Annotated in this window: 39 protein-coding genes and 1 pseudogene; 23 read left to right on the forward strand and 17 right to left on the reverse strand. The window is 72.8% G+C overall.

Translation table 11 applies throughout. The features are described 5' to 3' along the window. Positions 1 to 8 precede the first annotated feature (8 nt). Positions 9 to 1,097: a DUF3866 family protein gene (locus E1262_RS25870; RefSeq protein WP_132107074.1), complete on the reverse strand. Its 1,089-nt coding sequence runs from the start codon at positions 1,095 to 1,097 to the stop codon at positions 9 to 11. Between the two features lie 54 nt (positions 1,098 to 1,151). On the opposite strand from E1262_RS25870, the gene E1262_RS25875 reads away from it, so the two are divergent. The 8 genes from E1262_RS25875 (at position 1,152) to E1262_RS25905 (ending at position 9,331) form a co-directional block, all read left to right on the forward strand. Beyond that, on the forward strand, positions 1,152 to 2,126 hold the full coding sequence (locus E1262_RS25875) for a helix-turn-helix transcriptional regulator (RefSeq protein WP_203454448.1): 975 nt from the start codon (positions 1,152 to 1,154) through the stop codon (positions 2,124 to 2,126). Continuing rightward, on the forward strand, positions 2,123 to 3,172 hold the full coding sequence (locus E1262_RS25880) for a helix-turn-helix transcriptional regulator (RefSeq protein WP_203454455.1): 1,050 nt from the start codon (positions 2,123 to 2,125) through the stop codon (positions 3,170 to 3,172). The genes E1262_RS25875 and E1262_RS25880 overlap by 4 nt, the downstream gene beginning before the upstream one ends. Before the next feature lie 11 nt (positions 3,173 to 3,183). Further along, positions 3,184 to 3,357 carry a hypothetical protein gene (locus E1262_RS30580; RefSeq protein ID WP_162606085.1) on the forward strand — a complete coding sequence of 58 codons (174 nt, stop codon included), beginning with the start codon at positions 3,184 to 3,186 and terminating at the stop codon, positions 3,355 to 3,357. 84 nt (positions 3,358 to 3,441) lie between these two features. After that, a complete protein-coding gene (gene tatA / locus E1262_RS25885; protein WP_132107076.1) occupies positions 3,442 to 3,756 on the forward strand; it encodes a Sec-independent protein translocase subunit TatA in 315 nt (104 codons plus the stop codon). 21 nt (positions 3,757 to 3,777) lie between these two features. After that, the gene (tatC, locus tag E1262_RS25890; RefSeq protein WP_132107078.1) at positions 3,778 to 4,653 is read left to right on the forward strand and encodes a twin-arginine translocase subunit TatC; all 876 of its coding nucleotides are present in this window, start codon (positions 3,778 to 3,780) and stop codon (positions 4,651 to 4,653) included. Next, positions 4,634 to 5,533 carry a diacylglycerol kinase gene (locus E1262_RS25895; RefSeq protein WP_132107080.1) on the forward strand — a complete coding sequence of 300 codons (900 nt, stop codon included), beginning with the start codon at positions 4,634 to 4,636 and terminating at the stop codon, positions 5,531 to 5,533. The genes tatC and E1262_RS25895 overlap by 20 nt, the downstream gene beginning before the upstream one ends. 4 nt (positions 5,534 to 5,537) lie before the next feature. Next, the gene (locus E1262_RS25900) at positions 5,538 to 8,297 is read left to right on the forward strand and encodes a DEAD/DEAH box helicase (protein ID WP_132107082.1); all 2,760 of its coding nucleotides are present in this window, start codon (positions 5,538 to 5,540) and stop codon (positions 8,295 to 8,297) included. Between the two features lie 20 nt (positions 8,298 to 8,317). Then, on the forward strand, positions 8,318 to 9,331 hold the full coding sequence (locus E1262_RS25905) for an NAD-dependent epimerase/dehydratase family protein (protein ID WP_132107132.1): 1,014 nt from the start codon (positions 8,318 to 8,320) through the stop codon (positions 9,329 to 9,331). A gap of 130 nt (positions 9,332 to 9,461) precedes the next feature. Here the strand turns inward: E1262_RS25905 and E1262_RS30585 are convergent, their stop codons facing one another. Together E1262_RS30585 and E1262_RS25910 are read right to left on the reverse strand one after the other, a co-directional pair. Beyond that, a complete protein-coding gene (locus E1262_RS30585; protein WP_162606086.1) occupies positions 9,462 to 9,602 on the reverse strand; it encodes a hypothetical protein in 141 nt (46 codons plus the stop codon). Then, positions 9,602 to 10,531: a 5'-3' exonuclease gene (locus tag E1262_RS25910; protein ID WP_238993058.1), complete on the reverse strand. Its 930-nt coding sequence runs from the start codon at positions 10,529 to 10,531 to the stop codon at positions 9,602 to 9,604. The genes E1262_RS30585 and E1262_RS25910 overlap by 1 nt, the downstream gene beginning before the upstream one ends. Before the next feature lie 489 nt (positions 10,532 to 11,020). On the opposite strand from E1262_RS25910, the pseudogene E1262_RS31940 reads away from it, so the two are divergent. Continuing rightward, positions 11,021 to 12,772: pseudogene (locus tag E1262_RS31940) on the forward strand (MMPL family transporter); the annotation flags it as partial. Here E1262_RS31940 and E1262_RS25920 read toward each other — a convergent pair. After that, positions 12,753 to 13,457: a class E sortase gene (locus E1262_RS25920; protein ID WP_132107084.1), complete on the reverse strand. Its 705-nt coding sequence runs from the start codon at positions 13,455 to 13,457 to the stop codon at positions 12,753 to 12,755. The pseudogene E1262_RS31940 and the gene E1262_RS25920 overlap by 20 nt on opposite strands. 39 nt (positions 13,458 to 13,496) lie before the next feature. Here E1262_RS25920 and E1262_RS31855 point away from each other — a divergent pair, with 39 nt between their 5' ends. The 4 genes from E1262_RS31855 (at position 13,497) to E1262_RS25935 (ending at position 16,779) form a co-directional block, all read left to right on the forward strand. Then, entirely contained in the window at positions 13,497 to 13,619 is a 123-nt protein-coding gene (locus E1262_RS31855; protein ID WP_275261818.1) for a hypothetical protein, read from the forward strand. 24 nt (positions 13,620 to 13,643) lie between these two features. Next, entirely contained in the window at positions 13,644 to 14,750 is a 1,107-nt protein-coding gene (locus tag E1262_RS25925; protein ID WP_132107086.1) for a M24 family metallopeptidase, read from the forward strand. An 80-nt stretch (positions 14,751 to 14,830) separates the two neighbouring features. Then, positions 14,831 to 15,133 carry a hypothetical protein gene (locus E1262_RS25930; RefSeq protein WP_132107088.1) on the forward strand — a complete coding sequence of 101 codons (303 nt, stop codon included), beginning with the start codon at positions 14,831 to 14,833 and terminating at the stop codon, positions 15,131 to 15,133. Beyond that, the gene (locus tag E1262_RS25935) at positions 15,130 to 16,779 is read left to right on the forward strand and encodes an amidase (RefSeq protein ID WP_203454458.1); all 1,650 of its coding nucleotides are present in this window, start codon (positions 15,130 to 15,132) and stop codon (positions 16,777 to 16,779) included. Before E1262_RS25930 ends, E1262_RS25935 begins: the two co-directional genes overlap by 4 nt. Before the next feature lie 186 nt (positions 16,780 to 16,965). Here E1262_RS25935 and E1262_RS25940 read toward each other — a convergent pair whose 3' ends face one another. Together E1262_RS25940 and E1262_RS25945 are read right to left on the reverse strand one after the other, a co-directional pair. Further along, the gene (locus E1262_RS25940) at positions 16,966 to 18,318 is read right to left on the reverse strand and encodes an FAD-binding oxidoreductase (RefSeq protein WP_162606087.1); all 1,353 of its coding nucleotides are present in this window, start codon (positions 18,316 to 18,318) and stop codon (positions 16,966 to 16,968) included. Between the two features lie 94 nt (positions 18,319 to 18,412). After that, complete coding sequence (locus E1262_RS25945; RefSeq protein ID WP_132107092.1) at positions 18,413 to 19,450, reverse strand: aminotransferase class V-fold PLP-dependent enzyme; 1,038 nt, start codon at positions 19,448 to 19,450, stop codon at positions 18,413 to 18,415. A gap of 62 nt (positions 19,451 to 19,512) precedes the next feature. On the opposite strand from E1262_RS25945, the gene E1262_RS25950 reads away from it, so the two are divergent. Beyond that, positions 19,513 to 19,953: an Lrp/AsnC family transcriptional regulator gene (locus E1262_RS25950; RefSeq protein ID WP_132107094.1), complete on the forward strand. Its 441-nt coding sequence runs from the start codon at positions 19,513 to 19,515 to the stop codon at positions 19,951 to 19,953. Between the two features lie 237 nt (positions 19,954 to 20,190). Here E1262_RS25950 and E1262_RS25960 read toward each other — a convergent pair whose 3' ends face one another. From E1262_RS25960 to E1262_RS25985, 6 genes are all read right to left on the reverse strand, one after another. Next, positions 20,191 to 21,279 (reverse strand): glycosyltransferase family 2 protein, encoded by a 1,089-nt coding sequence (locus tag E1262_RS25960; protein WP_203454459.1) that lies wholly within the window; start codon positions 21,277 to 21,279, stop codon positions 20,191 to 20,193. A gap of 453 nt (positions 21,280 to 21,732) precedes the next feature. Further along, on the reverse strand, positions 21,733 to 22,908 hold the full coding sequence (locus E1262_RS25965; protein ID WP_132107096.1) for an acyl-CoA dehydrogenase family protein: 1,176 nt from the start codon (positions 22,906 to 22,908) through the stop codon (positions 21,733 to 21,735). A gap of 1 nt (position 22,909) precedes the next feature. Then, positions 22,910 to 25,120: a thiamine pyrophosphate-dependent enzyme gene (locus E1262_RS25970; RefSeq protein ID WP_132107098.1), complete on the reverse strand. Its 2,211-nt coding sequence runs from the start codon at positions 25,118 to 25,120 to the stop codon at positions 22,910 to 22,912. Beyond that, the gene (locus E1262_RS25975; protein WP_132107100.1) at positions 25,117 to 26,670 is read right to left on the reverse strand and encodes an aldehyde dehydrogenase family protein; all 1,554 of its coding nucleotides are present in this window, start codon (positions 26,668 to 26,670) and stop codon (positions 25,117 to 25,119) included. The genes E1262_RS25970 and E1262_RS25975 overlap by 4 nt, the downstream gene beginning before the upstream one ends. Positions 26,671 to 26,693: 23 nt before the next feature. Next, positions 26,694 to 28,040 (reverse strand): L-lysine 6-transaminase, encoded by a 1,347-nt coding sequence (gene lat, locus E1262_RS25980; RefSeq protein ID WP_132107102.1) that lies wholly within the window; start codon positions 28,038 to 28,040, stop codon positions 26,694 to 26,696. A 265-nt stretch (positions 28,041 to 28,305) separates the two neighbouring features. Next, positions 28,306 to 28,815 carry a GNAT family N-acetyltransferase gene (locus E1262_RS25985; protein ID WP_132107104.1) on the reverse strand — a complete coding sequence of 170 codons (510 nt, stop codon included), beginning with the start codon at positions 28,813 to 28,815 and terminating at the stop codon, positions 28,306 to 28,308. Between the two features lie 53 nt (positions 28,816 to 28,868). Here E1262_RS25985 and E1262_RS25990 point away from each other — a divergent pair, with 53 nt between their 5' ends. Next, a complete protein-coding gene (locus E1262_RS25990; protein WP_132107106.1) occupies positions 28,869 to 29,429 on the forward strand; it encodes a helix-turn-helix domain-containing protein in 561 nt (186 codons plus the stop codon). A 14-nt stretch (positions 29,430 to 29,443) separates the two neighbouring features. Here E1262_RS25990 and E1262_RS25995 read toward each other — a convergent pair whose 3' ends face one another. Then, complete coding sequence (locus E1262_RS25995) at positions 29,444 to 30,547, reverse strand: winged helix DNA-binding domain-containing protein (RefSeq protein ID WP_132107108.1); 1,104 nt, start codon at positions 30,545 to 30,547, stop codon at positions 29,444 to 29,446. 223 nt (positions 30,548 to 30,770) lie between these two features. On the opposite strand from E1262_RS25995, the gene E1262_RS26000 reads away from it, so the two are divergent. The 5 genes from E1262_RS26000 (at position 30,771) to E1262_RS26020 (ending at position 36,508) form a co-directional block, all read left to right on the forward strand. After that, positions 30,771 to 32,360 carry an amidohydrolase gene (locus E1262_RS26000; protein ID WP_203454460.1) on the forward strand — a complete coding sequence of 530 codons (1,590 nt, stop codon included), beginning with the start codon at positions 30,771 to 30,773 and terminating at the stop codon, positions 32,358 to 32,360. 46 nt (positions 32,361 to 32,406) lie between these two features. Then, complete coding sequence (locus E1262_RS26005) at positions 32,407 to 33,111, forward strand: SRPBCC family protein (RefSeq protein ID WP_132107110.1); 705 nt, start codon at positions 32,407 to 32,409, stop codon at positions 33,109 to 33,111. Positions 33,112 to 33,747: 636 nt separating this feature from the next. After that, a complete protein-coding gene (gene lnt / locus E1262_RS26010; RefSeq protein ID WP_132107112.1) occupies positions 33,748 to 35,247 on the forward strand; it encodes an apolipoprotein N-acyltransferase in 1,500 nt (499 codons plus the stop codon). Continuing rightward, the gene (locus tag E1262_RS26015; protein WP_203454461.1) at positions 35,244 to 35,987 is read left to right on the forward strand and encodes a polyprenol monophosphomannose synthase; all 744 of its coding nucleotides are present in this window, start codon (positions 35,244 to 35,246) and stop codon (positions 35,985 to 35,987) included. Before lnt ends, E1262_RS26015 begins: the two co-directional genes overlap by 4 nt. Next, a complete protein-coding gene (locus E1262_RS26020; protein ID WP_132107114.1) occupies positions 35,984 to 36,508 on the forward strand; it encodes an FxsA family protein in 525 nt (174 codons plus the stop codon). Before E1262_RS26015 ends, E1262_RS26020 begins: the two co-directional genes overlap by 4 nt. A 217-nt stretch (positions 36,509 to 36,725) precedes the next feature. On the opposite strand, the gene E1262_RS26025 is transcribed toward E1262_RS26020, so the two are convergent. After that, complete coding sequence (locus tag E1262_RS26025) at positions 36,726 to 37,115, reverse strand: RNA polymerase-binding protein RbpA (RefSeq protein ID WP_132107116.1); 390 nt, start codon at positions 37,113 to 37,115, stop codon at positions 36,726 to 36,728. A 162-nt stretch (positions 37,116 to 37,277) separates the two neighbouring features. Next, the gene (locus E1262_RS26030; protein ID WP_203454462.1) at positions 37,278 to 38,675 is read right to left on the reverse strand and encodes an MFS transporter; all 1,398 of its coding nucleotides are present in this window, start codon (positions 38,673 to 38,675) and stop codon (positions 37,278 to 37,280) included. 83 nt (positions 38,676 to 38,758) lie between these two features. Between E1262_RS26030 and def the strand changes: the two genes are divergently transcribed. After that, positions 38,759 to 39,253, forward strand: coding sequence for a peptide deformylase (gene def / locus E1262_RS26035; RefSeq protein WP_132107118.1), 495 nt, complete (start codon positions 38,759 to 38,761; stop codon positions 39,251 to 39,253). A gap of 85 nt (positions 39,254 to 39,338) precedes the next feature. On the opposite strand, the gene E1262_RS26040 is transcribed toward def, so the two are convergent. Next, on the reverse strand, positions 39,339 to 40,127 hold the full coding sequence (locus E1262_RS26040) for a glycerophosphodiester phosphodiesterase family protein (RefSeq protein WP_132107120.1): 789 nt from the start codon (positions 40,125 to 40,127) through the stop codon (positions 39,339 to 39,341). Between the two features lie 88 nt (positions 40,128 to 40,215). Here E1262_RS26040 and E1262_RS26045 point away from each other — a divergent pair, with 88 nt between their 5' ends. Next, entirely contained in the window at positions 40,216 to 40,917 is a 702-nt protein-coding gene (locus E1262_RS26045; protein ID WP_132107122.1) for a GNAT family N-acetyltransferase, read from the forward strand. A gap of 136 nt (positions 40,918 to 41,053) precedes the next feature. Beyond that, on the forward strand, positions 41,054 to 42,331 hold the full coding sequence (locus E1262_RS26050) for a serine hydroxymethyltransferase (RefSeq protein ID WP_132107124.1): 1,278 nt from the start codon (positions 41,054 to 41,056) through the stop codon (positions 42,329 to 42,331). A gap of 188 nt (positions 42,332 to 42,519) precedes the next feature. On the opposite strand, the gene E1262_RS26055 is transcribed toward E1262_RS26050, so the two are convergent. Then, a partial coding sequence (locus E1262_RS26055) for a winged helix-turn-helix domain-containing protein (protein WP_132107126.1) occupies positions 42,520 to 42,934 on the reverse strand: 415 nt, incomplete at its 5' end.

Genomic DNA, 42,934 nt, shown 5'->3' on the forward strand with positions numbered 1-42,934 from the left:
GGGCGGGGTCAGCCGTCGTGCTTCAACAGGGCGCCGGCGTGCCGTCCGGCGGCGGCCGCCGCCAGGAAGTAGGCGGTGTCGTCCTCCAGGCCGCGGCCCATCGTGGTCAGCGCGACGGGCGCGGTGGCCAGCGCCTCCTCGAGCCCGTCGACGGGCACGGTGACGACGTGGTGGCGGCTCTCCAGCCGGGCCGCCTGGGAGCGGACCTTCTCGCCGAACTCGCCGGGCAGGTCCGGGACGACGATGTCGGCCGGCGCCAGCGCAACCCGGCCGTACGCCGTCAGGCTGTGGTGCGACACGCCGTGGTGCCGGGCCCGCGGGTCGGCGGAACTGACCCGCAGCGACCCCACCGGCCGCCCACCCAGGACCACCGCCGCGTTGACCGCCTCGCCGCAGGCGACGCCGGAGAACCCCCAGCGGGTCCCCGTGCCGAGGTTGCCCGGCCCTTGCGTGACGACCGCGACGTCGGCCTCCAGCACGTGCTTGGCGGCCAGCAGCCCGGTGTGCAGCGTCACGGCCTCCAGGTCGCCGCCGAACGCCTGCCCGACGGTGACCGTCCCGGCCAGCCATCCGGCCTCGCGCAGCGCCGCCGCGGTCTTGCTGAACCACAGCGGCAGCGCGCCGCCGTCCGTCATCACGTAGGCCACGCGCACCGAAGCGGGGAACGACGCGGACGTCGTCAGCCCGGCCAGGATCGCGGGCAGAGCCGAGTGCAGGTCCGCCGTCACGACCGGCAGTCCCTCCAGGTCGTCGGCCTCGCGCAGCAGTTCGTACCACTCCGAGTCCTGCTCGTCGACGCCGAGGACCGTTGCCTGCAGCGGCGTGTAGCGAGCCTTGACCAGGTGGCCGGGGCCGGGCGCGGGGTCCGGCGGCAGCTGGTTCGGCACCGCGACGACCAGCGCGTACCCGCCGGTGCCCAGGCCCATGGCCAGCGCCGTAGTGTTGAGCACGACGATCTCGCCCGGCCGCGGCCGCCCGACCAGGTGGTCGTAGGCCACGGCGCGCACCAGCTCCCCGTCGACCTCGACACGCAGCTGCGTGGCACCGGGCCAGGAGGCGTCTACTGTTTTGACAACACCGTTTCGCCAGCGGATCACGCCTTGAGACTAGCTATTGGCTAGTCTCGCGCTGGCAAGGGATTGGGGGTAGGCGTGTCGCAGGCGGCCAAGAGCGAGCGGCTGATGAACCTCGTCATCTGTCTGCTCGTCGCGCGCGGGTACGTGCCGAAGAGCCGGATCCGCGAGGTGGTCGGCGGGTACGGCGACCAGAGCGACGATGCCTTCGAGCGGATGTTCGAGCGCGACAAGGAAGAGCTGCGCGAGGTCGGCATCCCGATCGAGACCGGCTCGTTCGACCCGCTCGGCGACGAAGAGCCCGGCTACCGCATCCTGCGGCACGAGTTCGAGCTGCCGGAGATCCGCCTGGAGCCCGACGAGGCCGCCGTCGTCGGGCTGGCCGCGCGGGTCTGGCAGCACACGTACCTCTCCGAGGCGTCCAGCAACGCCGTTCTCAAGCTGCAGGCGGTCGGCGTCGAGGCCGACACCGGGTCGCTGGGCGCCGTCGAGCCGCGGGTCGGGGGAGAGGAGCCGGCGTTCTGGCCGCTCTGGGAGGCCGTCCGCGACCGCCGCCCGGTCGCCTTCCACCACCGCAAGAGCTCGACGTCGGAGCCGCTGCTGCGGCACCTCCAGCCGTGGAGCGTACTGTCCTGGCACGGCCGCTGGTACGTCGTCGGCTTCGACACCGTCCGCGAGGCGGCCCGGATGTTCCGCATGTCGCGCATCGTCGGCGACGTCCGGCCCGACGGCCACCCCGGCGGCTACGAGGTCCCGGCGCCTGAGACGGTCCGCGAGGCGGCCGCCAGCCTCGCACCGCCGGAGCGCTCGCCCGTCCTGCACGCGCTCGTCCGGGTCCGGCACGGCAGCGGGCACGGCATGCGCCGGCGCGCTACGTTCGTAGCTACGGACGCGACTACGGGATGGGACGAGGTGACAGTGCCCTACACCAGCAACCAGGCGCTGGCCGAAGAGCTGGTCAGCCACGGTGCCGACGTCGTCGCGCTGGAGCCGGTCGAGCTGCGCGACGCCGTCGTCGAGCGGCTGCGAGCCATGTTGGCGGTGCCCGCGTGACGTCGGAGAAGAAGCGGCCGGCGAAGAGGACCACCCGGAAACGGACGGCCGCGAAGACCACTGCGCCCGCCCGCCGCGCCGACAGCGCGCAGGCGCAGGTCACCCGGCTGCTGTCGATGCTGCCGTACCTGCGCTCGCACCCCAGCGCGAAGGTCTCCGAGGTCGCCGCGCTGTTCGGGGTCAGCGAGCGGCAGGTCATCCGCGACCTGCAGGTGCTGTGGTTCTCCGGCCTGCCCGGCCTGCAGATGGGCGACTACATCGAGGTCGACATGGAGGCGGTCGAGGGCGAGGGCATCATCAGCGTCTCGAACGCCGACTACCTCGCCCGGCCGCTGCGGCTGCGCACCGACGAGGCTGTCGCGCTCATCGTGGCGCTGCGGACGCTGGCGTCCGTGCCCGGCTCGTTCGAGCGGGGCGCCGTCGAGCGGGCCATCACGAAGCTCGAGAACGCCGCCGGCGAGGCCGCCCAGCAGGCGGCGGCCGTGCAGGTGCAGGTCGACGGCGACGCGGTCGCCGACGTCGCCGCGACGGTGCGCAGCGCACTGGACGCGAAGAACCGCCTGCACCTGTCCTACTGGGTGCCCGCGCGCGACGAGGCCACCGAGCGCGACGTCGACCCCATGCGCCTGGTCGTGGTCGACGGCCGGCTCTACCTGGAGGGCTGGTGCCACCGCGCCGAGTCGGTGCGGCTGTTCCGGCTCGACCGCGTGCTCGACGTCAAGGAGCTCGACGTCCCGGCGGAAGTGCCTAGCGAGGCGCGGCCGCGGAACCTCGACGGCGGCCTGTTCCAGCCGTCCCCAGATGACGAGTTGGTGACATTCGAGCTGACTCCGGCCGGCCGCTGGGTGGCCGACTACTACCCGTACGAGACCGCCGAGGAGCTGCCCGGAAGCGCGCTGCGACTGCAGCTGCGCGCCCGCGACCGCGCCTGGGTGCGACGGCTGGCGCTCCGGCTGGGCAGCACTGGCCGGGTGGTCGCGCCGGCCGACCTGTCCGCCGAGGTCACGGCGGCCGCCCGCGAGGCGCTGGCCGCGTACGAGGGGTAGTGTTCAGGGTCATGTCCGCACTCGCCGCCTGGCTGTTCGTCGCCCTCGCCGTGGCGTTCGTGCTCGCGATCGTCCTGGTCGTGCGGGCCGGGTGGGTGCTGCTGCGCAAGCTCGGCGTGCTCGGCCGGGAGATGAACGCTCTGCAAGACGACATTGACGAGACCGTAGGATCGAGGTTGAAGTAGTCCCCGGCACGACGGCGGGATGCCCGGCTTGTCGTGCATCACGGGTACCATTCGACGGGACGCCCCCGTAGGAAGAGGTCGACCATGGGCAACATCGGCACCTGGCAACTCATCATCGTCTTGGCCATCGTGCTCCTCCTTTTCGGGGCCAAGCGGCTGCCGGAGGCCGCGCGGGGGCTGGGTCGTTCGCTGAAGATCTTCAAGTCCGAGACCGAGGGCCTCATCAACAAGGACGACAAGGCCGGCGACGTCACCGGCGAGGGCGCTCCGCAGGCCCAGCAGCCCGCGCAGCGCGCCGTCGAGCCGACCGCCACGCCGCAGCAGCAGGCAACCCCGCAGCAGCCCGCGGCCCAGCAGCCGGGCGCGCCGGCCGACGACCAGACGCGCCGCGACGCCTGACGAAGCACGCAGTAGACCGACGTGGCGACAGTGATCGGCCGTCGGGGGAAGGGCTCCAAGCCGGAGCGTGACCCCGAGGGCCGCATGACCCTCACCGAACATTTGCGCGAGCTGCGCAACCGCGTCCTGAAGGCCGCGCTCGCGGTGGTGGCGTTCGGCGTCCTCGGGTTCGTCTTCCGCGACCAGATCTTCAACTTCCTGGTCGACCCGTTCATCGAGGCCACCGAGCAGACCGGCCGCGACGCCGACCTGAACTTCCGCGAGATGATGGACCCGCTCGTGGTCCCACTGCGCATCGCCATGCTCACGGGCCTCGTTCTCGGCGCCCCGGTCTGGATCTATCAGCTCTGGGCGTTCGTCACGCCGGCGCTGTACCGCAACGAGAAGAAGTGGGCGCTGGCCGTCGTGGGCGCCGCCGTGCCGATGTTCGGCCTGGGCGTGCTGCTGGCCATCTGGCTGATGCCGCGGGCGATGGTCTTCATGCAGAACTTCGCCCCCGACAACGCCAGCATGCTGGTCGACTTCAGCAGCTATCTCAGCTTCGCAATCCGGCTGGTGCTGGTCTTCGGTATCGGGTTCCTGCTGCCCATCTTCGTGATCCTGCTCAACGCCGTCGGCGTGCTGCGGCACGAGACGCTCGGCGCCGCACGGCGCTGGGTCATCGTCGGGATCTTCGCCTTCGGCGCCATCGCCACGCCGACCGGCGACCCGCTCTCGCTCATGGTGCTGGCCACCCCGATGTGGCTGCTGTTCGAGGTCGCCGTGCTCGTCTGCCGCTTCATGGACAAGCGCCGTGACCGGGTGGCGGGGGCTGGGCTGGCCGACGACGAGGCCACGCCGGACGACATGCTGGACCAGCTGGGCCGCGTCGACGACGATGACGACCGCCGGCGATGAGGTCGCGCTCCTGATCAACCCGTCGGCCGGCCGTGGGCGTGGCGCCCGGGCCGGCCGACGTGCCGCTCACCGGCTGGCCGCGGCCGGGCTGACGGTGCGCACCGTGGCCGGCCGCGACGTCCGCGAGGCCGCCGATCTGGCCCGCGAGAGCGTCGAGGACGGCGTCCGCGCGCTCGTCGTGGTCGGCGGCGACGGCATGGTCCACCTGGGTCTGCAGGCCGTGGCCGGCACCGGGATCCCGTTCGGCGTCGTCCCGGCCGGCACCGGCAACGACTTCGCCCGGGCGCTCGGCCTCCCGCTCCGCGACCCGGACGCCGCCGCCGACGTCGTCGCCGCAGGCCGGCTCCGCGAGGTCGACCTCGGCCGCACCGAGGGCCAGTGGTTCGCGGGCGTCGTCGCGGCCGGGTTCGACGCCAAGGTGAACGACCGCGTCAACCGCATGCGCTGGCCGAAGGGGCCGCGCCGCTACGACGTCGCCACCTTCGCCGAGCTGGGCGTCTTCAAACCCATCGCGTACCACCTCGAGCTCGACGGCGAGGTGCTCGACCTCGAGGCCATGCTGGTCGCCGTCGGCAACATCCCGTCCTACGGCGGCGGGCTGCGCATCACGCCCGGTGCCGAGCTGGACGACGGCATGTTCGACGTCGTCGTGGTGGCGCCGGTGAGCCGGGCGACGCTGGTCCGGGCGTTCCGCCGGGTCAAGCGGGGCACCCACACGGCGTACCCGTTCGTGACGGTGCATCGGGCCCGGCGGGTCAAACTGGACGCACCCGGCATCACCGCTTACGTCGACGGCGAACGGCTCGGCCCGCTGCCCCGCACGTTCGACGTCGTCCCGCGAGCCCAGCAGGTGTACGCACCGCCCGGCGGGTTACCGTAGCCTCATGAGTTCGCCGGCGGAACGCTACGCGGCAGCACATGAGCGGCAACGCGATCCGTCCCCCCGGCTGCGGGAGTTCCAGGCCGGGTACGGGTTCCGGCTCGACGAGTTCCAGCTGCGCGCCTGCCGCAGTGTCGAGGCCGGCCGCGGTGTGCTGGTAGCGGCGCCGACCGGGGCCGGCAAGACGCTGGTCGGCGAGTTCGCCGTGCACCTGGCCCTGGAAGAGGGCCGCAAGTGTTTCTACACCACGCCGATCAAGGCGCTGTCGAACCAGAAGTACCACGACCTCGTCGAGCGCCACGGCGAGGACAAGGTCGGCCTGCTGACCGGCGACAACACCGTCAACGGCGAGGCGCCCGTGGTCGTCATGACCACCGAGGTGCTGCGGAACATGCTCTACGCCGGCTCGACGACGCTGAACGGCCTGAGCTACGTCGTCATGGACGAGGTGCACTACCTCGCCGACCGGTTCCGCGGCGCCGTCTGGGAGGAAGTGATCATCAACCTCCAGGAGTCGGTGAGCGTCATCTCGCTGTCGGCCACCGTCTCCAACGCCGAGGAGTTCGGCGACTGGCTCACCACCGTCCGCGGCGACACCGACGTCGTCGTCGAGGAGAAGCGGCCGGTCCCGCTGTGGCAGCACGTCATGATCGGGTCGCGGCTGTACGACCTGTTCGGCCAGGGCGAGGCCGACGGCGACGGCCGCCGCGTGGTCAGCCCGGAGCTGGTCCGGGCCGGCCGCGACGACGTCCGCAACTCCCGGCCCGGCGGACGTACGGGCCGCGGCGGGCGACCGCCACGCCGTCCGCGCGGTACGTACACGCCGGGCCGGGTCGAGGTGCTGGAGAAGCTCGACGCCGCCGGGCTGCTGCCGGGCATCGTGTTCGTGTTCAGCCGGGCCGGCTGCGAGGCCGCCGTGCAGCAGTGCCTGAGCGCCGGCGTGCGGCTGACGTCGCCGGACGAGCGGCAGGAGATCCGGGCGCTGGTCGAGGAGCGCACCGCCGGCATCCCCGAGGGCGACCTGCACGTTCTCGGCTACCACGAGTGGGCCGAGGGCCTGGAGCGCGGCATCGCGGCCCACCACGCGGGCATGCTGCCGACGTTCAAGGAGGTCGTCGAGGAGCTGTTCGTCCGCGGGCTGATCCGGGCCGTCTTCGCCACCGAGACGCTGGCGCTGGGCATCAACATGCCGGCGCGCACCGTCGTGCTGGAGCGGCTGGTCAAGTGGAACGGCGAGACCCACGCCGACGTCACGCCGGGGGAGTACACCCAGCTCACCGGCCGGGCCGGGCGGCGCGGCATCGACATCGAGGGGCACGCCGTCGTGCTGTGGCAGCCCGGGTTCGACCCCACGGCGGTCGCCGGACTGGCCTCGACCCGCACGTTCCCGCTGCGCTCGTCCTTCCGGCCGTCGTACAACATGGCCGTCAACCTGGTCGGACGGGTCGGGCGCGGCTCCGCGCGGGAGATCTTGGAGTCGTCGTTCGCCCAGTTCCAGGCCGACCGCGCGGTCGTCGGCCTCGCCCGCCAGCTGCGCCGGGCCGAGGAGGCGCTCGATGGCTACCGCGAGGCGATGACCTGCGACCAGGGCGACTTCGAGGAGTACGCCCGGCTGCGCCAGGCGATCAAGGACCGTGAGACCCAGCTGGCCCGCGAGGGCACGGCGCAGCGCCGGGCGGCGTCCCAGGCGTCGCTGGAGAGGCTGCGGCCGGGCGACGTGATCCGGGTGCCGACCGGCAAGTTCGCCGGGCTGGCGGTCGTGCTCGATCCCGGCATGCCCGGCGGCGGGCCGCACGGCGGCGACGGCCCCCGCCCGACGGTGCTCACCGAGGGCCGGCAGGTGCGCCGGCTGTCGCTGATCGACTTCCCGAGCGCGGTCGAGCCGCTGGCGAAGGTGCGCATCCCGCGCTCGTTCAACCCGCGGGTCCCGGCGTCGCGGCGCGACCTCGCGGCGTCGCTGCGGGCGAAGGCGCCCGACGACGGCGGCCGCCAGTACCACGGCCGCCGGCGCGGCCGGTCCGCGGCGGCCGACGACGAGGAACTGGCCCGGCTGCGCCGGCAGCTGCGCGACCACCCGTGCCACCGCTGCCCGGACCGCGAGGAGCACGCCCGCTGGGCCGAGCGCTGGCTGCGGCTGCGGCGCGAGGCCGACCAGCTGCAGCGCCGCGTCGAGTCGCGCACCAACACCGTCGCCCGGCAGTTCGACCGCGTCTGCCGGGTGCTCGAGGATCTCGACTACCTGTCCGGCGACGACGTCACGCCGTCCGGCCGGCGGCTGGCCCGGCTCTACGGCGAGCTGGACCTGCTGGCCGCCGAGTGCATCCGCCGCGACGTGTGGGCCGGGTTGGACCCGGCCGAGCTGGCCGCCGCCGTCGCCGCGCTCACGTACGAGTCGCGGCAGCCCGACGACGCCGTCCCGCCGCGGCTGCCGCCGGGCCGGGTCCGCGACGTGCTGGCTGAGATGGTGCGGCTGTGGGGCGACCTCGACCACGTCGAGTCCACCCACCGGCTGGACTTCCTGCGCGAGCCCGACCTCGGGTTCACCCACGCCGCCTGGCGCTGGGCCAGCGGCCACCAGCTCGACTCCGTGCTGCGCGACGCCGACCTCGCCGCCGGCGACTTCGTCCGGGCCGTCCGGCAGCTGCTGGACCTGCTCGACCAGATCGCCGACGCCGCGTCCGGCACGCCGCTGCGCGAGACCGCGCGGCTGGCGGCGGGGGCGCTGCGGCGCGGCGTGGTGGCGTACGCGACGCTGTCGGCGTGACGTCTTCCGGGGGTGCTGCGGTGCGGCTGCTGGTACTCGGCGGGTCGGGGTTCCTGGGGCGCGCTGTCGTCGATGAGGCGGGGGCGCGCGGCTGGGCTGTGACGACGTTCAACCGCGGGCTGCGCGGTCCGGCGCCCGAGGGGGCCGAGACGCTGCACGGCGACCGGCTGGACCCGTCGTCGCTGGCCGTGCTGGGCAGCGGCCGCAAGTGGGACGCCGTCGTCGACACCTGGTCGGGCATCCCGCGGGCGGTCCGCGACAGCGCTCGCGTCCTGCGCGGGCGGGTGGGGACGTACGCGTACGTGTCCAGCCGGTCGGTGTACGCGCCGCCGGTGCCGCCGGACGCCGACGAGTCCGCGCCGGTGCTGGCCTCGTCGCCCGACGCCGAGGACGGCGACTACGGCGAGCAGAAGGCCGGCGGCGAGCTGGCCGCGGTGCGCGCGTTCGGTGACGATGCGCTGATCGCCAGGGCCGGGCTGATCCTCGGCCCGCACGAGGACGTCGGCCGGCTGCCGTGGTGGCTGACCCGGGCCGCGCGCGGCGGGCCGATGCTGGCGCCTGGGCCGGCCGACCTGCCGATCCAGTACATCGACGCGCGCGACCTCGCCGCCTGGCTGGTGTCGTGTGTCGCGGCCGGGACGGGCGGCGTGTTCAACGCGGTCAGCCGGCCGGGCCACGCGTCGATGGGGGCGCTGCTGGATGCGGTCGTGGCGGTGACCGGCGGGGCGGCGTCGCTGCGCTGGGTGGACCCGGCGCCGATCCTGGCCGCGGGCGTCGTGCCGTGGACCGACCTGCCGGTCTGGATCCCGCCGGAGCACGAGTTCGAGACGTTCGGCCTGCACTCTGCCGACGCGTCGAAGGCCGAGGCGGCGGGACTGCGGCCGCGGCCCGTCGAGGAGACGGTCGGCGACACGTGGGCCTGGCTGCGCTCGATCGGCGGCTCCGTGCCCCAGCGGCCCGATCGCCCCGCCGTCGGCCTCGACCCGGCCATCGAGGCGGCGATTCTCGCGTCCGCGGGCTCACCGTCCCCCTGACGGTCCCACCGCGCCCGCACCAGCGCCCGACCCGGGTTGATCTTGGAGTTGTTCGGCGATTGCTGGGCGATTCGTCCGTTTGATACCCGAAGAACTCCAAGATCAACGTTCGCGGCGACCCTGGCATCGCTCAGCTCTGGCTGAAGTAGACCCGGGTGACGGTGTCGTCCGGGCCGAAATCGACCACCAGCAGCTCGAAGTCGATCATGGTCGGCCGCGCCTCGGCGGCAGCCGAACACCAGGCGTCCGCGTGGAGACCGCCCGGCGTCATCAGGCCGGTGCCGGGCTGAACGCGTTGAGCACCCGGTTCAGCGACGAGTCCAGGCCCCAGCGGTTAGCCAGCTCGACCAGCGCCTCTGGGTCGGCCGGCGCCGAGGGCAGGGTGTCGTCGTAGTCGGGCAGCGGCACGTCGTGGCGCACCTCGACGACGTCTGGCGCGACGAGGAGGTATTCGCGCGCGTCGGCGAGCTTGCGGCGCAGCGTGGGCGACAGGTCCGCCGCCGGGTCGTCGACCGCCGCCAGCAGCCCGTCGATGCTGCCGAACCGGGTGATCAGCGTGCCGGCGGTCTTGTCGCCGACACCGGCGACGCCGGGCAGGCCGTCACTGGGGTCGCCGCGCAGCGTCGCGAAGTCGGCGTACGAGCGGCCCGGGATGCCGTACTTCGCGGCGACCACGGTCTCGTCGACCACCTCGTGCCGGCCGACGCCGCGGGCGGTGTAGAGGATGCGGACGCCCCGGGCGTCGTCGACCAGCTGGAACAGGTCGCGGTCGCCGGTGACGACGTCGACGGGGCCCGGGTCGCCGGTCGCGAGCGTGCCGATGACGTCGTCGGCCTCGAAGCCCGGCACGCCGATGTGCGCGATGCCCAGTGCCGTCAGGACCTCGAGGATGACCGGGATCTGCGCCTCGAGCGCCGCCGGGACCTCTTCGATGTTGCGGGCGGCGTTGGCCAGCCGGTGCGCCTTGTACGACGGCAGCAGCGCCACCCGGAACGCCGGCCGCCAGTCGGCGTCTAGGCAAGCGACCAGCCGGGCCGGCCGCCGGTCGGTGGTCAGCCGGGCGATGAAGTCCAGCAGCCCCCGCACAGCGTTCACCGGCGTGCCGTCGGGGGCCTTGATGGACTCCGGCACCCCGAAGAAGGCGCGGAAGTACAGCGAGGCGGTGTCGAGGAGCATCAGGCGGTTCTCGGTGCCGGGCATGCCGATCAGCCTACTGAGCCGTCGTCGCCCTCAGGTCGTTGACAGGCCCGGATGCCGGTCCTACGTTCGCAGGAAGACGCCGGGGGGCGACGATGGCGGAATCAACGGGGTTGGAGCGGCTCGGGCGGGGGTGCGCCCGGCACCCGTGGCCGGTCGTCGTGGTGTGGCTGGTGGTCCTGGCCGGCACCGTGGTCGCCGACCGAGTCTGGGGCGGCACGTACAGCGACGACTTCACCCTGCCGGGCACCGAGTCCGGGCAAGGCAGCGACCTGCTGGTCGAGCACGAGGTCGCTGCCAGCGCGTACTCGGCGCGGCTGGTGTTCCAGGACGACGCCGGCCTGGCGGCGCAGTCCGGCGCCGTGGACGAATCAGTGGCGAACGTCGAGTCGGTCGAGCACGTGCTGACGGTGTCCGACCTGGTCCCGGCGCCCGGACGGCTCCGTCGGCTACGTCACCGTCCAGTTCGACGGCAACCCCGGCGCGTTCGGATCGACGTTCGTCGATTCCATGGATACCGCCACCGACCCGGCGCGCGAGGCCGGCGTCGATGTCGAATACACCGGCGCGCTGGGCCAGGCGGCGGAGCCGGCGCCGGACGACCGGCGCTCCGAGGGCATCGGGATCGCGGTGGCGCTCGTCGTGCTGCTGGTGGCGTTCGGCAGCGTCGTGGCCGCGGTCCTGCCGATCGCGTCGTCGGTGGTCGGCGTGGTGGCGGCGCTGAGCCTGCTCGGGCTGCTCGCCGCCGGGGTCGACTTCGCGACGGCGTCGCCGACGCTCGCCGTCATGCTCGGGCTGGGCGTCGGCATCGACTACGCGCTGTTCCTGACGACGCGGCACCGGCAGGGGCTGCTGGACGGCGCCGACCCGGTTGCGGCCGCCGGGCGGACCGTCGCGAGCAGCGGCCGTTCGGTGCTGATCGCCGCCTGTACGGTCGTCATCGCGCTGGCCGGGCTGTGGGCCACGCGCATCGGCTTCATCGGCAAGCTCGGGCTGGCCGCCGCGGTGGCCGTCGTCGTCGCCGGGATCGCCGCGGTCACGCTGGTGCCGGCCCTGCTCGGCGCGGCGGGACGGCGGATCGACCGGCTGCGGGTCCGGACACCGGTGGCGGAGGAGTCCGGCGACGGTGCCGCGTCGGGCTGGCGGCGGTACGCGCTGGCGCTGGACCGGCACCCGTGGCGCTACCTCGTCGCCGGCGTGCTGGTCGCCGGTATCCTCGCGGTGCCGACGCTCTCGCTGCGGCTCGGGCACGTCGACGATGGCGCGTCGGCGCCGGGCAGCACCACCCGGGCGGCCTACGACGCTATCTCGACCGGCTTCGGCCAGGGCGTGAACGGCCAGTTCACGCTCGCCGTCGACGTCGGTGACGGCGACGACGGCGCGACCATCGCGTCGGAGCTGCAGTCCGCCATCGCCGGCACGTCCGGCGTCGCCGCCGTCACCGACTTCGCCCCCAGCCAGGACGGTGCCCTGCTGGTCGCGACGGTGACGCCGTCAACGCGGCCACAGGACGCCGCGACCGACGACTTGCTGCACACGCTGCGGGACGACACCATCGCCCCGCTGCTGGCGGGGTCGAACACGTCGGCCTATGTCACCGGCCTGACGGCGGCCCAGCTGGACTTCCGCGACCTGGTGGCCGACCGGCTGCCGGAGATCATCGCGATCGTCGTCGGCGCGGCGTTCGTCGTGCTGCTGCTGTCGTTCCGCAGCCCGGTGCTCGCGCTCAAGGCGGCGCTGCTCAACCTGCTCTCGATCGCCGCCGCCTACGGCGTCGTCGTCGCCGTGTTCCAATGGGGCTGGGGGTCGTCGCTGCTTGGCGTGGACCAGCCGGTGCCGATCGAGTCCTACGTCCCGATGATCATGTTCGCGATCGTCTTCGGGCTGTCGATGGACTACGAGGTGTTCCTGCTGTCACGAGTCCGGGAGGCGTGGCTGGCGACGGGGGAGAACCACGGCAGCGTCGCGACCGGGCTGGCGGTGACGGCGCGGGTCATCTCGTCGGCGGCGCTGATCATGATGACCGTCTTCTTCGCGTTCGTGGTCGCCGACGACGTCGTCATCAAGATGCTGGCGGTCGGACTGGGGTTCAGCGTGTTGATCGACGCCACCGTGATCAGGCTGCTGGTGGTGCCGGCGGCGATGTTCCTGCTCGGGGACCGGTGCTGGTGGCTGCCTCGCTGGCTGGACCGGGCGCTGCCGCACCTGGAGCCGGAGGCGGACCTCACCCGCTCGGGCCGCTGACCAGCGTGCCGGTGGCGTACATGCGGTGCGACGAGCCGAACCGCGGCCAGCACGTGGTGAGCGTGATGCGCTGCTCGGTCGGCTCGGTGTCGCGTGGCTCGCCGGGCACGGGGTCGACCACCCAGACGTCGCTGATGTCGATGCGGTTGCCGTCGCTGTCGCCGTCGGGGGCGTCGTCGAGCTGGTAGACGTAGGTGCCGTCGGCCATCTCGATCTCGATGGTGTCCCCGACGCGGAGCTGGGGGAAGTCGGCGAACGGCTCGGCGTGCCCGGAGCGGTGCGCGGCGATGCCGACGTTGCCCAGCTCGCCGGGGTTGGCCGTGTTCGGGTAGTGGCCGGGGCCGCGGGCGAGGTCGTCGGGCTGCACGCCCTGGACGATGGTGAACTCCCAGTCGTCGCCGAAGCGGGGGATGCGCAGGATGCCGTACGCGTCGCCCTCTGCCAGCGCGTCGGGGTCAGGCGCCGGCGCATCCGGCGCGAGCTGCTCCCACTGGGTCCCGAGCTCGTCCTCGAGCGCGTCCTGCGCCCGCGCCGTCTGGATGCCGGTGCCCCAGAGGATGTAGACGACGAAGAGCAGGACCAGCGCGCCCGCGGTGAGCAGCAGCTCGCCGATGCCTCCGATGACGACGGCCCAGGCACTGCGGCGGGGCCGGGTGCTGACGCGCTGCTGCGCGTGTCGTGGCATACCCACGACCCTAATAGGGCGGCGGCTGGAGTCGAAGGCGTGTTGATCGCCGAAGATCTTCTCCTGCTCGCGTACGACGACGAAACGGGCACACCGGTCCAGGCGGCGGTGACGGGTGCCATCGTGGTCGCCAGCTCCGCCGCGGCGGCCGGCGGCAGCTGAGCGGCGGCTGGCTAGAGTGCGACAGTGACCGCCGACCTCGACGACCGCCTGGTCCGGGCCCGCGCCGCGGCTGCCACCGCGGGCCTCGACGCCCTGCTCATCACGCCCGGCGCCGGGCTGCGCTACCTCACTGGCTACGACGCGAAGCCGCTGGAGCGGCTGACCTGTCTGGTGCTGCCGGTCGACGGCCCGGCGACGCTGCTGGTGCCCGCGCTGGAGCAGCCCGCGGCACTCGCGTCCGGTGCGGGCGAGCTCGCCCTCGAGGTGTGGTCGTGGCAGGAGACCGACGACGCCGTCGCGCTCGCCGCGGCGTTGCTGCCCGGCGCGCGCAGGGTGGGGCTGGACGACCAGATGTGGGCCGAGAAGACGCTGCGGTTCCGGGCCGCGATGCCTGGTGTCGAGCAGGTCGCCGCCGGTGCCGTCCTGTCCGAGCTGCGGATGCGCAAGTCCCCGACCGAGGTCGAGCTGCTGCGCGAGGCCGCGGCCGCCATCGACCGCGTGCACGCCCGGATGGGCGAGTGGCTGCGGGCCGGCCGCACGGAGGCCGAGGTGGGCCGCGACATCGCCGCGGCGATCCTCGCCGAGGGGCACGTGAGCGTCGACTTCGTCATCGTCGCGTCCGGGCCGAACGGCGCCAGCCCGCATCACGAGACCAGCGACCGCGTCATCGCGGCCGGCGACCCCGTCGTCGTCGACATCGGCGGCACGACGGCGGCCGGGTACTGCTCCGACTCCACCCGCACGTACGCCGTCGGCGAGCCGCCGGAGGAGTACCGGACGGCGTACGAGGCGCTGTGGCGGGCCCAGGAGGCCGCGGTCGCGCACGTCCGGCCGGGCGTGACGGCGGAGTCGGTCGACGCGGCTGCTCGGGACCTGCTCACCGATGCCGGGCTGGGGGAGTACTTCATCCACCGCACCGGCCACGGCATCGGGCTCGAGACGCACGAGGATCCGTACATCGTCGCCGGCAACGCCACGCCGCTGGAGCCGGGCATGGCGTTCTCCGTCGAGCCGGGGTTCTACCTGGCCGGCCGCTACGGGGCGCGCATCGAGGACATCGTCGTGGCGACCGCGGACGGGGTGGAGGCGCTGAACCGTCGGCCGCGCGACCTGGTGATCCTGGATACGTGACATCGCGGACATAGCGCCGAAACCGTTCCGCGCGAGCGTGTCAGTGCACATCCACCGTCCTGACACCCTCGAGGAGCGACATGGCGCCCACCCCACCGACCGACGCCGAGCTCGACGTCATGATCCGGGCCCGGCTCGCCGCCGTCGGCATCGACCTGGACCAGCTGCCGCCGGGCACGGCCGCTGACCCGGAGACCGGCGCACCCGGCCGGGCCGCCGTCCTGGCTTCGCTGCGCTCGTTCGCGCGGTCGTCGCTGGCCGAGATCAGCGCTTGGGTGCCGCCGGCGCCGACCGGCACGCCCGCCACGCAGGCCGTCGAGCTGTCGCAGCAGGCCGCGCCGATGCTGTACCCGTCCATCAGCACGGCCTGGAGGGACTCGTGACGGGGGTGCCGGAGCTGGAGACCGGCGACCCGCAGGATGTGCACGTCGACCGGCGCTCGTTCCTCGCCCGGATGGCCGTGCTGTCCGCGGGCGCAGCGGTGGCCGGCACCGTCGGGCTGCCGCAGGTGGCCTTCGCCGGGCCGGCCGCGCCGCGGTCCCGGACCGGCCCGCACACGGACGCATCCACGTCGCCGCGGCCGGAGGCGGTGGCCGACCCGACCGAGCTGACCATCGCCGAGGCGGCGTACCTGCTGCGCGCTGGGACGCTGCGGGCGGAGACGCTGCTCGAGGCGTACCTGGAGCGCATCGCGGCGTACGACGACGTCTACCAGGCGTTCAACCTGGTGCTCACCGAGCAGGCCGCGGCGGCGGCCCGGGCGCTGCGGCGCGGCCACTACCGCGGCCCGCTGCACGGGATCCCACTGGCGATCAAGGACAACTACTACACGGCGGGCGTGCGGACGACGGCGAACTCGTACGTCTTCGCCGACTTCGTCCCGCCGTTCGACGCCACCAGCGTCGCCAAGCTGACGGCGGCGGGCGGCATCGTGCTCGGCAAGACCCAGATGGGTCCGCTGGCGACGACCCGCGCGACCACGCCCGACGGCATGGTCACGACGGTGAACGCCTGGACGCCGGAGAACCCGTCGACGAACCCGGGCGGCTCCTCGACCGGGACCGCGACCGCGGTGGCCGGCCGCCTGGCGACGTCGGGCATCGGGACGCAGACCGGCGGCTCGATCACGGCGCCGTCGAACGCGCAGAACCTCACCGGGCTGAAGCCGACGATGGGCCGGGTGTCGCTGTACGGGATCGTCCCGCTGACGTACTCGCGCGACCACCCGGGCCCGCTGGCCCGCGACGCCAGGGACGCGGCGATCATGCTGTCGGCGATGGCCGGCGAGGACGCCAACGATCCGCGCACCCAAGGGCTGCCGCCGGTGCCTGACCTCGTCGCCGCGGCGACGCCGGTGTACCGGGGCAAGCGGCTGAAGCTGCGCTGGCCCACCCGGATCGGCGTCATCCCGGGGTTCGTCTCGGGGACCAGCCCGACGGCGGCCGCTCGGCGCGCGTTCCTCGACACGCTGGCCGGTGTCGAGGGCGTCAGGGTGGTCGACGTGACGCTGCCGGACGAGTGGGACCTGCTCACCGGTCGCTTCAACGACGTCCGCCTGCCCGAGCGGGCCGAGCCGTTCGTGCCGTACCTGCGCCAGGACCTGCGGCTGTTCGGTGTGTCGCTCACCAGCTGGCTGCAAGGCGCGCTCATGGGCGCCGACGAGTACCTGACCGGCCAGCGGGCCAAACTGGTGCTGCTGGAGCGGGTGCTGGACGACCTGTTCGCCCAGTGCGACGTCGTGGTGCAGACCTCACCGGTGCCGTTCGACATCATCGGGCTGCCGGAGCTGGCGCTGCCGATCGGCTTCTCCGGCGGGTTGCCGATCGGGACCATCCTGGGCGGCCGCCCTTACGCCGAGGACCGGCTGCTCGCGGTGGCGGCGGCCTACCAGGCCCTGACCGACTGGCACTGGCGCCGTCCGGCCGACCCGGTCGCGGCGGGCGCGGCGGCCGGGGCACGGTCGCTGGCGAGCGCGGCGGCGGCCCGGCCCCGGCTGACGGCGGCGGAGGCGGCCGAGCAGTCGCAGTAGGAGGCGGAGTGAAGGGAACGGAGGCCGGCATCACCAGGATTTCTGGACCATCGACACGATTGCAGACGTAGTGCGACACGGGATCTCGTGCTGAACGTGATCGTTTGGCCCGAGCCAACCGATCCCACCCGCGCCGACCCCCCACGGAGGTCGGCGCGGCGGCGTGTCCCCTTCGACTGCTCCGCCTCAGCTCGCCGGCGGGATGTTGTGGGTGTACTGGAACACGTTGTCCGGGTCCCAGGTGCGCTTGACCTCCTGCAGCCGCTGGTAGGCGCCCTCGGAGAAGACCGACTTCACGACGTCGGGCGTCGAGCCGGGGGAGAGGAAGTTGAATGCGCCGACCGGTCGCGTGTGCCCGGCGAGGCCGGCGAACCCCTCGTCGAGCCGCTGCCGCACGGCGGTCAGCTGCTCCGGCGTGGCGGCCAGCGCGTTCGCCGCCGCGATGTACGGGGTGTCGCGGTGGGAGAGCGGGCCGTCCTGGTCCTTCGCCGCCGCACCGCCGAGGTGGCGGATGTCGACGCCGGGAACCGGCGACCCCGGCGCGGCCAGCTCGAGCAGCGCATCGATGGCGGCGTCGGTCAGCCCGCCCAGGCCGGTGCTGCGGCCGGCCGCCGGCATCGGGTCGGTGGGCTCGTTGCCGGACAGCGCCGCCTCGAGGTACGTCGACGTGCGGAAGCCGTCCATCAGCGGCTCACCCAGCGCCGCGCGCAGCGGCTCGAGCGCGGACCCGTCGTCGCCGGCGATGGTGGCCCGGAGCATGGCGACGTGCTGGCCGCGCAACGGCTCGGGCACGGCCGGGATGGGCGGGAACGACATGACCATGACGGCGGACGTGACGTCGTCGGAGACCTGGCCGGTCCAGTCGGCCCATGCGCGCAGCACCTCCGCCGCCCGGGCGCCCGGGTACATCATCGTGCCGTTGTGCACCGACGGCACGTCGTACAGCCGCACCTCGAGCGAGGTGACGACGCCGAAGTTGCCGCCGCCGCCCTTGAGCGCCCACAGCAGGTCGGGGTTCTCGTCGCGGCTGGCGTGCACCAGCGAGCCGTCGGCGGTGACGACGTCGGCGGCGAGCACGCTGTCGGCGGCGAAGCCGAACCGGCGCAGCAACAGGCCGATGCCGCCGCCGAGGGTGTAGCCTACGGCGCCGACCGTCGGCGCGGTGCCGGACAGCCCGGCCAGCTGGTGCGGCGCGGCGGCTTCGAGGACGCTGCGCCAGCGGACACCGGCGTCGATGCGGGCCACCTTGCGCTCGGCGTCGACGTCGACCCCGGTGAGCCGGGTGACGTTGAGCACCACGCCGTCGTCGTTGGGCCGCACGGCGCCGTGGCCGGACGACTGCACGGAGAACGGCACGCCGTTCTCGCGCGCCAGCCGGACCGCCGCCTGGACGTCGGCGGCGGACTCGGCCACGACGACGACCGCGGGGTGCTGGTCGATGAGCAGGTTCCACGGCCGCCGTAGGTCGTCGTAGCCGTCGTCGCCGGGTGCGTAGGCCCGGCCGGTGAGCGTCGAGCGGAAGCCGTCGAGGTGGATCATGAGACTCTCCATCCGGGTGCGTGATCATGGTGCCCGAACCAGTCTGCCGGTCGGGTCCGACAACGGGACGGACCGAAGCTCGAAAGTGTGACAGTCAGCTGGTCAGGGCCGCGACGGCCAGGTCGGCGTCCGCCTCGGAGGAGTACAGGTGGAACGACACCCGCAGCTGGCCGCCGCGCACCGCGGCCCGGACGCCGGCCGCGGCCAGCCGCTCCTGCGCGCCCGGCACGTCCACCGAGACGATGGCGGAGTCGCCCGGCGGCAGCCCGAGTCCGGCCCGGAACCGGTTCGCCAGCCCGACGTTCCAGTCGTGCACCGCCTCGACCGTCACCGCCTCCAGCAGCTCGAGCGCCGGCGCCGCGCCCACCCACGAGAACCACGCCGGCGACAGGTCCAGCCGGCGGGCGTCCGAGGCCAGCCGCAACGGCGGCCCGTAGTACGAGGCGTGCGGGTCGTCGCCCGCCCACCAGCCCGCTTGCGAGGGCACCACGCGCGCCCGCAGGTCCGCCGTCGTCACGAGGAACGCCGTCCCGCGCGGCGACAGCTGCCACTTGTATCCGCCGGCCACCATCGCGTCGAACCGGCGCGCGTCGACCGGCAGCCAGCCCGCCGCCTGGGTCGCGTCGGCGACGGTGATCGCTCCGGCCGCCCGCGCCGCGGCCGTGACGCCGTCGACGTCGGCGATCACGCCGCTGGCCGACTGGACGACGCTGAACGCGACGACGTCGACGTCGGGCGTGATCCGCGCGGCGAGCTCCGCCGCCGGCACCGTCCGCACCTCGACGCCGCGGTGCGCCTGCGCCAGCCACGGGAACAGCAGCGACGTGAAGTCCTCCTCCGGCGCCAGCACCACGGTCCCGTCCGGCACCGACGCCGCGAGCAGCCCGACCAGCTGCGACACCTGGGCGCCGGTCGTCACGTCCTGCTCGTCGGCGTGCACGAGCCGGGCGAACGCCGACCGCGCCCGCGCCGTCGACGCACCCCAGCCCTCCCACGACACCCGCCCGTGCCGCCATTCGTCCAGCGCCTCCTGCAGCGCCGTCCACGCCGTCGACGGGGGCAGTCCGTAGCTCGCGGTGTTCAGCCAGCCAGGTTGAGGGTCGAACAGCGAGCGCGCTGCGGCAAGTTCCATGCCGTCATCGTGCCAGCGTGGCGTGGACGGGGTGTGGGCCGGGCCGCCAGTAGAGTGCACCCGTGGAGGACATCGACAGGAAGATCGTGGCGTTGCTTATGCGGGACGGCCGGATGAGCTACACCGATCTCGGCAAGTCCACCGGCCTGTCCACGTCGGCCGTGCACCAGCGGGTCCGCCGGCTCGAGGAGCGCGGCGTCATTCGCGGCTACGCCGCCGTCGTCGACCACGAGGCGGTCGGGCTGCCGCTGACGGCGTTCATCTCCATCAAGCCGATCGATCCCAGCCAGCCCGACGACTCCCCGGACCGGCTGGCCGGCATCCCGGAGATCGAGGCCTGCTACTCCGTCGCCGGCGACGAGAACTACATCCTCAAGGTGCGGGTGGGCCGCCCGGCCGACCTCGAGAACCTGCTGGCCCGCATCCGGTCGTCGGCGAACGTGTCCACCCGCACCACCATCGTGCTGTCGACGGCGTACGAGAACCGGCCGATGACGGCGTGAGGCGCGGCCCGGTGCCGGCTCGGCAGCAGGTTGCGGGAGGGTCCGCCGATCTGGTGACCGACGGGCCCTCACCTCACCTGGCCGCCGCCCGGCGCGGGATGATCCGCATGATCGCTGTGCCAATGGCCAGTAGGGCGAAGCCTGCCAGGATCGCCCAGACCGGGCTCGTCCCCGTCTGAGCCAGGCACCCGGCACCGCCGGCGCCCCCGGCGCCCACCACGCACTTGTCGTACATCGTCACCATTTCCTCTCGCGGTTCAGGATCACATCGGCGTAGGCCTTGGCGTGTACGAGCTGGAGGAAGATGTCATACACCAGCTCGAACATCGTGGCGGCCGCCACCATGTGCCGCCAGCCTCGGTCGCTGACGGTGACGACGCGCTCCAGGATGAAGACGCCCGTGACCGCCATCCAGACCGGCTGGAGGCTCACACCCCCGTCGACTGCGATGGCGACGGCGATGGAAGTCAGGTAGATGAACGTGACCGCGACACCGGCCATCGTCAGGAGTTGCCGGCCCCAGTAGCGCCACGTCACCGGGGTCACGCCGTACTGGAAGCAGTTCTCCACCGCGCCGCGCTTCCAGCGCAGCCGCTGTTTCCACAGGTCACGCCACGTCGGCATGACCTCGGTCACGAGAGTGCATTCCTTCGGGCTGAGCACCTCATAGCCCAGGTGGAGAAGTGCGAACGTGAGCTCGTTGTCTTCGGTCAGGACGGTGGTGTCATAGATGCCACCCCGCCCGTCACCGGCCGGCACCGTGCGATCGAGCCTCGCCCGGGAGAGGTGCTTGAGCGTGCCGGCCCGCATCATCGCGGCGGTACCGGTCACGACCAGGCACTTCCCGCCCAGGCGGCGCACGTCCCTTGCGTACCTGGCGTACTCGTTGCGCTGGAGGTACCCGACCAGCCCGGCACCAGGCTCGCCCTGGAAGACACCACCGACGGCACCGAGCTTGGGACGTGCGTCCATGTACTCGAGCGCCGCCTCGATGAAGTGCTCACCGAGCTGGCTGTCAGCATCCTGGACGAGCACGAGGTCCTGATCGCGCAGCCTCGGCAGGATGTCCGCGAGAATCTGGTTGAGTGCGCCGGCCTTCTTGTCGGTGTTCCCCTCTGTCACGGCGACCTCGGCACGCCACGCGGCCGCGACCTTCGCGGTGTCGTCGGTGCAGTTGTCGGCGATGACGATGACGCTGTCCGGTCGACGGGTCTGGCGGCTGAGCGCGGCCAATGCCGCACCGATGCCTGCTTCCTCGTTGTGTGCCGGAATGAGCACGGTGATCCGTACGTCCGGCACACCGGCATAGCGCAGGGCATTGCCCACGGCGATGAATTCCCCCCGAGAATGCGGGCCGGATGCCGTGCTGGAATGCACGGCATCTCGGCCCGTTGCCCCCCTTCGCCGCCGGCATTTCCCGGCGGCCGAACTTGCTCTTTGAGGTTAACCCCGCCGGGCGCCGCGCGCATCTCGAAAGTATGTCCGCCAATGGCGCCACGCCTGGTCAAACCCACTTGATCGTCACCATGCGTGACGGCGGGACCGGTCGGAGCCCCGAAATCTCGTCACCATGGGTGACGACAATGGAGAAAATGTGTCCGGCATCTCATTGGTCACGAACTCGGCCGCCCAGCGCAATTCGGACAATACGCCCACTCTCGCAGCGGAAATTATCGCGTTGAGCAGGCGTCCTCCCGCTTCCAGGCATGCATTCCTGGGAAGCGGCATGGGCCCACTCAACGTGATCATTTCCGGCCCGCGCCGACGGAGCGGAACGCGTCAGTTGAAGGCGTTCTGTCCCGTGAGGGCCTGGCCGATGACGAGCTGGTGCACCTCGCTGGTGCCCTCGTAGGTCAGCACCGACTCCAGGTTGTTGGCGTGCCGCAGCACCGGGTACTCCAGCGTGATTCCGTTGGCGCCGAGGATGGTGCGGCACTCGCGGGCGATCGCCAGGGCCTCGCGGACGTTGTTCAGCTTGCCCAGGCTGACCTGCTCCGGCCGCAGCTCACCCGCGTCCTTGAGCCGGCCCAGGTGCAGGGCGAGCAGGTAGCCCTTCTGCAGCTCCAGCGCCATGTCGGCGAGCTTGGCCTGGGTGAGCTGGAACGACGCCAGCGGCCGGTCGAACACGTCGCGCGTCTGCGCGTAGGAGATCGCCGTGGCCAGGCAGTCGCGGGCCGCGCCGAGCGCGCCGAACACGATGCCGAACCGGGCCTCGTTGAGGCAGGACAGCGGCCCGCGCAGGCTCGACACCTCCGGCAGGACGGCGTCGGCCGGCAGCCGGACGCCCTCCAGCACGAGCTCGCTGGTCACCGACGCCCGCAGCGACAGTTTCTTCCCGATCTTGGGTGCGGAGAACCCGGGTGTCCCCGCCGGGACGAGGAAGCCGCGCACCGTCCCGTCGTCGACGCATCGGGCCCAGACGACGGCGACGTCGCCGACCGCGCCGTTGGTGATCCACATCTTGGTGCCGTCGAGCACCCAGTCGTCGCCGTCGCGGCGGGCGCGGGTGCGCATGCCGGCCGGGTTGGAGCCGAAGTCGGGCTCGGTCAGCCCGAAGCAGCCGATCAGCTCGCCCGCCGCCATGCCGGGTAGCCAGCGCTGCTTCTGCTCCTCCGACCCGAACTTCCAGATCGCGAACATCGCCAGCGACCCCTGCACCGACACCAGCGAGCGGACGCCGGAGTCGCCGGCCTCCAGCTCCATGCAGGCCAGGCCGTAGGAGACGGCGTTCGTCCCGGCGCAGCCGTACCCGGTGAGGTGCATGCCGAGCAGGCCCAGCTTGCCGGCCTCCAGCGCCAGCTCCCGCACGGCATTTTCAGACAGCCCGTCCTCGTACCAGTCGGCGATCGACGGGCGGACGCGGTCGTCGACGAAGTGGGCGACGGCGTCGCGCAGGTCGCGCTCCTCCTCGCTGAGCAGGTGCTCGACGGTCAGCAACTCCAGGGGCGAGGTCATGTCACTCCTTCTCGGCCAGCTCGACGGCGGCCTTCTCGATCTGCTGCTCGCCGAGCAGCACGTGGCTCGCGGCGGTGCCCAGGGGCACGAAGCTGTCGTGGCTGGCGACACGGGCGATGCGGCCGTCGTACCCGGACTCCACCAACGCGGTGACGACGCCCTCGCCGACGCCGCCGGAGTGCCGGGTCTCATCGGCCACCAGCACCCGGCCGGTGAGGTTCGCCTCGCGGACGATGTCCTCGACCGGCAGCGGCGCCAGCCAGCGCAGGTCCAGCACCTGGGCGCTGATGCGCCGCTCGGCCAGCCGTTCGGCCACCCGCAGGCTCATCGGCACGCCGTTGCCGAACGTGACGATGGTGAGGTCGGCCACGGCGCCGTGCACCCGGGCCCGGCCGATCGGCGCGTGCTCGCCCGTGTCGGGAGCAAGCCAGCCGCCGTCGCCGTCCCGGTGCAGGTCACGGGTGTGGTAGAGCGCGATCGGCTCGAGGAACGCCGACACCGTCCCGTCGACGGCGGCCGCGGCCAGGCAGGTGCGGAGCATGGCGGCGGCGTCGTCGCCGCGCGACGGGCAGGCGACCACCAGGCCGGGGATGTCGCGCAGCACGGCGACGCCGTTGTCGTTGTGGAAATGCCCGCCGAAGCCGCGCTGGTAGGCCAGTCCGGCGATGCGGACGACCAGCGGGTTGCGGTACTGCCCGGTGGAGAAGAACGAGAGCGACGCGGCCTCGCCACGCAGCTGGTCCTCGGCGTTGTGCAGGTAGGCGAGGTACTGGATCTCCGGGACGGGGAGCAGCCCGGCCAGGCCGGCGCCCAGCCCGAGGCCGAGGATGGACTGCTCGTCCAGCAGCGTGTCGAACACGCGGGCCCGGCCGTGCCTGCGGGCCAGGCCGCGGGTGACGCCGTAGACGCCGCCCTTGCGCCCGACGTCCTCGCCGAACACGACGACGCGGCGGTCGCGCTCGAGCGCGGCGGAGAGCGTCGCGTTGATCGACTCGGCCAGCGTGGCCGGCTGCTCGCCGCGGGACTCGTCGTACAGACCGGCTGCGGCCCGGGCGACGGCGTCCGGCGTGCGCGGGGCGAGCGGGGCGACGATCTCCGTCGCGGAGCCGAGCGTGCGGGCGTCGCGCAGCGACTCGGCGACGGCGTCGACCTCGGCCCGCAGCTCGCGGTATCGGCCGATCAGCTCGGTGGGGGTGGCGGCGTCGGTCGTGACCAGCGCGCGGGCGGTACCGAGGATCGGGTCGCGGGCGTGGTCGGCGGCGATCTCGGCCGGCGTGCGATAGCCGATCTCGGCGTCGCTGCCGGCGTGCCCGAGGTAGCGGACGGTGCGCAGGTGCAGGAACGCCGGCTTGCGCTGCTGGCGGACGTAGCCGGCGGCGCGCCGGGCCGCGGTGAGCGCCGTCGCGGTGTCCGACCCGTCGGCATGGATGTACGTGAGGCCGGGCCGCGACCCGTACACCGTCTCGATCCAGCCGGCCGGCGTCGGGACGGAGATGCCGAGGCCGTTGTCCTCGCAGACGAACAGCACCGGCACCGGCAGCCCTTGGAACGCCGTGTTCAGCGCGGTGTTGATCGCGCCGACGGCGGTCGAGTGGTTGGCCGAGGCGTCACCGAACGAGCAGACGACGACGGCGTCGGCCGGCCAGGTTTCCTTTCCTTCGTGGGACTCGCCGCCGCCTGGGACTTCGCGGTCGGCTTGGGGGCTGGCGTCGACGCCGAGCCGGTGGGCCCGGTGCAGCGCGACGGCCAGCCCGACCGCCCGCGGCAGGTGCGAGGCGATCGTCGACGTCTGCGGGACGATCGACAGCGCCGCGTTGCCGAACACCTTGTGCCGGCCGCCGGCGATCGGCTCGTCCGCGGCGCCCATGAGGCTCTGCAGCACGTCGCGGATGGGCGTCGAGCCGGGCACCTGCGCGGCGCGCGCCGCGTAGAACGCGCCGGAGCGGTAGTGCAGCAGCGCCGGGTCGCTCGGGCGCAGCGCCGTCGCGACCACGGCGTTCGACTCGTGCCCGGCCGACCCGATGGTGTAGAAGCCGCGCCCGGCCGCCTGCAGCTCCCGCGCGACGACGTCCAGGTGCCGGCTGGTCACCTGGGCGTCGAAGATGCCGCGCAGCACCTCGGGCGAGCCGGCCGCTGACCCCGTCGACGCCTGGCCCGGCAGCGACGAGATGGCGTCCAGCAGGGCCTGTTCGAGGGCGGCCGGAGTGCTCACGGCTGGTCGTCGAGCCGGAAGCCGAGGTCGGCGTCCAGGTCGGCGACGTCCATCTGCGCCTTCTGCAGCCGGCCGGAGTAGTCCCAGTTGACGGACTGCCAGCGGGTGAACTGGTCGAGCACCCACATGCCGGACTGCCGGGAGCCGTTGCCGGACTTGCCGTTGCCGCCGAACGGCAGGTGCGCCTCGGCGCCCGACGTGGAGTTGTTGATGCTCACCATGCCGGCGGAGATGCCGCGCCGGTACGCGAACGCGTCGGCCGGGTTCGTCGTGTAGATGCTGCTGGACAGGCCGTAGCCGGGCGCGTTGGCGAGGTCGATGGCCTCCTCGAGCGTCGAGTAGGAGGTGACGCCGACGATCGGGCCGAACGTCTCTTGGTCGAACAGCTCGTCGCCCGGACGGACGCCGTCGACCACGACCGGGTGGTAGAAGAGGCCCTTCGCGGGGTCGCCGACGAAGCCGTCGCGCGGGTTGCCGCTGGTGATGCGGCCGGTCCGGCCGAGCACGGTGTGCTGCGGCTGGACCCAGCCGAGGAACTTCTCGTACCGCTCGGCGAACTTGGCGTCGAGCAGCGGGCCCATGAGGACGTCCTGGGTCGGGTCGCCGACGGCGGCGGCGTCGACCGCCGCGGTGAACCGGCGGAGGAACTCGTCGTGCAGCGACTCGTGCACGATGACGGTGCCCAGCGACGTGCAGCGCTGGCCGGCGGTGCCGAAGCCGGAGAACAGCGCGCCCTCGACGGCGAGGTCGAGATCGGCGCTCGGCGTGACGACCAGCGGGTTCTTGCCGCCCAGCTCGAGGCACGCGGTCTGCAGGTGCCGGCCGGTGAGCGCGCCGATCTCGCGGCCGACCTCCGACGAGCCGGTGAAGCCGACCTTGTCGATGTAGCCCAGCTCCAGCGACTCCTGCAGGCCGGCGTAGGTCTCGGCGCCGTCGGCGTGCACCAGGTTGAACACGCCGTCGGGCAGCCCGCCGCCCTTGACGAACAGGTCATAGAGAGCACTGGAGGCGTTGGCCGCATATTCGGCCGGCTTCCACACGATGGTGTTGCCGGTGAGCAGCGCCGGGACGATGTACCAGGACGGCACCGCGACCGGGAAGTTGCCGGCGGTGATGACGGCGACCGTGCCGACCGGGTTGCGGAACGTGAACAGCTGCTTGTCGGGCATCTCGCTGGGGACGGTCTGCCCGTACAGCCGGCGGCCCTCGCCCAGGAAGAAGTCGCAGGTGTCGACGATCTCGCGGACCTCGCCGAGCGCCTCGGCGTACGGCTTGCCGATCTCTCTAGTGACCAGCGACGCAAGTCGTTCAGAGTTTTCCTCGACCACCCGCCCGATGTGCGCGATGGCCCGGCCGCGGACCGGCGCCGGGACGTCGGCCCAGGCGCGCTGGGCGTTGCGGGCGACGACGGCGGCGGCGGTGAAGATGCGCCCGGGAGCGAGGCTCACCTCGCCGACGACCTCGTCGAGGTCGGCCGGGTTGAGGCTGGCGACGGTGCGGTCGCCGGGGACGGCCTGGCCGTCGACGACCGAGGTGACGGTGCGGGTCACGGTGGTTGTGCTCCTCGGGATGCTCAGTTGACGCGGGCGAACTGACGGGCGACGGCGCGGCCGAACGCCGCGACGGCGAGGTCGATCTCATCATCGGTCACCGACAGCGCTGGGCGGAAGCGGATCGCCCGCTCGCCGCTGGGCAGCGCGATGACCTGCTCGTTCTCTCGGAGGTCGGTGAGGACGGCGGTGCGGACCGCGCCGTCGGGCAGGTCGGCGGCGACCATGAGGCCGCGGCCGCGCACGTTGCTGACGGCGCCGCCGGTCTCGGCCGCGACGACGTGCAGGCCGGCGAGGAACCGCTCGCCCTTGGCGGCGGCCGCCTCGATGAGGCCGTCCTGCTCGATGAGCTCCAGCAGCCGGCGCGACCGGACCATGTCGGCCAGCCCGCCGCCCCAGGTGGAGTTGATACGGCCGGAGACGGTGAACACGTTGTCGGCGACCTCGTCCACGCGGCCGCCGGCCATGATGCCGCCGATCTGCACCTTCTTCGAGAACGCGACGACGTCGGGCTGCAGGCCGAGCTGCTGGTAGGCCCACGCCGTGCCCGTCGTGCCGGTGCCGGTCTGCACCTCGTCGACGATGAGCAGCGCGTCGTGCTCGTGCACGAGACGCTGCATGGCCTGCAGGAACTCCGGACGCATGTGGTTGTCGCCGCCCTCGCCCTGGATCGGCTCGCAGATGAACGCGGCGATGTCGTGCGGGTGGTCGGCGAAGGCCTGGCGCGCTTGCGCGAGGGCGTGCTCTTCGGCGCGCTGAACGTCGTCGAGGTGGTCCTCGAGCGGGAACGTGACGGCCGGGACGTCGATGCGCGGCCAGTCGAACTGCGGGAACCGGGCGGTCTTGTTCGGCTCGGTGTTCGTCAGTGACATGGTGTAGCCGCTCCGGCCGTGGAACGCCTTGGTGAGGTGCATGATGCGGGTGCCGAGGCGGGGGTCGCGGCCGTGCGCCTCGTTGTGCCGGCTCTTCCAGTCGAACGCGACCTTGAGCGCGTTCTCGACGGCCAGCGCGCCACCCTCGACGAAGAACAGGTGCGGCAGCCGGGGGTCGCCCAGGACGCGGACGAACGTCTCGGTGAACTCGGCGAGGTGGACGGAGTAGATGTCCGGGTTGGCCGGCTTGTTGGCCGCGACCCGGCCGAGCAGATCCATGAACGCGGGGTCGTCGACGAGTCCCGGCGGGTTGCAGCCCAGCGGCGCGGAGGCGAAGAAGGTGTACATGTCCAGGTACCGCCTGCCGTCGCGCGCGTCGACCAGCCAGCTGCCCTGGCTGGCGTCGGTGTCGAGGACCAGCTTGAAGCCGTCGGTGAGCAGGTGCTTGCCGAGAACCGCGTGCACCTCGCCCGCGGTGATGGTGAGCTGTTCGGCCACGATCGGTGAACCTCCTCGAACCCGGGTACGCTGACAGAAGACGTCCCTCGTGAGGCTCGCCTTGGCGTAATTCTTGCGCTCATTCGCCACCAGAGCAAGAAGACATCCCGCCGGCCGCGCGGCGTCCACGTGGTGAGATTCCACCGTGATCCTGGGCGCGTCACCACGTTCTCTGGAGCATCATCACGCCTGCAATCGTGGTGAGGCTGCAGAAATCCTGGTGATGTAGGCGATCCTTGATGATCATGGCTGGGCGAGTGGCATCTCACACGGCGCGCTGGAGCAGGACGGTGTCGAGCCAGCGGCCGTGCTTGTGGCCGACGGCGGTGAGCCGGCCCGCCTCGGCGAAGCCCAGCGCACGGTGTAAGACGAGCGACGGGTTCGGGCCGGCGCCGTCGTCGACGACGACGGCGATGAGGCGGCGCACGCCGGCGTCCGCGCAGGCGTCGATCAGCACCGTCATCAGCGTCCGGCCCAGGCCGCGGCCGGTGTGCGCGGGGGAGAGGTAGACGGTGTTCTCGGCGGTGTGCCGGTAGGCGGGCTTGGGTCGCCATGGTGCGGCGTACGCGTAGCCGGCGATCGTGGCGCCCGACTCCGCTACGAGGAAGGGCAGGCTGCGGTCGCGGAGATCGGCGAGCTTGCCCGCCCAATCGGCGACCGACGGCGGGGCCTCCTCGAAGGTGACGACGCTGGTCTCGACGTAGTGCGCGAAGATCGCGGCGATGGCGGGCAGGTCCGCCGTGTCCGCGGGCCGGACCGTGGTCGTCGTCAGCATGTACTCTCCAGGACATTCGCTATAGAGAACGATACCTCATTATAGTGAACGGCATGGACCTCGTCGCGCTCGGCCACCGCATCACCGACGCCCGCATGCAGCGGTCGTTGCCGATGACGGCGCTGGCGGAAAGGGCCGGCGTGAGCGCCAGCATGCTGTGGTCGGTCGAGCGCGGCCGCAAGGCGCCCACCGTCGTCGTGCTGGACCGGATCGCCCGGGCGCTCGGCACGCCCATGTCGGCGCTCCTGGACCCCGGCGACGTCCCGCGGGTGATCGTGCGCCGCGCCGCCGACCAGGACGTCGCCGTCGCCCCGGACGGCTGGCGGCGCACGATCCTGACGCCGGTGGTGCCTGGGGTGAACTTCGAGTGGGTCCGGACCGAGCTGCCGCCCGCGACCGCGGCCGTCGAGTATCCGCCGTACGCCGCCGGGTCGCACGAGTACATCGTGGTCGAGACCGGCCGCCTCCGCCTCAGCCTCGGCGACGACGCGCACGACCTCGCCGCCGGTGACTCGATCTACTTCGCCGCCGACGTGCCGCACGCCTACGCCAACCCGTGGGACGAGCTGTGCACGTACCACGTCGCCGCGATGATCATGCGGCCGCGCCGCTGACGGCCGGCGCCGCCTCACTCCGGCGGCAGCACCCGCACGTCGGCGCCGTCGGGCGAGTCCGGTGAGAGGGCGAACGCCAGCAGGTCGCGTCCCTCCGCCTCGACGGCCGACGTCTCGGCCGCCGACAGCAGCCGGAACGGCGTCACCGTCAGCACGCCGGCCTCGAGACGCCACCACCCGGCCACCTCGCCGTCGACCAGGAGGGCGTGTGGGACCACGCCGTTGCGGCGGTTCATCCGCTTGCGGTTGATGTCGTCGATGACGCGGGTGCGATCGGCATGCGAACGGAGCACGTTGTCGAAGTCAGGCAGGAAGCGGACCGGCGCCGGCACGTCCGCGCCGGGCCGGGGCGCGTCGGGCAGGTCGAACAGCTCGCGGCCGGCCTCGTCGCGGAACACCCGCAGCTCCGGCCGCAGCGAGTCGACCACGCCGCGCAGCCGGGTCAGCCCGCACCACGTCTGCAGGTCGGCGACCGAGGCCGGTCCGAACGCGCCGAGGTAGCGCCGGACGTACTCGGCCGGCGCCGGTGCGGGGTCGAGTGGCCGGCCGACCCAGCGCTCGACCGTCGTCAGCCGGGTCTGCCCGCTCTGGCCCCACAGGGCCCTCGGCGGCACCTGGACCAGCGCCAGCAGGTTCCGGGCCACGTGCGCCAGGTGTGCGGGCCCCACGGACGGCCACGACGGCGCCAGCAGCGCGCCCAGCTCGGCCATCGTCCGCGGTTCGTCCTCGAGCAGCGGCCGGGAGGCGGCGGCGACGGCGTCCAGGTCGACGCCGACGAGCGCCTTCGCGTGCTCGGTGTTGCTGCGCAGGTCGGTGACGTAGAGCGGCTGGATCCACGGCCGCATGGCCAGCGCGTCGGGCACCGACAGCAGATGAATGGTGCCGCGCTGCACCGCGATGCGCACCACCGTCCGGTCCAATAGCAGCCGAGCGAGGTCGTCGGGCCGGAACCCGCGCAGCCGGGACCACAGCTGGTAGTACGGCGAGAACGGCTGCTGGGCCTGCAGACCGCCCAGGTGCTCGACGGTCTCGAGCACCTGGCGGTCGGCACGGTCCAGCAGCAGCTGGCGGGCCAGCGTGGCGCGGTTCAGCTCGCGCCGGGTCAGCACGTCGGGCATGGCCTCACCGTAGCCCGCGGAAAAGCTCGCGCAGGTCCGGACCAGCAGGTCCGGCACCTGGCGCACCGAGTAGCGCCCGCCCCGGCCGACGTGATGCGCGGGCGGATCCCGGTTGCCGCCAGGTCGGTGACGCCCGACGGCCTGAGCTGGCCGAGTACGTCGCCGAGCTGGGCTGCCGGTACACCCGGGCCGGCGCCGGATCGGCGTCGGGGAGAATCGGCGGGTGACGACGACGCTCTACCGCAACGGCCGCATCCACAGTCCCGCCGACCCGTTCGCGACCGCGATGCTGGTGGTGGACGACACCGTCGCCTGGGTGGGCGCCGAGGGCGCCGCGCAGACCCACCTCGACGCGGCCGACGAAGTGGTCGACCTGGAGGACGCGCTGGTCGCGCCCACGTTCGTCGACGCGCACGTGCACCTGACGGAGACCGGGCTGGCCCGCGACGGCCTCGACCTGGCGGGCGTGGCGAGCCGGACCGCGCTGCTCGACCTCGTCGCCGAACGGGCCCGGTCGCGGCCCGGCGAGGCGATCCTGGGGTTCGGCTGGGAGGAGGACGGCTGGCCCGACGGCGGCGCGCCGACGCCGGACGAGCTGGACCGCGCGGCCGGTGGCGTCGCCGTCTACCTCGCCCGCCGCGACGTCCACACCGCCGCCGTGTCCGGCGCGCTGCTCGCCGCCGACCGCTCCATCGCCCGCGCCGACGGCTACGACGAGGGCCTGGTCCGCCGCGACGCCCACCACCGCGCCCGCCAGGTCGCCCGGTCCGCCGTCCCCGCCAGCCGGCTGGCTCGGCTGCGCGAGGAGGCGCTGCGGCACGCCGCGTCGGTCGGTATCGGCGCCGTGCACGAGATCGGCGCGCCGCACATCAGCGACCCCGCGGACTTCACGGCCGTCCTTGCGCTCGGTGCGTCGCCGGACCTGCCGGACGTCATCGGGTACTGGGGCGCGACAGCGGTCGGCGAGGCGCAGGCACTCGGCGCGGCCGGGGCGGCCGGCGACCTCAACGTCGACGGCTCGATCGGTTCGCGCAGCGCCCGGCTGTCCGCCCCGTACGCCGACGACCCCGGTGAGCGTGGCCGGCTCTACCTGGACCTCGACGCCGCCACCGAGCACGTCGTCGCCTGCACCCGGGCCGGGATCCAGGCCGGCTTCCACTGCATCGGCGACGAGGCGGTCCGGATCGCCGTCGAGGCCATCGCGGCCGCCGCCGAGGTGTGCGGCCTGGCCGCGGTCGTCGGGTCGCGGCACCGGCTGGAGCACGTGGAGATGATCGACGACCTGCTGATCGCAGAGCTGGCCCGGCTGGGCGTCGCGGCGAGCATGCAGCCGGCCTTCGACGCGCTGTGGGGCGGACCGGACGGGCTGTACGTCGAGCGGCTGGGGCCGGCGCGCGGGGTGGCGCTGAACCCGTTCGCCGCGATGGCCCGGGCCGGCGTCCTGCTGGCCTTCGGGTCCGACTCGCCCGTGACGCCGCTGGCCGGCTGGGAGACGGTGCGCGCGGCGTCGCAGCACCGGACGCCGGCGCAGCGGATCAGCGCCCGGGCGGCCTTCTCGGCCGCGACGAGGGGCGGCTGGCGGGCCGCGCGGGTCGAGGACGCCGGCGTGCTGGCGCCCGGGATGCGCGCGTCGTTCGCGGTGTGGGAGGTGCCGTACGAGCTGGTCGTCCAGGCGCCGGACGAGCGGGTCGCGGCGTGGTCGACGGACCCGCGGGCGGGCGTGCCGGGCCTGCCCGACCTGTCGCCGGACGTGCCGCTGCCGAGGTGCCTGCGGACGGTGGTGCGCGGCCGGACCGTCTACACGGTGCGCTGACGCCCTGGAGTCCTACCCTGTCCAGTACCGGAACAGGGAGGGATCAATGCAGATCGACAACCAGTTCACGGTCGGCGTCCCGGTCGAGCGCGCCTGGGAGGTCCTCACCGACCTCGAGGACATCGCGCCCTGCATGCCGGGCGCCCAGCTCACCGGCGTCGAGGGTGACGTCTACTCGGGCCGGATCAAGGTCAAGGTCGGGCCGGTCGTGTCCGAGTACGCCGGCACCGCCGCGTTCGTCGAGAAGGACGACGCCGGCCACCGCGCCGTCATCAGCGCGTCCGGCCGCGACTCTCGCGGCGCCGGCAACGCGTCGGCCCGGATCGTCGCACAGCTGCGGCCCGAGGGCGACCGCACCGTCGTCACCGTCGACACCGAGCTGCGCATCACCGGCCGCATCGCGCAGCTCGGCCGCGGCATGATCAAGGAGGTGTCGACGAAGCTGCTCGGCCAGTTCGTCGACTGCCTCGAGAGCAAGCTCGGCGCGCCCGCGGAGGCTCCTCCCGCGCCGGCGACGGAGGTGCCCGAGGTCGCCGCGACGACGCCGGACGTCCCGATCCGTCCCCGGGACGAATCCGCCGGGCAGCTGCCGCCCGTCGCGGGGGAGCCCGCCGGAACGCCGTATGCCGCCGAACCCGAGCCGCTGGACATCATGGGGGTCTCCGGCGGGTCGATCGTCAGGCGGGCGATCCCGCTCGTTCTCGTCCTCGTGGTGCTGGTCGGCCTGGTGATCTACCTCGCGACCCGTTGACGATCGGTATCGGCAGTGTGGTATTTGCCCGACTCCGCATGACGACACGCCGTGCGGAAGCAACGTTTCTCGATCGACTTCTGTGTATCCAGTCGTTCGTGACCAGCGGCGCACGGGCGTTTGCGCAGGTCGACCGGCAGCTTGACACCCTGCCGATGCATCCAGCAAAGTCACGAGAGTCCACCAGCGGACGAAACCGTTCGGGCCGGCGGTCCGGACGGGCGTTGCGAGGAGGGTCGAGGGGCGGTTCCTGTGTCACACAGGGGCCGGGCATCCTTCGTGAGCCAGGCCCTCGCTCGCATGACCCGTCTGTACGTCGCCCGCAACGGCACGGGGTGAGACGAGGTCGGGCCCGGCCCGCCCAGTAGACAACGGTCCGCGAGCCGCATCCAGCGGCGTCCGCGGCCCGGTCCGAAGGGCGGGGCCGGGCTGCGTCCTCGTCACAGATCGCTGGGCCAGCACGGCCCCCGGGCACTCTCGGCCGGGGGTGCACGTTGTACCGTCGCGCGATCGGCAGCACACTTGTCGGGGCCGGGTCGCGACCCGGGGAAGGCCCCACGCCAGCCGCTGGACGTCGGACGGAGCAGGAACAACGTGACTCATCTGTGGCGATACGCAGGAGCCGCGCTCCTCGGCGTGTCCCTGATCGCCGCATTCCCGCCATACGACCTCTGGTTCGTCGCCGTCCTCGTGCCCGGCGCGTTCGCGCTGCTGGTGCGCGACCAGCCGCTGAAGCGGTCGGCGCTGCTGGGGTACCTGTTCGGCGCCGGCTTCTTCCTGCCGCTGCTCGACTGGACCGGCATGGAGGTCGGGCCGATCCCGTGGGTCATCCTGGCCCTGTTCGAGGCGCTGTTCTTCATCCCGCTGGCGCTCGGCCTGACGCTCGTCCAGCGGCTGCCCGGCTGGCCCGTCTGGACTGCCGCGGTCTGGGTGGCCGACGAGGCCATCCGCGGCCGCCTCCCGTACGGCGGCTTCACCTGGGGGAAGCTGGCGTTCTCGCAGGCCGACAGCCCGATGCTGGGCCTCGTGTCATGGTCCGGCACACCGGGGCTGTCGTTCGCCGTCGCGCTGGTCGGCGGGCTGCTCGCGTGGGTCGTCGTCGAGCGACGGCTCTGGGTGCGCGCCGCGGCCGCCGCGGCTGCCGTCGCGATCGTCGTCGCGCCGCTGCTCATCGAGCCGATGCGGGGTGACGGCGACACCGTCACCGTCGCGGTCGTGCAGGGCAACGTGCCGGCCGAGGGGCTGGCGTACAACGACGAGAAGCGCGCCATCACCCGCAACCACGTCGAGGCGACGGAACGGCTGGCCGCCGACGTCGAGGCCGGCCGGGTCGAGCGGCCCGACGTCGTGCTGTGGCCGGAGAACTCCTCCGACATCAGCCCGTTCCACGACGCCGACACGTACCGCGCCATCGACGACGCGGTGCAGGGCATCGGGGTGCCGACGTTGATCAGCGCGATCGTCCCGACCGACGACGGCCGCAACGTCCGCAACACGTCGATCATGTGGGACCCGGCCACCGGGCCCGGCGACACCTACGTCAAGCGGCACCCGATGCCGTTCGGCGAGTACATCCCGTTCCGGTCCATCGCCGAGCGCATCACCGACGCCGTCAGCCAGCAGCCGCGCGACCACCTGCCCGGCGACCGCGTCGGCATCTTCCAGGTGGGCGACACCACCATCGGCGACGTCATCTGCTTCGAGGTCGCCTTCGACGGCATCGTCCGCGACGCCGTCATCGACGGCGGCCAGTTCCTCGCGGTGCAGACCAACAACGCGACGTTCGGGCGCACGGAGATGACGGAGCAGCAGCTGGCGCAGTCGCGGGTGCGGGCGTTCGAGCACGGCCGGACGGTGCTGGTGTCGGCACTGGCGGGCGTGAGCGCCGTCGTCGCGCCGGACGGGTCGGTCCAGGACCGCGCCGAGCTGTTCACGCAGGACGTCCTCGTCGCCGACGTCCCGCTGGCCGACGGCCTCACGCTGGCCACCCGCATCGGCGCCTGGCCCGAGTGGGTGCTCACCGCGCTGGGCCTCGGCGCCGTCACGATCGTCGTCGTCAACGCCCGCCGCACGCGGCGCGCCGGCGCTCCCGTCGCCGACGAGCCGCGGCCGCCCGTGGAGGCAGGAGTGCCGTGACATCCGTCCTGGTGGTCATTCCGACCTACAACGAGGCCCTCACCATCGGCAAGGCGATCGACCGCACCCGCACGTCGGTGCCCGACGCCCACATCCTGGTGGTCGACGACGCCTCGCCGGACGGCACCGGCGCCATCGCCGACGAGCTGGCCGAACTCGACGATCACGTGCACGTGCTGCATCGCGGCGGCAAGGAGGGACTCGGCGCGGCGTACGTGGCCGGCTTCGGCTGGGGGCTGTCCCGCGACTACGCCATCCTCGTCGAGATGGACGCGGACGGCTCGCACCAGCCGGAGGAACTGCCCCGGCTGCTGCACGCCGCCGAGAACGCCGACCTCGTCATCGGGTCGCGCTACGTGCCCGGCGGGCGAACGGTGAACTGGCCGTACAAGCGGCAGGCCATCTCGCGCATCGGCAACACCTACACGCGGCTGGCGCTGGGGACGGCGCTGCGCGACGCTACCGGCGGGTTCCGGGCGTTCCGGGCGTCCGCCCTGCGCGAACTGGACATCGAGAGCGTGGCGTCGCAAGGTTATTGCTTCCAGGTCGACCTGGCGTGGCGGGCGGTCCGGGGCGGCCTTCGGGTCATCGAGGTCCCCATCACGTTCGTCGAGCGGGAGCAGGGAGAGTCGAAGATGGACGGCAGGATCGTGCGTGAGGCGCTCTGGCGGGTCACCCACTGGGGCGCGGTCCACCGTGCTCGCCAGCTGCGCGCGCTGCTCGGAGGGAGCCGGCGGTGAGACGTTTCGGCCCGTTCGCCCTCGGCGTGATCGAGCTGATCACGCTGGTCATGGTGGCCAACTGGGTCGGACTCGGCTGGGCCCTGCTGCTCCTGCTCGGCACCAGCATCCTCGGCGTCGCCCTGCTGCGCATCGAAGGACTGCGGGCCTGGCAGGAGCTGCGCGCGGCCGCAGCCGACGGCCGGTTCCCGCAGGACGAGCCCGAGTCGGTGCCGGCGTCGTCGGCGCGCATGGCCGACACCGGCGCGCGGATCCTCTCCGGCGTCCTGCTGACGTTCCCCGGTTTCGTCACCGACCTCATGGGGCTGGTGCTGCTGATCCCGCCGATCCGCCGTGGCGTGGGCCGGCGGCTGGCGGCGTCGGCGTTCCGGACGTTCCCCGGCCGCCGCGGTCACGGCATGGGCGGGCTCGGCCGGCCCGGCGGGCCGGGTTCTGCCGGCGGCCCGGGCGGTATCCACCACGGCGTCGTCATCGAGGGCGAGGTCGTCGAGAACGACCCGCCCCGCGACCAGCACAAATGAGGCCCTTCTGCCCGATCCGTGGGTCGGTACACCACCACGATCACCCGAGCCTCAACACGATTGCAGGCGTGTTGAGGCTCGAGAAACCCTCATGATGGCCCGCACCCCGGCCAACGCACGCCTAGGCCAGTGGGGCGCGACCGGCCCGGACACGAAACCGCGCCTGCCCCCGGGTGGCTCCCGGGGGCAGGCGCGGTTCAGCGGACGAGACGGACGATCAGGCGGTCTTCTTGCGGCGCGTGCCGCGGTCGGCCAGGTGAGCGGCGCCGGGGATGAGGCCGGAGCGCAGCAGCTCGAGCCGCTCGTCGAGCAGCGCCTCGAGGTCCTCGATGGACCTGCGCTCGAGCAGCATGTCCCAGTGGGTGCGGGCCGGCTTGCCGGGCGCCTCCTCGGGGCGGTCGGTGGCGACACGCAGCGACTCGGATCCGCAGCGAGGGCAGTCCCACAGGGCGGGCACCTCGGCCTCGGTCGAGAAGGTCATCTCGAAGCGGTGGCCGGCGGTGCAGCTGTAGGCGACCGTCTGGCGCTCGGCGAACTCGACGCCGCGCTCGTCCTCGTAGCTCGTCGCGCCGAGGCGGGAGCCGCGCAGGGTGGAACGCTCAGACATGTGTGAAACCCTTCCGGGGCGGTGGCCCCTGGGACGAGACGTCGGTCCATTACCTCGCCGTCGTGGTCAGGTCGCGATCACAACGACATGGTGACAACGGACAGCCGAAGAGTAATGTTCCGGGTTCCTTGTGATAATGCAATCTGAGCGACGTGATGTTCCTCACCGGTAACGTGCGACCGAACGGGGTACCCGGTTGCCCGCCGCGACGATGCCGGTCCTCAGATCCACCCTCGACAGCAGCGCCAGCCCGGCGATGAAGAACGTCACCAGCACCAGCACTGACCACCGGTACGAGCCCGTCAGCTGGAACGCCAGCCCGAACGCCAGTGTTCCGAACCAGCTCGTGCCGCGCTCGGCGGCCTGGTAGAGGCTGAAGTACTCCGCCTCCTTGCCCTTGGGGACGAGCAGGCTGAACAGCGAGCGCGACAGCGCCTGGCTGCCGCCGAGCACGAACCCGATGGCCACGGCGAGGATCAGGAACGGCACGACCTGCTCGACCGGCAGGAAGAACGCGGCCCCGACGACGACCGTCCACAGCACCAGGCTGGACATGACGACGTTCTTGGCGCCGAACCGGTTGGCCAGCCGGCCCAGCGCGAGCGCGCCGCCGAACGCGACGAACTGCACCATGAGGATCGCGATGATGAGGACGTCCTCGCCCAGCCCCAGCTCCCGGTTGCCGTAGATCGACGATGCGGAGATGACGGTCTGGACGCCGTCGTTGTAGAGCATGTACGCGATCAGGAACAGCAACGTCTGCGGGTAGCCGCGGGCGTGCCGCAGCGTCTGGCGCAGCTGGCCGAACGCCTGCCGCGTCGCGCTGCCGCCGACCCGCTCGACGCCGGTGGGCGGCCGGTTGCGGATGCCGCGGTACGGGATGATCGTCCACGCCGCCCACCACAACCCGGCCGACAGCAGGCTGATCCGGACGGTGTCGGACCGGCTCAGCCCGAACGGCTCCAGCGTCACCAGGGCCAGGTTCAACACCAGCAGCAGGCCGCCGCCGAGGTAGCCGAACGCCCAGCCGCGTGACGAGACGCGGTCGCGGTCGTCCTCGTGCGCGATCTGCACGAGGATCGCGTCGTACACCACCATCGACGAGCCCAGGCAGATCGCGGCGACGACCAGGAGGGCCGAGCCCAGCTGCCAGTTCGCCCCGGCGACGAAGAACATCGACGCGGCCGCCGCGGATCCCGTCCACGCGAACCCGGCCATCAGGTGCCGCTTCTTCGCCGTCCGGTCGGCGATCGCCCCGACGATCGGCAGCAGGATCGCGGACAGGATCGTCGCGAACGTGACGGTGTACGCGGCGACCGACCCGGCGGCGACCGGGATGCCCAGCACGGACAGGTCGCCGTGACACGGATCGTCGGTGGTGCCGGCCTCGCCGCACGCGGCCGTCTCGGCGACCGCCGTCAGGTACGGACCGAACAGCACGGTGGCCGTCGTGGTGACGAAGGCCGAGTTCGCCCAGTCGTAGAAGTACCATGCTCGGTGCTCCCTGGCCCGCTCGACGGGGTCGGCCAGGGGGCCGGGCGGGGCGAGAACGTCGGTCACGCACGGACGGTATCGGGTACGGGCGGTCGTGGCCAGACGACACGATGTCGCCGCGGTGAACGAGTGACGAGGAGACGACGACGGTGACGGTGCGGGAGATCCGGCTCTACGGCGACCCGGTGTTGCGGACGGTGGCCGACCCGGTGACGGAGTTCGGCGAGGCGAGCCGCGCGCTGGCCCAGGACCTGCTGGACACCCTGGACCTGCCGGGACGTGCCGGCGTCGCGGCGCCGCAGATCGGGGTGCCGGTGCGGGCGTTCTCGTACGACCTCGAAGGGAAGCGCGGCGTCGTGTTCAACCCCGTCCTCGTCGCGACCGAGGGGGAGCAGAGCGGCGAGGAGGGCTGCCTGTCGGTGCCGAATCTCTGGTTCCCGACGCCGCGCGCGGCCTGGGCCGCCGTCGAGGGCTTCGACGCCGACGGCGAGCCGGTCCGCGTCGAGGGCGACGGCGAGTTGGCCCGTTGTCTGCAGCACGAGACCGACCACGTGAACGGCATCGTGTACATCCAGCGGCTGGAGCCGTCGACCCGGCGAGGCGCGATGCGCGAGATCCGGCGGAGCGCCTGGTTCGCCGCCTGATGGCCGGCGGGCCCCGGCATCGAATGGTTCGCCGACGTGCTGGCCGACCTGGACCGCGGCTGACGGGAGCGGCATCCGTAACCTCTCAGCCGCCGGTGCCGTGCCAGGCCGACCGGGCGACCAGCACGTCGCGGAGCAGGTCGGCGCGGTCCGTGATGAGGCCGTCCACGCCGAGGTCGAGCAGCCGGCGCATCTGCGCGGGCTCGTTGACCGTCCACACGTGCACCTGCTTGCCCGCGGCGTGCGCGGCCGCCACCGTCGCCGGCGTCACCACGGCCCGGCCGCGGAACGTCGCGGGCACCTGCAGGCAGTCGACGCCGCGCAGGGCGGTGGCGGCGAACCGCCGAGCGCCCGGTGTGGACGCGGCCGCGACGAACGCCGCGATCAGCGTCTGACCGGCCGACGTCGCGACCGGGGCGGCGACGCGGCGCAGCACGGCTCGCCGTCGGGCGTCGGAGAACGAGGCGACACAGACGCGGTCGTGGGCCCGGGTGCGGTCGAGCACGCGGGCCAGCGGCGCGACGGCGCTGGGCGACTTCACGTCGATGTTCACCCGCAGCTCCGGCCAGCTGCCCAGCACGTCCTCGAGCGCCGGCACCGGCTCGACGCCGCCGATCAGCGCCCGCTTGACCTCGGACCAGGGGAGGGTGGCGACCGCGCCGGTACGGTCGGTGACGCGGTCGAGCGTGGCGTCGTGCAGGGCGACGGCGATGCCGTCGGCCGTCGCGTGCACGTCCGTCTCGACGTACTCGTAGCCCAGCTCCACGGCCGCGGCGAAGGCCGCCATGCTGTTCTCCAGGCCGTCGAGGGAGAATCCACGGTGGGCCAGCGCGAGCGGGCCGGGACGGTCGAGGTAGGGATGGATGCCGGCCACGAGGCCAGGCTAGCCGCAGCCTCGAGGCCGACCGCGAGGTCCCGGGCGGCAGCGAGTGCCACGAGGGCAAGGCGGATCGGGAGGCGACGTGGGTGACGACGGCAACCTGCGCGAGCTGCTGCTGCGCTGGCAGGCCGGGTGGGTGACGGCGCGCGACTACCGGTCCGCCGTCGACGGCGACGTCGTCACCGTCGACATCGGGCTGCCCGACCGCATGTCCGAGACCATCGTGCTGTCGATCGACCCGGACCTGTACGCGCTGATCGCCCAGCGGGTCGCCGAGCCGGGCCACTGGCTCACCGCGCCGACGGCCGACCGCGCACGGACGGAGGCCGCGGCGGCCGCCGCCGGGTTCACCCTCCTCGCGCCGGAGTGGCTGATGTCGCGGGCGCTGGACGGCCATCCCCGTCACGAACCGCCGGACGGGTACGAGACCTGGCTCAGCGGCCAAGAGCCCATGGTCGTCGCCGAGATCGTCACGGCCGGCGGCGAGGCGCGCGCGCTGGCGGCGAAGGGCCACCTGGCGCTCAGCGGCGAGGGCGACGCCGACGCCGTCGCCGACCGCATCTTCACGGTCCCCGAGCACCGGCGGCGCGGGCTCGGCACCGTCGTGATGGGGGCGCTGACGGCGGCCGCGCGCGAGCGCGGTGCCCGGAACGGACTGCTGGTCGCGTCGCAGGAGGGCCGCAAGCTCTACGAACGGCTGGGCTGGCGGGTCGAGGCGGAGATGGCGTCGGCGCGCTGGTCCGGTCACGGGTCGCCCGCGGTGACCCGTGACCCGTTAGAGTGATGCCGTCGCGACTGGCGCAGCGGCCCGGGCGACCGGGCCCGGGGTGGAACCGACCACCGGGGAGCGGACGGCCGTGGCACCGCGCGCCTGGGTGCCCCGGGACACACCGACACATCGAGAGGATGTGGCTCTCGCCATGACCACGAACGCTCGCGCCGCGCTGCAGTCCGCCGACCCCGAGGTGGCCGCGCTCATCACCGCCGAGGAGGAGCGGCAGCAGCAGACGCTGAAGCTGATCCCGTCCGAGAACTATGTGTCCGCGGCGGTCCTCGAGGCCACCGGCACCGTGCTGACGAACAAGTACTCCGAGGGATACCCCGGCCGCCGCTACTACGAGGGCCAGCAGGTCATCGACCAGCTCGAGACCCTCGCAGTCGAGCGGGCCAAGGCGCTGTTCGGCGCCGACCACGCCAACGTGCAGCCGTACTCCGGCTCGCCGGCCAACCTCGCCGCCTACCTCGCCGTGGCCAGCGCCGGCGACACCGTCATGGGCATGTCGCTGCCGATGGGCGGGCACCTGACGCACGGCTGGAAGGTCTCGGCGACGGGCACCTGGTTCCGCGCGGTCCAGTACGACGTGCGCCGCGACACCGGCCGCATCGACCTCGACCAGGTCCGTGAGCTGGCGCTGGCCGAGCGGCCGAAGCTGATCTTCTGCGGCGGCACCGCCATCCCGCGCACCATCGACTTCGCCGGCTTCGCGGCCGTCGCCCAGGAGGTCGGCGCCGTCCTCGTCGCCGACATCGCGCACATCGCCGGCCTGGTCGTCGGCGGCGCGCACCCGACGCCGATCGGCCACGCCGACATCGTCACGACGACGACGCACAAGACCCTGCGCGGCCCGCGCGGCGCGATGATCCTCACCACCGAGGAGTACGCCAAGCCGATCGACAAGGCGGTCTTCCCCGGCCTGCAGGGCGGCCCGCACAACCACACGACGGCCGGCATCGCGGTGGCGCTCGGCGAGGCGGCCCAGCCGGAGTTCAAGGACTACGCGCACCAAGTGGTCGCGAACGCCGCTGTTCTTGCCGACGAGCTGCTGGCCCGCGGGTTCGACCTGGTGTCGGGCGGGACGGACAACCACCTGATCCTCATCGACCTCACCTCGAAGGGCGTCGCCGGCAAGCCCGCCGCCAAGGCCCTCGACCTCGCCGGGCTGGAGACCAACTACAACACCGTCCCGTACGACCCCCGCAAGCCGTTCGACCCGTCGGGCCTGCGCCTCGGCACCCCCGCCCTGACCAGCCGCGGCATGGGCGAGCCGGAGATGCGCGAGGTCGGCCGCTGGCTGGACGAGGTCGTCGCCGCGGCTGCGGGCTCCGACTCCGACGAGTTGGACGCGGTGGTCGCCCGGGTCCGTGGCGAGGTCACCGAGCTGACCGGCCGCTTCCCGACGCCCGGCGTGGACGGCTGACCCCGGCATCGGTCCACACACGACGCCTTCCGTTGATCATGGAGAACGTCCCCTTTCGAGGCGCTGGAAAGGGACGTTTCTCCATGATCAACGCGATGCGCGCGACGCGACGCCACGTCAGTTCCGCCGAGGGTCGAACCGCGCCGACGAGCCAGCCCCGCCAGCCAACTCCGCACCGCGCGTCTGCCTTAAGTGCGCCGGAGCGCCCGGCCGGCCGACTTCACCAGCGCGAGCTCCGGACCGCCGTCGAGCCGGAACCCGACCCCACGCGTGGCGCGGATCGTGACCGACGCGCCGGCCGAGCGCAGCTTGCCCCGTAACCGCTTGATGACCGACTGCACCGCCGCCGGCCCGACGAAGTAGGTGCCGCCCCAGGCGCGTTCGTGCAGCTGTTGGTACGTCCACACCTGTCCGGGACGCCCGGCGAGGCAGCTGAGCACCTTGAACTCATACGGCGTCAGCGGCACCACGCGACCCCGCCAGGTCGCCTCGTGGCGGGGAAGGTCGAGCGCCAGTCCGCCGACCCGGACGATCTCGTCGGCGGCGGGCACCGCCGACTGCCGCACCGGTAGAGCGGCCGCCGCCCCGCCAGCGGTACCAGCC

The sequence above is a fragment of the Jiangella aurantiaca genome (assembly GCF_004349105.1).
GTDB classification, from domain to species: domain Bacteria; phylum Actinomycetota; class Actinomycetes; order Jiangellales; family Jiangellaceae; genus Jiangella; species Jiangella aurantiaca.

Excerpts from the sequence above, each read along its gene's own strand:
- E1262_RS30580 (WP_162606085.1), top strand. The coding sequence starts at position 3,184 with ATGTCCGCACTCGCCGCCTGGCTGTTCGTCGCCCTCGCCGTGGCGTTC.
- tatA (WP_132107076.1), top strand. The coding sequence starts at position 3,442 with ATGGGCAACATCGGCACCTGGCAACTCATCATCGTCTTGGCCATCGTG.
- E1262_RS25895 (WP_132107080.1), top strand. The coding sequence starts at position 4,634 with ATGACGACCGCCGGCGATGAGGTCGCGCTCCTGATCAACCCGTCGGCC.
- E1262_RS25900 (WP_132107082.1), top strand. The coding sequence starts at position 5,538 with ATGAGTTCGCCGGCGGAACGCTACGCGGCAGCACATGAGCGGCAACGC.
- E1262_RS30585 (WP_162606086.1), bottom strand. The coding sequence starts at position 9,602 with ATGACGCCGGGCGGTCTCCACGCGGACGCCTGGTGTTCGGCTGCCGCC.
- E1262_RS25910 (WP_238993058.1), bottom strand. The coding sequence starts at position 10,531 with ATGCCCGGCACCGAGAACCGCCTGATGCTCCTCGACACCGCCTCGCTG.
- E1262_RS25920 (WP_132107084.1), bottom strand. The coding sequence starts at position 13,457 with ATGCCACGACACGCGCAGCAGCGCGTCAGCACCCGGCCCCGCCGCAGT.
- E1262_RS25930 (WP_132107088.1), top strand. The coding sequence starts at position 14,831 with ATGGCGCCCACCCCACCGACCGACGCCGAGCTCGACGTCATGATCCGG.
- E1262_RS25940 (WP_162606087.1), bottom strand. The coding sequence starts at position 18,318 with ATGATCCACCTCGACGGCTTCCGCTCGACGCTCACCGGCCGGGCCTAC.
- E1262_RS25945 (WP_132107092.1), bottom strand. The coding sequence starts at position 19,450 with ATGGAACTTGCCGCAGCGCGCTCGCTGTTCGACCCTCAACCTGGCTGG.
- E1262_RS25965 (WP_132107096.1), bottom strand. The coding sequence starts at position 22,908 with ATGACCTCGCCCCTGGAGTTGCTGACCGTCGAGCACCTGCTCAGCGAG.
- E1262_RS25985 (WP_132107104.1), bottom strand. The coding sequence starts at position 28,815 with ATGCTGACGACGACCACGGTCCGGCCCGCGGACACGGCGGACCTGCCC.
- E1262_RS25990 (WP_132107106.1), top strand. The coding sequence starts at position 28,869 with ATGGACCTCGTCGCGCTCGGCCACCGCATCACCGACGCCCGCATGCAG.
- E1262_RS25995 (WP_132107108.1), bottom strand. The coding sequence starts at position 30,547 with ATGCCCGACGTGCTGACCCGGCGCGAGCTGAACCGCGCCACGCTGGCC.
- E1262_RS26005 (WP_132107110.1), top strand. The coding sequence starts at position 32,407 with ATGCAGATCGACAACCAGTTCACGGTCGGCGTCCCGGTCGAGCGCGCC.
- E1262_RS26025 (WP_132107116.1), bottom strand. The coding sequence starts at position 37,115 with ATGTCTGAGCGTTCCACCCTGCGCGGCTCCCGCCTCGGCGCGACGAGC.
- E1262_RS26050 (WP_132107124.1), top strand. The coding sequence starts at position 41,054 with ATGACCACGAACGCTCGCGCCGCGCTGCAGTCCGCCGACCCCGAGGTG.